The sequence below is a fragment of the Pseudomonas sp. B28(2017) genome (genome assembly GCF_002113025.1).
Classification (GTDB): Bacteria; Pseudomonadota; Gammaproteobacteria; order Pseudomonadales; family Pseudomonadaceae; genus Aquipseudomonas.
Genome location: NZ_NEJH01000017.1, coordinates 1 through 55,279, shown reverse-complemented (window position 1 = coordinate 55,279; position 55,279 = coordinate 1). Strand labels below are relative to the sequence as shown.

Here is a 55,279-nt window from a genome sequence, read left to right as displayed (position 1 = left end):
AAACAGACGGCGGGCGGGCTGCCCCTCGGCGTTCAGGACCGCACCATCAACCTCTGCCTCGATGCCCAGGGCCAACGGCCCCGGCCGCACCAGACCTCGGGCGAGCAGTTGCCGGGGCAGCGGCCGCGCGACCCGGCGCCAGTCGTATTCGATACCGCTGGAGTTGATCAGGGCGGCACCGCTGACCACACAGGTCTGCGCCTCGCCGCGCCGCCGAAGGCGGATACTCACCCCGCCATTCATCGCAGGCTCAAGGCCTTTGTATGAGGCTGCGTGAACACGTAACCGCCCTTCTTTATATAAGCGCTCCACCAATTCGGCGCTCAAGGGTGGCGAGCGGTGATGATGGCTTTCCCACCACGGCCGCACATGCCGCACGAACTGCCGACGTTGCTCATCCGTCGCCTGATGCCACAAGCGGCCAATGTGTGCCCGCACCGTGTCCAGTGGCGCTTGCCAATCGATGCCCTGGGCGATGGCGTCCCGGCAGTGTCGACGCAGTTCGCGCATCAACTGGCGGGGTGTGCGGATACTCGGGTCCTCAGCGAGAAAATCCACCCAGGCCGGTGGCTGGCGCCGTACATGGGGCAACAGTCCATGACGGGAAAACACTTCGATCGGCCCACGGTGCCCGGCCTGTTCCAGGGAGACCACGGCGTCGACCATGGTCAGCCCCGAGCCAATGATCATGACCGTCGATTGCGGATCGAGTTGCCGCATGGCCGCCACATCCCACGGATCGAGGGCCGCTGCGTTCAAACCGCTGGACTGGGTTTGTGGCGTGCGCGCGGCGGGAAACATCCCGGTGGCCAGTACTGCAAAAGCGCCCTGCACGCATCGGCCATCGCTCAAGGTCAACCGTACGGCGTCGGCATCGGTTTGCAGATCGACCACCTCGGCCTGCACATGCCCGACCGTCGAACCGTTCATGGCGCCCACCGCCTGCGCTTCTGCCAGGCGCTGCCGGGCATACAGGCCGAAAACGCCCCTTGGTGGAAACAACTCGCTGATTGGCACGTGCTGTTGATCCGATTCCGGCCAGCCGCCCGCCTCGATGTACTCGGTCAACCATTGGGTCAGGTCGTCGGCGTTGTCCGGGTCGACACTCATCCGCGCCGCATTGCCGTTGAGCGTATGGCCCGGTTCCACCGCGCTGTAGGCTTCGCCCCGCCCCAATTCGGCCCGGGGCTCGATCACCAGCACCCGGCGCTGGCCCGGCAAACGCATCAACTGCGCCGCCAGCATCGCGCCACTGAGGCCGCCGCCGACAATCAGGATGTCGGCGTCATTGGTCAAGGTCTGGTCCATCGTGCTCTCCCTGTTCAGATCACCACATTTCGCACAAACCGCGCCGCCACTGCCCCGTCGTTGCGATAACAGTGCGGCTGGTTGCTGGCGAACATGAAGAATTCACCCGCCGCGATATGCTGTGGCTGGTCGCCGAGCATAACGGTCAGGCAACCTTCAAAGACATAAATCTGCTCGCTCCAGCCATCGGCATCCGGCTCCGACGGATACACCTCGCCCGGTTGCAGGCACCACTCCCACTGCTCGACTTCGCGGCTGGCCTGGGCCTTGGAGAGCAGCACCGCTTTACTGCCGGGGATCGTGCCGGTCCAGGCCAGCTCATTGATACGGCTCGGATCGCGGGCGTCGGGGGCCTGGATCAAATCACTGAAGGCAACGTCGAGGGCTTCGGCCACCCGATCGAGGGTGGTCAGGCTGACGTTCTTTTCCCCCGCCTCGATCGCCACCAGCATTCGACGGCTGACACCGGACTTTTCGGCCAGCGCGGTCTGGCTCAGGTCGGCGGCATGACGCAAGCGACGGACGTTTTGACTGACGTGCTGGAGGACCGATGCCCGTTGGGTAGAATCTTTGTGCACTATATTGCTCACTGAATGGGGTTGGGCAGTATACTGCGCAACATTCGGCGCATTGTGCGTCCCCCTCCAGTAGCGTGCAAGGTCATGACGTCGGTGAACTCCCCAAAGGCTTCCTCCCGTTTTACAAGGTTCAGCAAGGCTGAATGCGTGCTGGTGCTGATCACGATGGTCTGGGGCGGTACCTTCCTGCTGGTGCAGCATGCGATGACCGTCAGCGGCCCGATGTTTTTCGTCGGCCTGCGCTTTGCTGCCGCCGCGAGCATCGTCGCCCTGTTTTCCTGGCGCCACCTGCGCGACCTGACCCTGTTCGAACTCAAGGCCGGGTCGTTCATCGGCGTGGCGATCATGCTCGGTTACGGCTTGCAGACGGTCGGGTTGCAGAGCATTCCCAGCAGCCAATCGGCGTTCATTACCGCGCTGTATGTCCCGTTCGTGCCGCTGCTGCAATGGCTGGTGCTGGGACGGCGTCCGGGGTTGATGCCCAGCATCGGCATCATGCTGGCCTTTACCGGATTGATGCTGTTGTCCGGGCCGGCCGGTGCGTCGTTCAACTTCAGCCCCGGTGAAATCGCCACCTTGATCAGCGCCGTGGCCATTGCGGCCGAGATCATCCTGATCAGCACCTATGCCGGCCAGGTCGATGTGCGCCGGGTGACGGCGGTGCAACTGGCGGTCACTTCGGTGCTGTCGTTCCTGATGGTGGTGCCGACCAACGAGGCGATTCCGGACTTCTCCTGGTTGCTGCTGTGCAGCGCGCTGGGCCTTGGGGCGGCGAGTGCGGCGATTCAGGTGGCGATGAACTGGGCACAGAAAAGCGTATCGCCGACCCGCGCCACCCTGATCTATGCCGGCGAACCGGTATGGGCCGGGATTGTCGGGCGCATCGCCGGGGAACGCTTGCCGGCGATTGCCCTGGTCGGCGCCGGATTGATTGTGGCGGCGGTGATTGTCAGCGAGTTGAAGACCAAGGGTAAGGCTGCTGTGGTCGAGGAAGAGCTGGAACAGGAAACGCAGGGTTAAGCCGCAGCCTCTGCTTTGTTTGTTGAATAGCTTTCGCGAGCAAGCTCGCTCCTACAGTGTTTTTTTGTCATGCGCGGGATTTGTGATCGGCATTGTTCAAATGTGGGAGCAACCCGCTCCCACAAGGATCCCGGTGTTACTGATCGGACTTGATGCTGGTCCAGACCCGGGTACGCACCCGCTCAAGCTTTTGCGGCAGTGGCTGCACGACGTACAGCGTCTTCAATGCGTCGCTGGTCGGCGTCAGGTTCGGGTTGCCGGTGATGTCCTTGTCGATCAGCGCCAGCGAGTCCTTGTTGGCATTCGGGTAACCGAGGAAGTCGCTGATCGGCGCGATGACTTTCGGGTCCAGCAGGTTGTTGAGGAACTCGTGGGCTTCGGCCACGTTCTTCGCGCTTTTCGGAATGGCGAAGGTGTCGAACCAGATCGGCGCGCCTTCTTTGGGCAGGCGCCAGTCGACGACCACGCCGTTGCCCGCCTCTTTGGCGCGATTGCCGAATTGATAGAAGCTGCCGGAGTAACCGATGGCCACGCAGATATCGCCGTTGGCGATGTCGGTCATGTATTTGGCGGAGTTGAAGTAAGTGACGTAAGGGCGAACCTTTAGCATCAGCGCCTTGGCTTTTTCGTAGTCATCCGGATTCTGGCTGTTCGGGTCCAGCCCCAGGTAATGCAAGGCCAGCGGCAGGATCTCCGACGGCGAATCGAGCATCGCTACGCCACAGGCCTTGAGCTTCTCCATGTTCTCGGGCTTGAACACCAGGTCCCAGCTGTCCACCGGCGCATTCTCGCCCAGCGCCGCCTTGACCTTGGCCGGGTTGAAGCCGATCAGCACGGTACCGTACATGTAGGGCACGCCGTACTGGTTGCCCGGGTCGTTCTTGTCCAGCAGCTTGAGTAACGCAGGGTCCTGGTGCGACCAGTTTGGTAGTTTGGACTTGTCGAGTTTCTGGAACACGCCCGCCTTGATCTGGGTTTCGATGAACTGGTTCGATGGCACTACCAGGTCGTAGCCCGAGTTGCCCGTGAGCAGCTTGGCTTCCAGGGACTCGTTGGTGTCGAAGGTATCCCAGGTCACCTTGATCCCGGTGTCCTTGGCAAAGTCCTTGGGCACGGACGGCAGGATGTAGTCCGCCCAGTTGTACACCCGCAATTCGTGCTGTTCGGCGTGCACCGCGCTGGCCAGCAGCGACAGCCCGCAAACGGTGGCGCCCAGTATGCGTTTCATTGAGTCCATGGATCATTTCCCCAAGTGTGGCGTGAGTTCGATGGTTTTTATGTTCTGTACACGGCAGCAGCCTTGAAAATTGCCAAGGGCAAGGAAGTGAAGCGTCTGGTTGTGATTTGACCTGGAGTTGCCGAACCGGCAACCCGCGTCTGATTCTTGCCGACGGCGTGGCCGGTTCACAGCGTGAGGCAGGCCAAAAGGAGATCGAAACGGCCAAAATACGTGTCCGTATTGATCGGCATCGCGGTGGCTCCCAGCCTTCGGTGTGCCGCCTGGCACACCGCCTTGGCGAGCAGGCTCGCCCCCACTGGGGTTGTGATGTGATTACAACAGCGACAACGTGTAATTGATGATGAACCGGTTCTGCTCCACGTTGCGGCCCGCGTCAGTGTTCGACCTGGCGTTACGCAGTGTGAAACCCACCCCTTTGAACGTGCCCGATTGCAACACGTAGTCCAGGGTCATGTCGCGCTCCCACTCGGACTGATCGCTGGCGTTTTGCGCCTTGATGTCCGTGCCCTTCAGATACACGATCGAAGCTTTCAGGCCCGGCACGCCCAAGGGCGCGAAGTCGTAGGTGTACTGCCCGAAGTTCGTCTGCTCGCCGGCCCGGGCAAAGTTCTGGATCATCTTGTCGGTGGGCAGGTAGACACTACCGCCGCCCGCCCCTTTGTCGACCAGGCTGCCCTGGTTGGGCTGGACGAAGTTGCTGCCATCGCCCACACGCTGATGTCCCACGGACACCGCGTGGCCGCCATGGGTGTAGGTGACCATCGCCGACCAGGTGCTGTTGTCGATTTCACCGTCGTTGTCGTCGGTGTAGCCCGATACCCGATAGCCTTGCGCGCGGCCGGCGGCCGAGCTGTTGGCACCGCTCGACGTAGTGCGGAAGTAGCGCAGGTCGGTGGTCAGCGAGCTGGCGCTGTCGATTGGCAGGATGTGCGTCAGGCCGAGGAAGTTCTGGTTGTAGAAGTCCTCCAGCTGCGCGAAGTAATACTGGGTTTTCAAATTCCTGGTGAGGTTGTAGTCACCACCGGCGTAGTAGAACTTGTTGCTCTCGCGCGTGCTGCCGGCGACCGACAAGCCCGTACGGTCCGTCGAGGCGCGCCCTACCGCGTGCTCAAGCACACCGCTGGTCAATGTCAGGCCATCGATGTCGTTCGAGGTGACCTGCGCCCCGGTAAACGACTGCGGCAACACGCGAGCATCATTCGCCAGAAGGATCGGCAACTTTGGCAGCAAGGTGCCGTAGCGGAACTCTGTCCTGGCAAGGCGCACCTTCGCCGTAGGGCCGAAGCTGCTCCAAGCGTCGGCCGCGCCGTTGCCCTCAGAAGGAATCATGCCGCTACCGACGTGGCGCCCCGCTCCGCTGTCCAGTGTGATACCGAGCAGTGCCTGGGCATCGAGCCCGAATCCCACCGCGCCCTGGCTAAACCCGGACTCATAGCGCAACACAAACCCTTGGGCCGCTTCTTCGGTTTTCGAAGGATCAGCCGTGCCGTCGCGATTGTCGCTATTGAAGTACAGGGTACGCATCGAGAGGCTGGCCTTGCTGTCTTCGAGAAAACCATGGGCTGCGGTATCGGCGGCCTGTGCGTACACCGAACTGGTGGCCAGCAGGACTGCAGTGGGAATGGCTCGTTTGAACATACGGTGCTCCTGGGTGTTTCTTATCGTTATTTGAAGGTCTCACCGCCAGACAGAACCCGATTTCCGCCCACGCAACAGCGCTCAACACGGACGCGAAAACTGGCGCGCTCGATGAGTGACATGAGTCATCGGTCGTTCGAGGAGAGGGTTGACTGGCTGGTTTGTGAAACTCTTAAAACATTTCGAGGAGCTATTATCAAACGCGACGAAAGTAGTTTTCGTGGAGGGATACGGCTTGTCGCGCCGGGGTATGGACGGTCACTGTTTTTGCATATCGATGCGGCGAATTTTCACCATACTGACTTCATCGGCAGTGTTCGGCGGCTGCCTGCATGTCCCGACAAGAGCAATGACTCATGAACGATCAAATCGAGCTGTTCGGTGCCAACACAGGCAACAGTCTGCGGGCAGCGATTGCCCTGGAAGAATCGGGCATCGCCTACACGGCACGCAAGTTGGACCTGTATGCACAAGAGCAGCGTGGCCCGGCCTTCCTGGCGCTTAACCCGGCCGGAAAAGTCCCGACCCTGATCGATCACGGGACTACACCGATGCTGGTCATCAACCAGTCCAACGCCATCATCCAGTACGCCGATGCCAAGGTGCCTGGACGGCTGGCACCGGCGCAGCCAGGGCCTGAGCGCATCCGGGTGATCGATCGCTATTTCTTTTTCGTGACCGATGTCATCGCCCCCAGCCATGCCGCGTTTTTCCTGCACCAGGCGGGGCAGGACAAGGCGGCGGCGATCATCGATCTACGGGTGATCGAGCAACTGACCTGTTCGGAACGTTTCTTGACGGACGAATTCATGGCCGGAGAGCAGTTTTCCATGGCCGACATTTCGGCGTTCACCATCGCCACCGCGTTCCGTGATCGACTGGACTGGAAGCAACTGCCTCAGCTATCGCGCTGGTTCGACATGGTCGAAGCCAGGCCGGCGGTGCAACGCGGCCTGAATGTGTTCAAGCATTCCTGAGCGTTCGCCGAAAACAGAAAATGCCCGGCGATGTGCCGGGCATTTTCTGACGAACACAAAACGATATTGCCTCAGTCGGTGTAGCCGAATTTCACCGAACGACTTTCCTGCGGCTGGCTTCGCGTGGCGAGGCAGTAATACAACGGGCACGTCACCACCAACCCCACCAGCCACGACAGGTCCGCGCCGTCCACCAGATTGGCGTAGGGTCCGACGTACAGTGAAGTATTGGCGAATGGCAGCTGCACGATGATGCCGATGAAGTAGGCAATGATCGCGTGCAGGTTGAAGCGACCGTAGATGCCGCCGTCGGCCCGGAAGATCGACGCGATGTCATAGCGACGCCCCTTGATCAGGTAAAAGTCGATCAGGTTGATCGAGGCCCACGGCACCAACACTAGCAACAGCGCCAGAATCAGGCCGATGAACTGCGAAATGAAATTCGCCGAGGCACCCAGCGCCACCACGCAGCAACCCGCCAGCACGATACTCGACAACACCACGCGCACCTTGATGCTGGGCGTCCACTGGCTGGCGAAGGTCTGGATCGACGTGATGATCGACAGCACCGCGCCATACAGATTCAAGGCGTTGTGGCTGATGATGTTGAGCAGGAACAGCACCATCAGGATCGGCCCCAGCCAGCCGGTGGACTGCTTCACCGCTGCCATCGCCTCGGTGCCTTCCGCAGTGGCCAGTACCGCCACGGCACCGAAAGTGAACGACAGGATCGTGCCCAGGGTCGCCCCCAGGTAAGTGGCGAGGAACGGCCGGGTGATGCCGATATCCGCCGGCAGGTAGCGCGAGTAGTCCGACACGTACGGCGAGAAACTGATTTGCCAGATGATGCCCAGCGAGACCGTGGCCAGCCAGCCGGACAGGTTGAACCCGCCGCGAGTGAAGAAGTCCGCCGGCAGGTCATGGGCGAAGATATAGAGGAAACCGGCCAACAAGGCACTGCCCATTACCCAGGTGCCGATGCGGTTGAGGGTGTGGATGAAGCGATAACCGATCACCCCGATGGCCGTGGCGCTGAGGGCACCGATGAGAATGCTGGCCGGCACCGGAATCGACGGCGCAATGCCGACAATCGATTTGCCGGCCAACACGATGTTGGAAATGAAGAAACCGATGTAGATCAACGCCGCGAAGAACACGATCAGCAGCGCGCCATAGCGACCGAACTGACCACGACTCTGCACCATCTGCGGAATGCCCATGCACGGCCCCTGGGCCGATGCGAGTGCAATCACCAGACCACCGACCATGTGCCCGAGCGCAATCGCCAGCAGGCCCCAGAACAGATTGAGGTGGAACACTTGGACCACCATGGCGCCGGTGACGATGGGCAGTGGCGCGATGTTGGTGCTGAACCACAGGGTGAAAAGATCGCGGGCCTTCCCGTGGCGCTCTGCGAGTGGAACGTAGTCGACCGTGTGATTCTCGATCAACGGATCTTGCCGGGACATCTGGGACATGTGCATGAACTCGAGTTGGTCTGTTCTTATCTTTGTATGAAGCCAAACCGGGGGGACTCTCTGGTCGCCCCTCAGATGCAGACCATATTATGGTATTCCAAACATTAAACAAGACTGATCCGGTCTTTGAGCACGCATCTGAACCGGCATCCTGCCCGATTCACGCCAGCCATTGATAGCTGAAAGCCCTGTAATCATTGAGTTTCCGACGAACGACGTACGTTTATCGGTTCACCTAAAAAGACCTTGCAATCGATGTATTACGGTATACCATCAGACCTACAAACAGATAAAAATTGCGTCACACCACCCGAGGACCATCCAATGATCGATGCCGCCATCTACAAACAAGTCATGGGTTCGTTCCCGTCCGGAGTGACCGTGATCACCACCCTGGATGACGATGGGCAAATCGTCGGCCTCACCGCCAGCGCCTTCAGCTCGCTGTCGATGGACCCGGCCCTCGTGCTGTTCTGCCCGAACTACAGCTCCGACTCCTACCCGGTGCTGATCAAGAACAAACGTTTTGCCATCCACGTGCTTTCCGGTGGCCAGCAAAACGAAGCCTATGCCTTCGCGCGCAAAGGCAAGGACAAGGCCCAGGGGATCGAGTGGACGCTCAGCGAATTGGGCAACCCGATTCTGGCCAATGCCACGGCGGTCATCGAGTGTGAGCTGTGGCGCGAATATGAAGGGGGTGACCACGCCATCATGGTCGGTGCCGTGAAAAACCTGATCGTGCCCCGCCAGAGCAGCGGGCCACTGGTGTATTGCCACGGCAAGATGGGCACCCTGCCCGTTCTGGCCTGATCTGCGGTTTCACGCTGACCATACAGAAATATTTGCAGATATTTTGTATTATGGTATACCAAAGAACAACGAGCCCGCAGTCGACAGGCCGATAACAAAAGATCCGAGGTAAACATCATGAAGTTTTCCCTGTTCGTACACATGGAACGTTGGGACGAAAGCGTCAGCCACCGCCAGTTGTTCGAAGAACTGACCGAACTGACCCTGATGGCCGAAGCCGGTGGTTTCAGCACCGTGTGGATAGGCGAACACCACTCCATGGAATACACCATCTCGCCAAGCCCGATGCCGCTGCTGGCTTATCTGGCGGGCAAGACCACCACCATTCACCTGGGCGCCGGCACCATCATCGCGCCGTTCTGGCACCCGCTGCGGGTGGCCGGTGAATGCGCGTTGCTCGACGTGATCAGCAACGGCCGCATGGAAGTCGGCCTGGCCCGTGGTGCCTATCAGATCGAATTCGACCGCATGGCCGGCGGCATGCCAGCCTCCTCCGGCGGCCAGGCGTTGCGCGAAATGGTTCCAGTGGTGCGGGCACTGTGGAACGGCGATTACGCCCATGACGGCGACATCTGGAAATTCCCGACGTCCACCAGCGTGCCCAAGCCGATCCAGCAGCCGAACCCGCCGATGTGGATCGCCGCCCGCGACCCGGACTCGCACAACTTCGCCGTGGCCAACGGCTGCAACGTCATGGTCACACCGCTGATGAAAGGCGACGAAGAAGTCCTCGACCTGAAGAACAAATTCCAGGCCGCGCTGGACAACAACCCGGACGTGCCGCGCCCGCAACTGATGGTGCTGCGTCACACCCACGTGCACACCGCCGACGATCCGCAAGGCTGGCAAGTCGGAGCCAGGGCGATCTCCAAGTTCTACCGCACGTTCGATGCCTGGTTCGGCAACAAGAGCACCCCGGTCAACGGCTTCCTCGCGCCGAGCCCGGAAGAGAAATTCGCCGGTCGCCCCGAGTTCGAACTGGAGAACCTGCACAAGACCGCCATGATCGGCACCCCGGAAGAAATCATTCCGCGCATCAAGTACTACCAGGAACTGGGGGTCGACGAATTCAGCTTCTGGTGCGATAACAGCCTGCCCCACGCGGAGAAGAAAAAATCCCTGGAGCTGTTCATCAAGCATGTGGTGCCAGCGTTCCGCTGATTGCGCCGCCCTGCTCCCCGGACGCGAAGCCGGGGCGCAGCACACCTCAACTGTAGGAGCGAGCTCGCGATGGACGCCAACGATAACGCGCGTCATCTGAATGACTGCGTTTTCCAGAGTTTTTCGCGAACGAGCTCGCTCCTACAAGGGTCGATTTCCATGATGACTGGTCGTCTCCCATCACTCGCCCTTCCCTCCGGCGCCGCGCGGGTTTACCTGCGCGGTGAATGGACCGCTTCGCACCTGCATTTCAAGCGTCTGCGCGCCAGCGTATCGGCCAAGCAGAACGGCTTCTGGCAAATAGTTCACTGAGCCCACCCGAACAGCCAATCACGCACCCCGCGGCTCGCCATTGCATGGCGCGTGCGGTGCTTTGTGTTTCGCCTTTGATCAGGTTTGCCCAATGAACAATAACAACGCGCTGTTGATCATCGACATGCAGCAGGAGGACGGTTTCGTCCTGGAAAACTTCGACAGGGTGGTCGCCCATACCGCCGCCCTGCTCGATACCGCACGCAACCAGCGGATACCGGTCATCTATACCCGCCACATCAATCAGGCAGATGGCACCGACCTGCCCCACGGTGAACCGCTGGCCGCCGACGGTGGCCCCGGCAGTTACCGCGCCGGCACCCGGCAAGTGGAAATCATCGACTCGCTGTCGCCACAGCCCGGTGAACTCATCATCGACAAAGGCCGTTACAGTGCCTTTCACCGCACCGACCTCAATGCCCGACTCAAGGCAATGGAGGTCGACACACTGATCGTCTGCGGCGTGCTGACGGACGTCTGCGTGCTGACCAGCGTGTTCGATGCCTTCGCCCTGGGCTATCGCGTGCGCCTGGTCAGCGATGCCTGCACCACGACCACCGAGGCCGGGCATTATTCGGCCCTGCTGATCATGGCCAACTGGGTCTATGCGCTGGAAATCCTCACCACGATCGAGTGCCAGCGCGCCCTGGAACACCGCGACTACCTGAGTCTGATCCCCGAGCGTCCGGACCTGTTTGCCCACCAGCCCCATGAGCTGCCAGGCACCATCGCCCGCCTGCAATCCCACCTCGTCCGGACTCAGGAGTGATCGCCATGCAAGTCGAAAAAAGAAGCATCGATTTCATCCCCGAGACCGAACGCCACGGCAAGCCGGGTTCGCTGTTCTATATCTGGTTCGGCGCCAACATGAACATCACCACCATCGCGTCCGGCGTGTTGCCGGTGGTGATGGGGCTCAACCTGTTCTGGAGCGCGCTGGCGATCATCGTCGGCTCGTTGCTGGGGGCGATTTTCATGGCCTCCCACTCGGCACAGGGACCGAAGCTGGGCATTCCGCAAATGATCCAGAGCCGGGCGCAATTCGGCGTGTTGGGGGCGGTTTTACCGCTACTGTTCGTGATGCTGATTTACCTGGGCTTTTTCGTCAGCAACACCTTGCTCGCGGCCCAGGCGCTGGAGTCCGTCAGCCCGCTGCCAATGTCCGGCAATATCTACCTGATCGGCGCGTTGTGCTTCGTCGTCGCACTCTATGGCTATCGGTTGATTCACCGCCTGCAAAAGCTGCTGTCGATACTGTCGCTGGGGGTGTTCGTGGCGGCCACGGTGCTCGCCTTGCAGTTGCCGATCCCGGCCGAACAATGGCTGCCCACCGGCTTCTCGCTGTCGAAGTTCCTGGTGGCGGTGAGCATTGCCGTGACCTGGCAGCTGTCCTATGCACCTTACGTCGCCGACTACTCGCGCTACCTGCCGAGCAGCACGCCGACCGCCCGGGTGTTCTGGTACAGCTATGCGGGCACGGTCAGCGGCGGTGCGTGGATGATGATTCTCGGGGCGATCCTGAGCGTCGGCATCGGCGACTTTTCCAGCAACGTCGGCGGGCATGTCGCCGGTCTGTTCGGCGTTGGCGCGGTGCTGCTGTTCGCCTTCATCGTCTACGGCCAGGTGTCGATCAACGTGTTCAACCTGTACGGCGCGTTCATGTCGACCATCACCGTGATCGAGCCGTTCGCTCGACTCAAGGTGACCCCGCGGGTACGCGGTGTGTTCATGCTGCTGATCAGTCTGGTGGCCACGGCCCTGTGCACAATCGGTCAGGACGACTTCATCAGCTTCTTCCTGAATTTCATCTTCTTCATGAGCTATTTCCTGATCCCGTGGACGGCGATCAATCTGGTGGACTACTACTGCCTGCGCAAAGGCCAGTACCGGATTGACGACATCTTCGACCTGAACGGAATCTACGGGCGCATCAACCGGATTGCCTGCGGCAGCTTCCTGCTGGCGATCGCCCTGGAAATTCCGTTCATGAGCACCACGCTGTACGTCGGCCCGGTAGCCACGGCGCTGGACGGGGTGGACCTGGCGTGGATCGTCGGGTTGCTGGTGCCTGCGTTGAGTTATTACTGGCTGATGAAGCTCGGCAAGCGTGCGCCGATGCTGGAGTCAGCAGCCAGCTGAATTCCAGGCAAAAAAAAATCCCAGGCAGCTGATGGACGCCTGGGATTTAAAAATGCATAAACCGTGGTGGTGAACGCGGCGCGAATATTACGGAACATTTCACGCTGTAACAAGATATTTTTATTCACTATCCGGTTAATAAATCTTCCAAGTCATTAAATATCCACATGTTTTCTAAGGATGACTAGAGAAACCAGCGATATTCCCGCGCGCTGATGTCATGCAGAAATGCCAGATGATCCTGACGTTTGTTTTCGCAATAGACGTCCACAAACTCCGCCCCCAAGCCTTCGCGCAGCGATGCATGACTTTGCATGGACTGCACCGCTTCGAGCATTTCCAACGGAAAGTCGATGCCACTGCTGCGGTCTTCGTTGAGCGGTGCAATCGGCTCGCGCTCTCCTTCCAGACCTTGCTCCAACCCCACCAGAATCGCCGCCAACGCCAGATACGGGTTGGCGTCGGCGCCCGCCAGGCGGTGTTCAATGCGCAGGTTCTTGACGTCCGACTCCGGTATGCGCAAGCACGCATCGCGATCCTCGAAGCCCCAACTGGCGCGGGACGCAACGTTCACCGTGCCGCTCAAGCGGCGCATCGCATTGTGGTTCGGGGCAAAAATCGGCATGCAGTGCGGCAACACAGCCAGGCAACCGGCCACTGCATGACGCAGCGCCCGCTGGCCGTTCGCTGCCAACAGGTTGTTGCCGGCCTCGTCATACAGGCTGACATGCACGTGCATGCCGCTGCCGGGGTGCTGCAAGTAGGGTTTGGCCATGAAGCTGGCGCGCAAATTGTGCTTGAGCGCCACGCCCCGGGTGCTGCGGCAGAACAGGGCGGCCCAGTCGGCGGCGCGCAGGCCGTCATCGCAATGGCCGAAGTTGATTTCGAACTGCCCCGGACCAAGCTCGGCAGTGATCACCGTGGCATCGACGCCCTGCTCACGCGCAGTCTCGACCATTTCATCGAGCACTGGAGCAAATCGCGACAAGCGTTCGATGTGCATGTTCGGTTGATCATCGGCATCGCCGGTCAGATCATCACGGGGAAATTGCGGCAAGCCGTCCTTCAGGCGGCTGTCGAACAGGTAAAACTCCAGTTCGAACGCCACCACCGGATGAATGCCCTTGCGCTTGAGCCGCTCCAGCACCTGCGCCAGCACTTCGCGGGGTTCGAAGACAATCGGTTTTTGCGTGCCGTCGGAGGTGATCAGCATCTGGCCCAATGGCTGTTTTTCCCAGTTCACCCGTTTCAGTGTGCCGGGCACCAGGCGACGGAGCGCATCCGGGTCGCCATCGTTGAAGCAGTAGTCTCCGATTTTGAACAGCCCGCCCTGGGTGCCGAGCAACACGCAGTTTTGCGGCAGCTTCAGTGCACTGCCGGCAGCGACTTTTTCGAGCATCTCGATCGGGTAGCGCTTGCCGTAGAAATGCCCCGGAATGTCCAGGGAGATCAGGTCGACGTATCGCACTTCGGGGTTGCAGTGGCGGAAGTTGCGAACCTCGGCCAGCAGATCAGAGCACACAGCATCCATCGATTTGTTCCTTGTTGTTATCAGGTGTAAACCCAAAGCACGCGGGTCGGTTGGTCGGACAGGTTGCCGTAGCGGCAGTGCGCATGGCTGGCCAGTTGAAAGCTGTCGCCGGGATGCAGGGTCACCGGTTCGTTGTCGTCGAGCCACAGGGTCAGCTCCCCTTCCAGGACATAACCGCCCTGCTCGGAGCTGTCCTTCATGTGCCGGTCGCCGCTGCTGGCACCGGGCTCCAGCCGGCTTTCGAGCATCGAGAACGAGGCGCGCATTTTTGGCGAAACGAGGATGTCGGTAATGCCATCGGCGTAGTACAGCGTACGGCGCTCGTCCGGGCGGGTGACCCAGGACAGGACCATGGGTTTGGGCAGGCTGTAGAAATAGGTGGTCGGCACACCCAGGGTTTCGCTGATGGCGGTCAGGTCCGCCACCGTCGGGCGCGACAGACCGCGCTCGACCTGGGACAGGAAACCGACGGAGCGACCGATTTTGTCCGCCAGTTCCTTCAGGGTGTACTTCTTGTGTTTGCGCAGGTCCTGGATCAGGATCGCCAACGCCGAGATTTCTTCTTGCATGTCCATCTTGAGGCTTCCAGAAAGTGTCGCTTCAAATACTGTCGCGCAGTCGATACCAGGCCTTGCCGATGGCTTCCAGCGGCGCGGCCAGGTATTTGCCGCCGGGAAAACTGCCGTTGTTCAGGCCCTGGTACAGGGACAGCTCGTCGGGTTGACCGAGTACCGCGTCGGACACCGCTCGCGCCGCGGCCAGTGTCGGCAGCACGCCATGCCCGGAATAGCCCTGCATCCAGTACAGGTCGCCCCGTCGTCCGATATCCGGCGTGCGTTTGAGGGTCAGGTCGATGTGTCCGCCCCAGGCAAACTCCAGCTCGACGCCCGTGAGCTGCGGGAACACGCGCTCCAGGAACGGCCGGGTCGCCGCGGCAATGTCCTTGGGCATCCCGCCCAGGTAAGTGCAACCGCCGCCGAACAGCAGGCGGTTATCCGGGGTGCGCCGGAAATAATCGAGCACGAACTGGTTGTCGGTCACGCACACGTTGCTCGGCAGCAGCGCCGTGGCTTGCTCCGTCGTCAGCGGCGCGGTCGCGACCTGATACGTCCCGACCGGCAACACGCAACTGGCCAGTTGCGGGTCGAGTCGATCGAGGTAAGCGTTGCACGCCAGCACCAGCACATCGGCGCGAATACGACCGCGCTCGGTGGTCACCACAAAGCCATCGCCCTCCTCGCCATAGCTCAGCGCCTTGCTTTGTTCGTGGATGCGGCCACCGGCCCGCTCAATCGCATCCGCGAGGCCCAGGGCCAGTTTCAGCGGGTTCAAATGCCCGCCCTCGGGATCGAACAGACCGGCCTGATAACGCTCGCTGGCGACCCACTGTGGCAAATCACTGCGCTCGATAAATTGCAGTTTGTCGTGTCCCCACTTGTGGCTCGCCTCGTGTTGCCACTCGGTCAGCAGCCCCACTCGTCGCAGCATCACCGAGGTCCAGAGATGGCCGGCGCGGTAGTCGCAGTCGAACTCATGGCGACCGGGCAAATCACGCAGTTCGCGCGCGGCCCAGCGCATGCCGTCCCACAATCGCCGTGCCCGTTCGTATCCCAGCGCCGCTTCCAGCGGTGGCATGTCGCACGACCAGCCGAGAATCGCCTGCCCGCCATTACGCCCGGACGCGGCCCACGCCACCCGGCTGGCTTCGAGCAAGGTCACGCGCTTGCCGGCCAGTGCCAGGCGCAACGCTGTGTGCAAGCCACTGAAACCGGCCCCGATGATCAGCACTTCGGTGTCTTGCTCACCTTCCAGTGCGACTCGTTCGACCAGACGATCGGCGCAGGTATGGGCGTAGTAACTGGCGACATGCCGGGTGGATTGCTGAAACATACGGCCTCGTGAAATTTTGTATTTGTAATTTCATGAAAAAATACACGGTAAATTTCACGCAGGCAATCAAGACGTAAAAAATCCCGCTCAGGCGAACCCGAGCGGGATTTTTTCTTCAGACGCGATGTTCGAATCAGGCCACAGGAATCATCGGATCCGCCGAAGCCAATGCAGTGGCACGGTCGGCCGCTGGCGGGTAGATCCACTGGGTGTTGATCTGAGTCTTCAATGCCTTGGCTTCATGCTTGACCAACTTCACCTGACGATCCCAACCCTCGGTGTACACCGCGCCCCAGGCGCCCAGATCGAGGCAGGTCACGTATTTCGGCTGGCTGTACGGCGTCGGGTCGACACCGAGAATCTGCGCGGCGACGTTGTTGCCGGCATGGCGGCCCAGGGAAATTGCGTGCTGACAGGTCATCAAGGCGTAGTTGCCGATCTCGTCACTGGCCGCACAGGCAACGTCGCCGGTGGCGAAGATGTCGTCCTGGCCTATGACTTTCAGGTGTGCGTCGACATGCAGGCGGCCCAGGTGATCGCGTTCGGCCGGAATCTGCTCGGTCAGGGAGCTGGCGCGAACGCCGGTGGTCCAGACCACGGTTTTGGCATCGATACGAGCACCGTCGGACAGGGTCACGCCGTTGGCATCGACCGACACGACCGAGGCTTTCAAGTGCCATTTCACGCCGGTCGCCACGCTGGCTTCGACGATCGACTCTGCGATTTGCTCCCCCATCGAGCCGCCAACCTTGTCGCCGCGGTCAACGATGATCACATTGATATCGGCATGGTCGCCGAAGATGGCCCGCAGGCGGGTTGGCATTTCAGTCGCGGTTTCGATCCCGGTGAAACCGCCACCGGCCACCACCACCGTGTTGCGTGCCTTGCTTTCAGGCTGACTGGCCAGCGCCTTGAGGTGGTTTTCCAGACGCACGGCCTGTTCGATCTGATCGACGTCGAACGCATGTTCGGCCACGCCCGGAGTGCTCGACGAAGCCAGGCGACTGCCTGTAGCCAGAACGAGTTTGTCGTAGCTGCACACTTGTCGGGTCCCTGCGGCATCGACATAACCGACCTGCTTTTGCTCGACGTTGATGGTCTGCGCCGCACCCTTGATGAACCTGACCCCTACAGCATCAAACAGATCGCCAATCGGCGCAGCCAGTTGGTGGGCGTTCGGCTCGTAGAAGCGCGGACGTACACGCAGCTCGGCCTGAGGAGCCAGCACGGTCACTTCAACGTCGTCGTGGCCGTGAATGTCGAACAGACGCGTGGCGCTCAATGCGGTCCACATGCCACCGAAACCTGCGCCGATCACCAGAATGTGCTGTTTCATTTTTAACTCCAGAAGATAAACAAATGTTGTCGATCGTGATGGGTCACGCTCATCGGGAGCGGGAATGAGGTCGGTATGTTTCGAGAACCGCTCACCTGTACCGCCCGAATAACTACGACTGTATTGATCCTAGTTAAATCCTGCAATCCGTTTTTTTTGATGGCCGCCATCGAAAGCGCCGATGCCTCGCCAGAAAAGGCTCAAGAACGCGCATAACGCCGACTTTTCAAACTGAAAAAGAAAATTTCGGACGCAACGATTCGTTGCCCGGTCTATTTCAGGCTGCTAGAATTGGCGACTAATCAAGTCGGAGATTTGTATGTCTCTTTACAGCGCGGGTGTCGAGTACGGCATCCACTGCCTGCTTTTTCTCGTAGGCAATGGTGGCGACTCTCGCGAGGCGAGCGTACGTGACCTTGCCGAACTGCAAGGCGTTCCCCTGGACTATCTGGCGAAAATCTTCACCAAACTGGCCAAGGGCAAACTGGTGGTCGCCACCGAGGGCATGCGCGGCGGCTTCAAGCTGGCCCGGCCCGCTGACGAAATCACCCTGCTGGATATCGTCAACGCCATCGACGGTCGCAAGTCGATTTTCGATTGTCGGGAGATTCGTGGCCGTTGCGCTGTGTTTGACGGCGCCCCGCCTGAATGGGCACTGGACGGTCCGTGTGCGGTCCATGGCGCGATGATGGTTGCGCAGAAACGAATGGAAGAGGCCCTCGCCCAACAGACCATCCTGGACATCGCCAGGAAACTCGGGCGCAAAGCCCCACCGGAATTCGGTGTAAAGGTGGAAAACTGGATGAACGAGCGTCGGGAACGCAAAAGCGGCGCTCAGGGCAGTGAGCAACTCATCCCCACGACTAGCCTTTCAGACTGATCCACACACAAAAAAACCGGATGCACGCCAGGCATCCGGTTTTTTTTCACGCTCCCGTGCTTACAAGCAGTCGCGGACGATTTTGCGCAGGTCGCCGGATTTGGCCCAGGGTGGCCCCTGATACAGCGAAATCTGGCTGCCATCCTTGTACTTCACGATATCCAGCACTTCGTCGGCCGTGATCACGCTGGGTGCGGTGATCCGGTATCCGTTGGATATCGAAACCTGGGTCGTATTCGGTACTTCCTGTTGCCAGGCAGGCAAAACACACGCCGCATACTCTTTTGGCGCCTTCGCGCTGTGCTTGCTGACATTCGGCTCGCCCGGAACCAGCGACGCTGGCAACGAACACCCGGCCAGCAGTGCCAGCGCGACTCCCCCCATCAACATCCGCATGCTGCTTCCTTAGATTCGAAAAAAGAAAATGTAGCTCGCCGCCGGCCTTACATCCATCCAACGATTCGGCGACTGTCATTGATATCGGCTCCACCCGTTAGTTCCTTGAATTCAGATGAGCCATCCATCTTTCTTGAGCAGGACAGCGTACTTTCACGTTCGCGTTTATTTTCCCGACCGAAGGAAACCCCACTGATTCAGACGAACACAACATCCAGTCCGGCAAACAGGTCTAAAATTCCGGAGTGCAGTATTCAGGAGATCATCATGTGGCTTAACGAATCGGAACAGCAGCTTCGGCGTGATCTGCAAGGGCTTGCGTCAGATTTGCGCTGGTCGGCAGTGGAGCTTCTGCGCATAGAGGAGCAATTGCGCCTGCTCGGGAGCGAAGCCGACGCACAAGCCGTTAAAAGACTGTGTTCTTTATTTCAGGGTGATGAAGCAAAACTGTCCGGCTATGCCGAGGAAGTGAAAGCCAAGGTCATTAGCCGCAACAAGGCTCAATAGCGGGAGCGCTGCCATGAACAGGCCTCTATTCACGCTGGTCGTTGCACTGACCGCGTTGGCAGGCTGCAGCACCAACTCGATCTACCAGGACCAGCCGCTGGTTGCGAAAGTCGACACCGGCATGAGCCAGGAGCAAGTCCGGCAAATCGGCGGCCAGCCCCTGGCGGTCAGCGATCGCACCGTCGAACCCGGTACGTGCTTTGACTACCGACTGACTCAGGCCGGTCATCAGCAGGCGTACAACGTCAGCTTCGACGGCCGTGGCATGGTTGACCACAAGAGCTTCATGACCTGCGCGGAATGGAGCCACATGCAGCAAAAAGCCCGGGAACCTGCCCGCAGCAGCGGAGGCGGAGGCTACTGACCCTGCCCCATACAGCAAAAGCCCCGGCGGACCGGGGCTTCAAGCCTGCCTTCATTTAGCCTGGTCGCTGCGCGCAGGCCGGGTGGTTCGCGCCCTGTAGCCGGGCAGTGACGCGGCAAACGCCAGTGCCTCTTCTCGACTGTCGAACGAGCCAAGCCGGTCGCCCTGGGTGCATACCCGCCAGGGGCCGTTGTTCACGCTGAGTACGTCGTAACCGTTCATGTGCATTTTGTTCAACATCGAAACGCTCATAGTCACCTCCTCCCGGGCAGTGTTCTCAGGTTGGCTTGCTTACCTTACACCCACCCTTCTGTGAAATACCGACCAGACGTCGCCAGGAAAATTCCCCATTCCGGTTGCATCTGGACCCTAGCCCTCGGCCAACGCCGTCGCAGCCCTGTCGATCAATGCCGCCACTTCGGCGGGCATCGACGCCAATGACGCATGGCTGGCATTCAAGGTCAGAATCTCCCGGGCGTTCAGCCGCTCGGCCATCCATTGCTGGTTTTGCGGCGCGATCATCCGGTCTGCGCTGGAAACCTGATACCACGATGGTTTTTTCTTCCAGGCCACGTTGCTGAGGGTGTCACCGAAGGTCCTGGCCAGCGGCGCTTTCTGGGTGAGCCCCATGACCACCCCTTCGGTCGCCGGCAAGTCCTGGCAGAAGCTTTCATGATAGAGCTCAGGCTTGACCCATAGGTATCCATCGCTGTCGGGAGCCAGGTTGGCCGCCGCCGCAGGCAGATGCCGTTGCGTGATGCCACCGGGGCTTTCACCGGCATCCGGCGCGAAGGCGGCGATGTACACCAGGCCCACCACATTTGGCTGGTCGCCGGCTTCGGTAATCACCGCACCGCCATAGGAGTGCCCCACCAGCAGCACCGGCCCCGGCACCTGGGCAACCATCTTGCGCGTACGCTCGGCATCCTCGGCCAGGGACGTCAGCGGCAACTCGACGGCACGAATGTGCGTGTCACCCCGGCTGAGCAATTTGACGATGACCTTGTTCCAGTGGGCAGCGCCGCCCCAAAAACCATGGACCAGCACAATCGTGGGTTTGACACTCATCACCATGTCTCCGTTTTCGGATGGGGTTGTTTGTCGCTCGCCTCAGCCCTGATCGCCGCCGCCCACGGGCATGACCATGCCGGTGATATAGGACGCTTCGTCGCTGGCCAGAAACAGAATAGCCCCCGCCTGTTCATCCAGCGTGCCATAGCGTTTCATCAAACTGCTGTCGAGGGTCTGGTCGACGATCTGCTGGTACCAGTGTTTTTCCTGCTCACTCTGCTCGGCACCGTTGCGCGGTATGCGTCGCGGCGGTGCTTCGGTGCCGCCCGGTGCAGTGGCGTTGACCCGCACGCCACGACCGGCGGTCTCGAACGCCAGACAAGCGGTCAAGGCATTCACCCCTCCCTTTGCCGCACCGTAGGGCACGCGGTTGAGACTGCGGGTGGCGATGGAGGATACGTTGACGATCGCCCCGCTGCCCTGCTCCAGCATGAACGGCAGCGCCGCATGGCAACACCACAAGGTCGGGAACAACGAGCGGCGTACCTCGGCCTCGATCTGCGACGCTTCATAGTGCTCGAACGGCTTGGCCCAGATCGTGCCACCGACGTTGTTGATCAACACGTCGAGACGACCGAATCGCTCGACGGCGGTTTGCATCACCCGGCCGCATTCCTCGTATTGCTCAAGGTCGGCGGTCAGGGCCAGAACCTGGCTGGCCGGCGCCAGGTGTTGCTGCACTTCGAACACCAGCTCGGAACGATCCACCAGGATCAGCTTCGCCCCTTCCGCGGCCATACGCTCGGCCACCCGCCGCCCGATGCCTTGGGCAGCGCCGGTGATCAGTGCGACTTTTTCGTGAAATCTGTTCATGGACACCTCAAATAATTCCGGCCAACCAGGAAAATGCCGGCCAAACCCGGTCCTGTGGGAGCGAGCCTGCGCGCGATAACAGCCTCACAGACGACAACAATGTTGAATGTCCGGGCCTCTTCGCGAGCAGGCTCGCTCCCACATTGATTTGTTGTAGAAGCAGCTGCCTGCGCAGGACTCAAGCCGCGCTGGCAGCAAATTTTTCGTAGTAGAAATTCGCAGGCTTGATGCCTTGCTCGCCAATGTACTGGCTGACGGCCTCGACCATCGGCGGCGGGCCGCACAGGTAGACGTCGACGTCGCCATCGTTCAAATGCTTTGGCTCGATGTGCTGGGTCACGTAGCCCTTGAGCGGATGCAAGCTCTCGGGGCTGGCGACGCAGGCACTGAAGGTGAAGTTGGGGATGCGCGCCGCGAAGGCTTCAAGGCGGTCGAGCTCCACCAGATCGAAATCGTGGGTCACGCCGTAGATAAGATGCAGCGGATGATCGCTGCCCTGCTCGGCGATCTTCTCCAGCATCGCGGTGAACGGCGCCAGCCCGGTGCCACCGGCCAACAGCAGCAATGGACGACGAATATCACGCAGGTAAAAACTGCCCAACGGTCCGGCCAGGCGCATGCTGTCGCCGGCCTTGGCCATGCCGGTGAGGAAACTGCTCATCAAGCCGCCCGGCACGTTGCGGATCAGGAAGCTGACCTCACCATCGCGCTGCAACGAACTGAATGAATAAGCACGAGTCTGCTCGCTGCCGGGAATCCCCAGATTCACATATTGCCCCGGCAGGAACGCCAGTTTGCTCAGGGCCTCGCCCTTGATCGACAGCGCAATGGTGCTGTCGGACAACTGACGCACGGCGCTGATGGTCGCGTCGTAGCTGGCCTGGCGAGTACGGCAGACTTCCGAGGACGTCGGCACTCGCACAACGCAATCACTCCGGGCGCGCATCTGGCAGGTCAGGACAAAACCCTGCTCGGCCTCTTCGGGGCTGAGGGCGTCTTCGATGTACTCCTCGCCCAGATCGTATTGGCCAGCCTCGGCAAAACACTTGCAGGTGCCGCAGGCGCCGTCGCGGCAGTCCAGCGGGATGTTGATGCCTTGGCGGTACGCGGCGTCGGCCACGGTTTCGCCGGCATTGGCGTCGATGAAACGGGTGACGCCGTCTTCAAAGTTGAACGCGATGGAATGGGTCATGACGGCCGCCTCACAAGTGGTAAACATCGATGACCTGGCGAACGTAGTCGTTCTTCAGGATCACTTTCTTGGCCAAGATCTGCGGGCTTTCACCGCGCACGTCGAGGGTGTAGAAACTGCTGCCGAAGTAGCTGTCGACGGTCTTGTAGCGAAAACTCAGGGTGTGCCAGTTGAAGCGCACCTTGCACAAGCCGTCGGCCTGTTCGAGCAGCTCGATGTTGCTGATGTTGTGAGACGTACGGGTGTCCGGCACGCTGGCGCTGGAGCGCTCGGTCTTGATACGAAAGATGCGGTCTTCCAGGCCGGTGCGGTTGCCGTACCAGATCAGCGAGATTTCCCGCTGCGGGTCTTCGGTCAACTCGTCATTGTCGTCCCAGGACGGCATCCAGAACGTTGCGTCCGGGGCGTAAAGCTCCAGCCACTCGTCCCACTGCCGGTCATCGAGGTAACGCGCTTCGCGGTAGAGAAAGTCGCGCACGGTATCAAAGCAAATGCTCATTGCACGTCCTCCACGGCGATCAACTTCGACTGCTCGGCCGCCAGGGCCTTGAGCATGGTCTGCTGCCAGTACTTGTGTTGCAGCACGAACAGGCCCTCGTCTTCGGTGCGTACGCCGCTGAGCAGCGGGTGCAGGTCGATTTCTTTCGCCGCCTCGTCGGCGCCTTCAATCCAGTGCTCGGCACCACGGGACATGTCGTTCCAGGTGGTGACGCTGCCCTGGTAGCTGGTCTGGCAGGAACGGAACTCCTCCAGATCGTCGGGCGTGGCCATGCCGCTGACGTTGAAGAAATCTTCGTACTGACGAATCCGGCTGGACCGCGCGTGGTCGCTTTCACCTTTGGGGGCGATGCAGTAAATGGTGATTTCCGTGCGGTTGACCGAGATCGGCCGGGCGATGCGGATCTGCGAGCTGAACTGGTCCATCAGGTACACGTTGGGGTACAGGCACAGGTTGCGTGAATTTTCGATCATCCAGTCGGCGCGGGCCTTGCCGAAATCCCGGGCCAGCTCATCGCGACGTTCGTACAGCGGACGGTCTTCCGGGTTGGCCCAACGGGTCCACAGCAGCATGTGGCCCTTGTCGAAGGAATAGAAACCGCCGCCCTGCTTGGCCCAACTGCCGGCGCTCATGGTCGGATTGCTGTCACCGGCTTCGCGCTGCTTGCGCTGGTTCTGGGTAGCCGCGTAGTTCCAGTGCACGGAGCTGACGTGGTAGCCGTCGGCGCCGTTCTCGGCGGTGAGTTTCCAGTTGCCTTCGTAGATGTAGCTCGAGGAGCCGCGCAGCACTTCCAGGCCATCGGCGGACTGGTCGACGATCATGTCAATGATCTTCGCCGACTCACCAAGGTGCTCGACCAGCGGCAGCACATCGGCCTTGAGGCTGCCGAACAGGAAGCCGCGATAGGACTCGAAACGCGCCACGCGGGTCAGGTCGTGGGAGCCTTCGCAGTTGAAGCTTGCCGGGTAGCCGGCGTTCGCCGGGTCTTTGACTTTGAGCAGCTTGCCGGAGTTGTTGAACGTCCAGCCGTGGAACGGGCAGGTGTAGGAGCTTTTGTTGCCGGACTTGTGCCGGCACAGGGTTGCGCCGCGATGGCTGCAGGCATTGATGAACGCGTTCAGTACACCGTCCTTGTTGCGTGCGATGAAGATCGACTGGCGCCCCATGGTGGTGGTGTAGAAATCGTTGATGTTGGGGATCTGGCTTTCATGGGCCAGATACAGCCAGTTGCCTTCGAAGATGTGCTGCATCTCCAGATCGAACAACCGGGGATCGGTGAACATCTCGCGCTTGCAGCGATAGAGGCCCTGCTCGGGATCGTCTTCAAGCAGGGAATGCAAATATTCGGGTCGCAGGGTCATGGCCGCCGCCTCCATTGTTATTGTTCAGGCAGGGCCATGCTAGGACGGGGGATCAGACTGGAATATCCGCGGGGTGCAGACCTTTATCCGTTTTGTGCAGAGGGTATTGGATGAGAAAGGCTAAATCTGTGGCGAGGGAGCAAGCTCTGCTCAATGCCGGCGCTTGAGGGTATCCGACGGCAACTCGCCGAACTGCTTGCGGTAGCTGTCGGAGAATCGTCCCAGGTGCAGGAAGCCGTAGTCCATCGCCACCTCCGTGACGTTGCGCACGTTGCAGGTCGGGTCGCTCAGGCAGGCATTGATGCGTTCCAGACGCTTCTGGCGCAGGTAGTTTTTCGGCGTCAGGCCGGCATTGCGCTCGAACAGGCCATACAAAGAGCGCAAACTCATGTGCGCCTGTCGCGCCAGTTCCTCGCTGTCGATGTCCCGCTTGAGGTTGCTCGCGATATAGTCGGCAATGGCTTCGAAGGTGGCGGCCTGGGAACAGGGTTCGAGACGGCTGACGTTGGTTTTCATCAGACTCAGCATTTTGCTGGTGATGATCTGTGCGTAATGCTCCTGCACCCTGGGAATCTGTTCGATGGCCTCGGCTTCCTGGCAAATCATCGCCAGCAGGTTGACGAAACCTTCCAGTTCATTGAGCTGATAACGGTTCTCCAGGAACCGTATGCCCTGCCCCGGATATCGCCACCGCTGCTCGTTGCAGACAGATTCGAGCAATGAGGTGGGGACTTTGAGGATGAATTTTTCGCAGTCGTCCGAGTACGTCAGGTCGACCGGATCGTCGGGGTTGATCAGCAGCAACTCGCCGGGGGCGAAGTAATGCTCCTGCCCGTGACCGCGCCACAGGCAATTGCCCTGCAACAACACTTGCAAGTGATAGATGCTTTCCAGCGCGCCCGAGGTGACGCGAACGCTGCCGCCGTAGCTGATACGGCACAGGTCGAGGCTGGCGAACTTGCGATGATTGAGGCTGGCCAGCGGGCGCCCGGCCCGGGGCATCAGGATGCAATGATTACCGACATGCTGATTGACGTAGCCCGACACCGCGTAGGGGTCGGCGTGGTCGAATACGGTGCTGCGCTGACTCAACAGTTGCGCTTGCATCATCGGGTCACTCTCGTTTTTGTTATCGGTTGCGTCGGGGCATTCTAAAGCAGTACTTGCTACGGCGTATCAGTGGGCTGACCTGTGGGCCTTCACAATGAAACCTGTAGGAGCGAGCCTGCTCGCGATGGACTTGAGGACGCCGCGGGGAATCAGGCACCCAGCGTCATCGTTAATGTCCATCGCGAGCCTGCTCGCTCCTACAGGGAATCAGGACAATCAGTCCTCGAGTGCACGGACCCGCTCGTGGCGCTGCTGCTCTTCAGGCTGGGCGGACGACTGCAGGGTGAAGTCGAACTCGATTTCCGCAAAACGACCGCTGACACCGTACTGCGCTGCACGCGCCTGATCGTCGCTGAAGGTGATTTTGGCGATCAACTCGTCGCGGGTGGCGTAGGCAAAGTCATCGTGCAGGTATTGATCGCCGTCGAGGTTGATCTGGGTCGTCAGGTGGCGGTGATCCGGCGCGGAAATGAAAAAGTGCACATGCGCCGGGCGCTGGCCATGACGGCCCAGTTGATCGAGCAGTTGCTGGGTCGGACCGTCCGGCGGGCAGCCGTAGCCCGACGGCACGATGCTGCGCAAACGATAGCGGCCTTCAGCGTCGGTCACGATACGGCGACGCAAGTTGAATTCCGATTGCGTGGTATCGAAGTACGAGTAGGTGCCACCGGTGTTGGCGTGCCAGACGTCGACGACGGCGCCGGCCAGGGGTTCGCCAGCGGTGTTGAACACGCGGCCTTGCATGAACAGGGTCACGCCCGGATCGACTCCATCGTCGAGGCGCGCTTCGCCGAGCGACAGCGGCGCACCCGCCACGTACAGCGGGCCTTCGATGGTACGCGGTGTGCCGCCGGACTTGCCGGCCTGTTCATCTTCAGCGTCCATCAGCAGATCAAGGTAATGCTCCAGACCAAGACCGGCCACCACCAGCCCGGCCTCTTGGCGCGCACCCAGCACGTTGAGGTAGTTGACGGCTTTCCAGAACTCTTCCGGGGTCACGGCCAGGTCTTCGATGATGTTCACCGAATCACGCAGGATGCGGTAGACCAGCGCCTTGGTCCGTGGGTTGCCGGCGTCATTGAGCAGGCCGCTGGCCTCTTCGAGAAATTTCTGGACTTCGGCAGTGTGGGAAATCTTGACGTTCATTTTGAAAGGTTCCTCATCTTGTAATTATTAGCGTAGCGCGCTGAACAGGCGGGGCTCAGCGGTCGTCGTCACGGATGGAAGAAGGATGCCGGCACATCGCGTCGATTTCGATGGCCATGTACGGGAACAGTGGCAATTGCATCAGCAGGTCATGCAGTTCCTGAACGCTGTCGACATCGAACACGCTGTAGTTGGCGTAGTGCCCGGCGATGCGCCACAGGTGGCGCCACTTGCCCTGCTCTTGCAGGCGCTGGGCCAGGGCCTTTTCGTCAGCCTTGAGCCTGGTGGCCGCTTCAGGATTCATGTCGACCGGCAGGTTCACGGTCATTTTTACGTGGAACAGCATTATGCTCTCCTCAGGCTTGATGAATGGTCTTGTCGCGGCGGAAGAACGCCAGGCGCTCTTCATCCAGGCTCAGGCCCAGGCCTGGCGCTTTCGGCACGTGCAGTTCAAAATCGCGATACACCAACGGTTCGCTGAGAATGTCTTCGGTCAGCAGCAACGGGCCGAACAGCTCGGTGTCCCACGCCAGTTTGTTCAGGGTGACAAAGGCATGGGCCGAAGCCATGGTGCCCAGGCCGCCTTCAAGCATGGTGCCGCCGTACAGGGCGATGCCGGCCGCTTCAGCGATAGAGGCTGTACGCAGCACGGCGCGCGGGCCACCGTTCTTGGCGATTTTCAGGGCGAACACCGAAGCCGCGCCTTCGCGGGCCAGGTTGAACGCATCTTCCACGCTTTCGATGGATTCGTCGGCCATGATCGGCGCCGGGCTCATGGCGTTCAGGCGGGCCATGCCGGCGCGGTTGTTGCGCGAGATCGGCTGCTCGATCAGGTCGATTCCGTTGCTGCCGAGGATTCGGCAGGCACGTATCGCGACGGCTTCGTCCCACGCCTGGTTGACATCGACCCGCACGCTGGCGCGATCACCCAGGGCTTTCTTGATGGCAATCACATGGGCCAGGTCGCGATTGACCTCACCGGCACCGATCTTCAGTTTGAAGATGCGATGGCGGCGCAGGTCGAGCATTTTTTCCGCTTCGGCGATGTCTTTTTCGGTGTCACCGCTGGCCAGGGTCCAGGCCACGGGCAGCGAGTCGCGAACACGGCCACCGAGCAATTCGCTGACCGGCAGGCCGAGGCGTTTGCCCTGGGCGTCGAGCAGCGCGGTTTCGATACCGGATTTGGCAAAGGTGTTGCCACGGATGCTGCGTTCCAGACGCAACATGGCGGCATTGACGTTGCCGCTGTCCTGGCCGATCAACAGCGGTGCGAAGTGCGTATCGATGTTGGTCTTGATGCTGTCCGGGCTTTCATTGCCGTAGGCCAGGCCACCGATGGTGGTGGATTCGCCAATGCCTTCGATGCCGTCGGCGCACCGCACGCGAATGATCACCAGGGTCTGGTTCTGCATGGTGTGCATCGCCAGCTTGTGCGGGCGGATGGTCGGCAGATCGACGATGATCGTCTCGATCGACTCAATGGCGGTTGCTAGCATTTCGATACCCGTCAGGTTCTTGAAGTTCTGAGTCGGATTCTCATACGGCTTTTTCCGGGCGGCCAATATAGAATTGGTCTGGCTTGATACCTTAAAGGTATTCAATTGAAAATCCGGAGGCCCCATGGAACTGCGTCACCTGCGTTACTTTCAGGTGCTGGCTCAAACCCTCAACTTCACTCGCGCCGCCGAGCGCCTGCACATTGCCCAACCGCCGTTGAGCCGGCAGATCCAGCAACTGGAGGACGAATTGGGGGTGATGCTGCTGGAGCGCGGCCGACCGCTGAAGTTGACTGACGCCGGACGGTTTTTCCATGAGCACTCCACCGCCCTGCTCGAACAATTGAACAAGGTCTGCGACAACACACGGCGTATCGGCTCGGGTGAGAAAACCTGGCTGGGTATCGGCTTTGCGCCATCGACACTGTATGGCGTGCTGCCGGAACTGATCCGACGGTTACGCAGTGGCGAGCCACTGGAGCTGGAGTTGGGTCTGTCGGAAATGACCACCCTGCAACAGGTGCAGGCATTGAAGGCCGGGCGCATCGACATTGGTTTCGGCCGAATCCGTATCGACGACCCGGCCATCGTCCAGACCGTGCTCACTGAAGACCGCCTGGTCGCCGCCCTGCCCGCCGGGCACCCGTTGCTCGCAGGCCCCATCAGCCTGCGGGAACTGGCAAGGGAACCCTTTGTGCTGTACCCCGGCAATCCACGGCCGAGTTACGCCGACCATGTGATTGCCCTGTTTGAGTCCTACGGCGTGAGCATCCATGTCGCGCAATGGACCAACGAGCTGCAAACGGCGATCGGTCTGGTGGGGGCAGGAATCGGGGTCACGTTGGTGCCGGCCTCGGTGCAGTTGCTGCACCGCGACGACATCGGCTTCACCCCGCTGCTGGAAGACAACGCCACCTCGCCGATCATTCTCAGCCGACGGGTGGGCGATGTGTCGCCGGGGTTGAACCATTGCTTGCGGATGATTGATGAACTGCTGCCACCGGCGAATTGAGGCAATGAAAACCTGTGGCGAGGGGGCTTGTCGGATCGCCGCACCGCCCCGCCGGGCTGCATAGCGGCCCCATCTGCAGGTTTTCTAATGGGCGTTCCCGCCCCAGATCCAATTCCAGAACCCCGGCAACTCGACCGGCTGTGAAGCGTCGCGTACTGTTCGCGCCATGGCGGCCCGCAGCAACGCGGCCTGATCCTCGTAGAATGGCTTGTCCGCGGTTTTCACCCCGGTCTCCCGGGCGCTGTCGAGCAGTATCTGCAGGTACTCACGGGTATGCCGGGCGGTATAACGGTTGAGGTCGTGAAAGGTCACCACCACCGGAATCACGCCATCGACCACCGGCAATTCGCCGCGGGCAATGCGTTCGCGTACCTCAGACATGGAGCGCAGCATGTGCGACCGGCGTCGGGGGCTGGCGTTGAAGCCCCAGATCTTGCCGTCATTGGCGCTCAAGTCCGTCAGCAGTACATGCAGGCCATGCTGCTGATAGGCAGCGAAAGTACGTTTGTCATAGTTCCAGAATGGCGGGCGCAGCAGGATTGGGCGGGCGCCGGTGATCGCCGCGATGTCGGCGCTGCCATCTGTCAGGGCCTGTTCCAGCTCTTGCGGCTCCAGCGAGCGATGGTTGGTGTGCCAGGGCGTCGCCGTGTGGAAGCCCAGAACATGACCTTCGGCGTGTTCGCGCCGCATGATGTCCCGGCCCAACTCACTGCCGCCGGCTCGCGGTGCGCGGGTTTGCACGAAGAACACGGCTTTGATGCCCGGTTGCAGCGGGTTTTGCGCCAGGCTCTCAAGCACTGTGATAGTCGGATTCCACCAGCTCGATGCGCTGGGGCCGTCATCGAAAGTCAGCAGAAACCGGATGGGGGGTTGCTCGCGCAAACGCTGTTCGGTCTGCGGAGTCATTTCTATCGGTGCTGCGATACAGCCCAGCAGACCCACTGCCAGGGCGCACACCGTTAAACACTTGAACAACTGTTTCATGTTCTGCCTTGGGCCAGACCATCACGGTCGATACTTCAACTGGCAAGAATCCTTCGCCCGTTCATCCGTCATCAGCCCGCATCGAGACGGCGAGCCGAGGTTGGATAAGGTACACAGAGTTTGGTTCCAGTGCTTGCCAGCCCGTTTCGTCGCCACCGACTAAACTGAAAAAAACGCTTAACCAGAGTGCCAGGCCATGTGCGGACGACTGTCGCAATACCGTGGAATCCACGACTTCGTGGCGGTGCTGAGCATCCCCTACGCGCTGATCAACCGCGTCGGCAACGAACCCCTGGCGCACTATAACGCCGCGTCCACCACGCAACTCGCCCTCTTGCATCTGGAGAATGAGCGGCTGCACGCCGACGCCGTGCGCTGGGGTTGGCGCCCGCACTGGGAGACGGATCGCGTGGCGCCGATCAATGCCCGGGTCGATAAAGTCGCCCACGGCCCGTACTTCCGGGCGATCTGGCCCCATCGCGCGATCTGCCCGATTGATAACTGGTTCGAATGGGTCGACGCCGGTGACGGCGACAAACAACCGTGGCTGATTCGGCGACGGAACCGGGCACCGGTTTTTTGCGCGGCCATCGGCCAGTACCCCATCGGCGGAGCCCCTCACAGGGAGCACGACGGCTTCGTCATCCTGACGGCCGACAGCGCAGGCGGGATACTTGACGTGCATGACCGACGCCCGGTGGTGTTCTCGCCCGATCTGGCGCGGGAATGGCTGGACCCGGCTACACCCAAGGAACGAGCCGAGGAAATGGCGCTGTCCCAGGGCGAGGCCAGTAACGTATTTGAGTGGTACAAGGTCGACAAGGCCATCGGCAATATCAGGAACCAGGGCGCCGCGCTGATTAAAGAGGTTCCATGAACTGATCAATAACGACAGTTGTGCAAACTGAAATTCCACAACGTCACATGACAAAGCCCCACTCAATGGCGGGGCCTTGTTGTATTCGCGTGCCGCTCAGAACTTGCGGTCAGGCTCTGACAGTTCCTTGCCGTCGTCAGGATGCTTCCAGTCCGGTACCGAACGCTTCTGTTGCTCTATCTCTTCTTCCGTGGGTTCGTCCTCGTCCTCTTCCTCTTCCAGGTCCGGACGCTTGGGGTCATTGGCCATGTTCACCTCTCTTCCTGAAGGGATCGGTCATCCACTTTAAGCGTAGAACAGTTTCCGTCGACCGGCTCACAGCCACCAGCGCAGCAAAAAGAAGAAGCCCATGCTCAACAGCATGCTGAGCAAGGTATTGCGGGTGTAGAGCACCAGGCCAACGGCGACCAATGAGCTGATCAGATACGGGTTATCCCATTGCAGGTTCAACTGTTTCTCCGGCATGAACACAATCGGCCCGCAGATGGCGGTCAACATGCCCGGTACGGCAAACCCGAGGAATTGCCGGGCATTGCTGCTCAGACGTACAGGCAGTCGCGGTTCCAGAAAAACATAGCGGTTGAGGAACACCAACACACCCATTCCGACAATCACTGCCCAGACCATCATGTGCGTCCACCATAGAATTTATTGCAGACAAACCCGGCGGTCATGCCCGCCAACCCCGAGAGCACCAGCGCCGAGCCCCATTGCCAGTAGCTGAACAGCACCGAGCAGAACAGCGATACCGCCACGCACACCACCGTCGGCACGTTGCGGACCACCGGGGTGATCAGGGCAATGAAGGTGGCCGCGATGGAGAAATCCAGGCCCAGGTGTTCGAGGCCCGGAATACTGCTGCCGAGCACGATGCCCGCCAGAGTGAACAGGTTCCAGGCGATGTAGAACGTCAGCCCCACGCCCAAGGCGTACCAACGGTTGAATTGCTGCTTGTCGTGCTGGCTGGTCAGGGCGAACAACTCATCGGTGAGCAAAAAACCCAAGCCTGCACGCCAGTGCCCCGGTAACGGAGAAATCACCAAGCGCATGCTCATTCCGTAAAGCAGATGCTGGGAGGTCAGCAGTAACGTGGTGAGCAGAATCGAAAAGATCCCGGCTCCGCCCTTGAGCATGCCAATGGCCACCAATTGCGCGGCTCCGGCAAACACAATGCTCGACAGCCCCTGGCCTTGCAGAGGCGTGAGGTTGGCCTCGATGGCCATGGAACCGGCCAGCAAGCCCCAGGGCGCGGTGGCCAGGGACAGCGGCATGATCGCCGCAGCGCCGCGCAGAAAAGCACTGCGCGGCATCATTGAATTGGACATGACGTTCTACAGTCAGGGAAAGACCCCCAGACTTTGCCAGCTATGGCGGCCAATGGCTTGAACAATCTTGCTCACTGATACGACTGCGTGCCATTCATCGGCTGCCCGCTTGATTCGGCAAAGTGCTAGCAACATGATGGCGCTGCATTTTCCTCGAGACAGGTCCTTCATGAGTTCAGCGGAAACCGACAGCGACGTTTATAAAACCCTGCTTGAGTCAACCCGGGCGATTCCCTGGCGCATCGACTGGAAAACCATGACTTTCAGCTACATCGGGCCACAGATCGAGGAACTGCTGGGCTGGAAGCAGGACAGTTGGACTTCGGTCAACGACTGGGTCGAACGCATGCACCCGGATGACCGCGACTACGTGATGGACTTCTGCGTCTCGCAATCGCGGGCCGGTCTCGATCACGAGGCCGACTATCGGGCGCTGACCGACAGCGGCGAGTACGTGTGGATTCGCGATGTGGTGCACGTGGTGCGCAAGGACGGCGAAGTCGAAGCGCTGGTGGGTTTCATGTTCGATATCAGCGAGCGCAAGAAAACCGAAGAACACCTGATTCGCCTGCAAAAGCAGCTCGAGGAGTATTCCTTCCAGGACGGCCTGACCGGCATCGCCAACCGACGCATGTTCGACACCGTGCTGGAACGCGAGTGGACCAATGCCCAGCGCACGGGCTCGCCATTGTCGGTGATCGTGCTGGATATCGATTACTTCAAGCAGTACAACGACCATTACGGCCACATCAAGGGCGACGAATGCCTGCGCCGCGTCGCGCAAACCCTGTCCCTGGCGGCAAACCGGCCACGGGACTTCATCGCCCGGATCGGCGGCGAAGAGTTCGTCTGGCTACTCCCGCAAAGCGATGCCGAGTCCGCCAGGCTGGTGGCGCACAAATGCCTGCACCTGATTCGCCAGCAGCAGATCCCCCATGAGTTCTCGAACGTGTCGAACCTGCTGAGCGTCAGCCTGGGCGTTGGCACCACCGCCGCTTCTGTGCATGCCACGGCGCTGGAATTCGTCGACCAGGTCGATCAATTGCTCTACAAGGCCAAGCACAAGGGTCGGATGCGCGCCGAGTTCGCTGATTTTCGTGATTGACAAACGGCGCGCCGGCTTTTAAAACTGGGCGCCTCACTCAGGGTGTAAGCAAGTATGTCCGCAACCTTCAACTTCAACTTTTCCGTCTTTGGCTTGATTGCCAAGGCGCAAGGTTGCGTTGCGCACGCCCTCAAATCGAAGAAACAGTCGCTCATGTGACCGGGGCGCGCTGTCCCGTCAGATGAGTTGACAGGACATTGAGCGCTACGGACCACCCTCCCCTTGCTTACTCTCCTTCTACGCTCCTGACGGTGACGACATCGGTCAACCATCAGGAGAAAGTGCATGTCCGCGTTCCAAGGTATCTGGGTTCCACTGGTCACACCGTTCCACAACGGTGCCATCGATTTCGGCGGCTTGCGGCGGCTGGTCAGCCATCTGCTGGAAAAAGGCGTCGACGGCCTCATCGTTTGCGGCACCACCGGCGAACCGGCGGCGATGGGCAAACATGAGCAACTGGCAGTGCTCGATGCGGTGCTGGAACAGGCGCCGGCGCAACAGGTGGTCATGGGCCTGGCGGGTAACAACCTGACCGAGTTGTTGCAGTTCCAAAGCGAGATCCTCAAGCGCCCGGTGGCCGGCCTGCTGGTGCCGGCGCCGTATTATATCCGCCCTTCCCAGGCTGGCCTGGAAGCGTTTTTCCGCACGGTCGCCGATGCCTCCAGCGTTCCGCTGATCCTCTACGACATCCCCTACCGTACCGGCGTGGCCTTCGAACAGGCGACCTTGCTCAACGTCGTCGCTCACGAGCGCATCGTCGCCATCAAGGATTGCGGCGGCAATTTTTCGAACACCCTCGCCCTGCTCGAAAGCGGCCATGTCGACGTGCTTTGCGGTGAAGACAACCAGATCTTCAATGCCCTGTGCCTGGGCGCCAAAGGCGCGATTGCCGCGTCGGCGCATGTCCATCCCGAACAGTTCGTGCAGTTGCACCGGCAGATCCGCGACAACCGGATGGCGGACGGCCGCGCCACGTTTTTCCGTTTGCTGCCATTGATCAACAGCCTGTTCCTGGAGCCCAACCCGGCCCCAGTGAAAACCGCGCTGGCCCTGGAAGGCTTGATCGGTGACGAACTGCGTGCGCCGATGCAACGCAGCAGTGAATCGATGACCCTGCGTTTGAAAGGCGTGCTCAGCACATTGAGCCACGACAATCGATAGAGCGCCCGCCACCGGTCCGAGTACCATGGAGCGATTCGTTCAGCCTTCAGGGGCACCGATATGCTGTACCGGATCGCAGCCGACGGGCTGATGCTGTTTCACCTGTTGTTCATTGTGTTTGTGTTGTTCGGCGGGTTGCTGGTGCTCAAATGGCGCCACCTGATCTGGTGGCATCCGCCCGCAGCGCTGTGGGGTATGGCGGTGGAGTTCTTCCACTTGCCCTGCCCACTGACCGACTGGGAGAACCGTCTGCGCCACGGGGCCGGACAATCCGGCTATGGCGGTGGATTCATCGAGCATTACCTGTGGCCGGTCATCTATCCCGCCGGCCTGACACCCGGCATTCAGTTGGGACTGGGCGCCGTGGTGTTGGTACTCAACGTGCTGGTCTATCTTCGATTGATCCGGCAATGGGCCGCCTGAATCTTCAACCACCCGCCAAGGACTGAACACATGTTGTCGACCGAAGACCTGGCACTGCTCGAGGCCATCCGGCAAACCGGCAGTCTATCGCGGGCGGCGGCCCACCTGGGCAAGGCGCCGTCGACCGTGTCCTATGCGGCGCGGCAACTGGAGGAGCGTTTCGATGCATTGCTGTTCGACCGCCGCCGCTACCGTTTGCAACTGACCCCGGCGGGTGAGTTGCTGGTTAACGAAGCGGCGCGGCTGATGCAGGACGTCTCGCGCCTGACCCAGCGGGTCCGGCAAGTCGCCAACGGCTGGGAGAGTCGCTTGTGGATCGTGACCGACGAGCTGCTGGAGTTCGAAACCCTGATCCCGGTGATCGACCAATTCGATGCTCTGCAATCCGGCGTACCGCTGCGCATCACCCAGGAAGTGCTAAAAGGGGTCTGGGAAGCCCTGCGCGAAGGCCGCGCGGACCTGATCATCGGCGCCACCAACGAGCCTCCGGCGATCCCGTCCTTGCGCTGGATGCAACTGGGGGAAATGGAATGGGTGTTTGCGGTGTCACCCAAACACCCGCTGGCCAAGGCCAAAGGTCCGATTAGCCGGGCCATGGTCGCGCAGCACCGGGCGATTGTGGTGGCCGACTCCTCCAGAGTCACCGAGGGCAGCACCTACGGAGTCACCGGGGGGCAACCGGTGCTGGCCGTGCCGACCATGCACGCAAAAATACTGGCCCAGTGCAATGCACTGGGGGTGGGTTGGCTGCCGCGACACCGGGTTGGCTCGCTGCTGAAAAACGGCACGCTGGTTGAAAAACCGATGGCCGACCCGCGCGAACCGAACATCCTGTACGCCGGCTGGCGTGGCGACCATGACGGTCGCGCCCTGGGCTGGTGGCTGGAGCAGCTTGAAAAACCCGACCTGGCCACCCGACTGGTACAGGGAGCGGACCGGTTTGTCTGACGCCTGATATTCAGTTGGCGATCACGCTCATGTTGCGTCCACTGGCCTTGGCCACGTACAGCGCCTTGTCTGCCGCTCCGATCAGGTCTTCGGGGTGAACCTGGGAAGCGGCATTGCTGGCACACACGCCAACACTGACCGTCACGCTGCCTTCCGGGCTGTCGCTGTGGGCAAATTCAGCCTGTAGCACCGCGCGGCGGATTTTCTCCGCCATCAGAAATGCCCCCACGTAGTCGGTGCCGGGCAGCACCACGGCAAACTCTTCGCCACCATAGCGGGCGGCCAGGTCAACGGGCGGATTGATGTTGTCCGTGATGATCGCACCGACCTTGCGCAAACATTCATCACCGGCCGGGTGGCCGTAGCGATCATTGAACGGTTTGAAATGATCGACATCAATCATCAGCAGCGCCAACCCGGTCTGGCTGCGCCGGGCACGCCCCATTTCGGCATCGATGAACGCGTCGAACTGACGCCGGTTGGCCAGCCCCGTCAGCGCATCCTTGAGGGCCAGGCCTTCGAGGTTGCGATTGACCTCCAGAAGCTTGTCCTGAGTGTCCAGCAACTCGACCTGCACCAGATTCTGCTGCTTCATCAACTTGATAAGCCGAAACCCCAGTACCCCGAGAACACTCAGCAACAACGTGACGATGCAGACGCTGAGCAGGGTTTCCCGGCGCCAGCTGGCCAGCACTTCATCCTTGTTCAACGCGGCAAAAACGATCAGTGGATAACCCTCGACTCGGCGGTACCCCGTCACCCGTTCGACACCGTCGATGATCGACGTGATCGTGGCCGTGCCCGCGTCGCCCTTGGGCAACAACCGGGTGAACAACGGGCTTTTGGCAAGGCTGGTGCCAATATCCGTCTCCTTGAAGGGTCTGCGAATGACAATGCTGGCATTGTCGGCGATCAGGTTGATCACACCGTTACTGCCCATGTCGATGCTGTCGTAGAGTTGCAGGAAATGGCTGAGGTAAATCGACGCCAGTGCCACGCCGGCAAAGCTGCCATCGGGATGATTGACCCGGCGCGAAACCGTCACGATCCACTCACCGCTCGAACGGCTCTTGATCGACGGTCCGATGTGTGGCCCGCGGCTGGGGTTGTCGCGATGGAAGATGAAATATTCGCGGTCGGCGTTGTTGACACCGGTTTGGCCGACGCCATTGGAATTGGCGATCCACTGGCCTTTTTCGTCGAAAACGAACAGGCCGTGGAGCTGGCTCAACTCACTGCGCTGGGCATTGAGCAACAGTGGCAGCCGGGACCGATCCATACCGTCGTGCTCCAGACGATCGACCAGAGTGAACAGCAGCGTGTCGGCCTGCTTGATCGTTGCCTGCGCTTGCGAAGCCAGGGTCTGCGCAAGGTTGGACATCACCACTTCCTTGTCATGCAGACGGTACTGCCGTGAGCTCCAGGCTTCCCAGATCACGATAACCACCATCGACAGGCACACTGCGAGCAGCAGGATCACCGCCGAGCGGACCTTGAGCCGGGGCACCGCTGGCCGGAGCATTTCAATATGATCGTTGATCGATGGATGTCCCATGGTGCTCCCTGAGTGCTATGACCGGACGAACCTTCCTGATCGCCGTTTTTGCTCACTATGCCAGATACAGGCTCGCGATGATGTTAGCGCGACGCCTGCTTTACCGCCTCCAGCCACGCAGGATCCAGCTGCGTCTGCCCGGTATCGATGCCCAGCGCCTGCATCCGGTCACTGTGCTGATCCATTTCGCGGATCAACTGGCTGTGGTCACTGGAGTTGCCGTCCAGTTGATGCATCTGGTTCAACCCCAAATGGTAGAAACGCAACAGTTTCATGGCAACCGGATCACCCTTCCCCACGGCCGCCGTTACATGATGCATGACATTGGTGATGCTCATCAGGCTGCGCTTGAGCTGCCAAGCGTAGACCGCCGACGCCATCCATTCCTGGTGCCAGAACACTTTGCGCATCAGCGCCGCCATCGCCAGCACCGCAACAAACACGCCACCGACGTTGAAACGAAGATTGTCGCCCCCCGGCGCGCCGAACAGAGCCACCGCCGCCGTGGACAGGCCCATCGCCAGCGCCAGAAAGATCAGGGCAACGATGACCGTGCTGCGCCGCGTCTGTTGCCGGTAGGTATCGGCGTTCATCGGCTGGATTTCGAACATTGCGTCGGGTTTCCTGAGCTTCAATGGTAAAAAAGGGGTCTGAGGTAAAAAGACTGCGGGCCATTATCGCCTCTGCGAGGGATTTAGCTATGCTGGGGCTCCTTTTCATCTTTTCATCGTCAAGCGGGGGGACATGGCGAGACCGCGCAGTTCGTGCCATCTTCTTTCATGAATACACATTATTCGGATGCCATTCGTGGTTGCTGTGTGAATGACATCGTTTTAAGGATCATTGAATGACCCAACGCCAAGTTATCAACGCCTCCGTCAGCCCCAAAGGCAGCCTGGAAACACTCTCGCAACGGGAAGTCCAGCAATTGAGCGAGGCCGGTTCCGGCAGCACCTACACCCTCTTCCGCCAGTGCGCCCTGGCCATCCTCAATACCGGCGCTCATGTCGACAACGCCAAGACCATTCTTGAAGCCTATAAAGATTTTGAAATCCGCATTCACCAGCAGGACCGCGGCGTACGCCTGGAACTGCTGAACGCCCCGGCCGACGCCTTCGTTGACGGCGAAATGATCGCCAGCACCCGGGAAATGCTGTTCAGCGCCCTGCGTGACATCGTCTACACCGAAAACGAACTCGACAGCCAACGCATCGACCTGAGCAATTCCCAGGGCATCAGCGATTATGTCTTCCACCTGCTACGCAACGCCCGCACCCTGCGCCCCGGCGTCGAGCCGAAGATCGTGGTGTGCTGGGGCGGGCACTCGATCAACACTGAAGAATACAAATACACCAAGAAAGTCGGCCACGAACTGGGCCTGCGCAGCCTGGACATCTGCACCGGTTGCGGCCCCGGCGTGATGAAAGGCCCGATGAAAGGCGCGACCATCGCCCACGCCAAGCAACGCATCCACGGCGGCCGCTACCTGGGCCTGACCGAACCCGGAATCATCGCCGCCGAAGCGCCGAACCCGATCGTCAACGAACTGGTGATCCTGCCGGACATCGAAAAACGCCTGGAAGCCTTCGTCCGCGTCGGCCACGGCATCATCATCTTCCCGGGCGGCGCCGGGACGGCCGAAGAGTTCCTGTACCTGCTCGGCATCCTGATGCACCCGGGCAATGAAGGCCTGCCCTTCCCGGTCATCCTCACCGGGCCGAAACATGCCGCGCCGTACCTGGAACAACTGGACGCGTTCGTCGGCGCCACCCTGGGCGACGCCGCCAAGCAGCACTACCAGATCATCATCGATGACCCGGCCGAAGTGGCGCGGCAAATGACCCAGGGCCTCAAAGCGGTCAAGCAGTTCCGTCGCGAGCGCAACGATGCGTTCCATTTCAACTGGCTGCTGAAAATCGACGAAGGCTTCCAGCGCCCGTTCGACCCGACCCACGAAAACATGGCCAACCTGAAACTCAGCCTCGACCAGCCATCCCATGAACTGGCCGCCAACCTGCGCCGCGCGTTCTCCGGCATCGTGGCTGGCAACGTCAAGGACAAGGGCATCCGCCTGATCGAAGAACACGGGCCGTACCAGATCCGTGGCGACGCGGCGATCATGCAGCCGCTGGACCTGCTGCTCAAAGCCTTCGTCGCCCAGCACCGCATGAAACTGCCGGGCGGCGCGGCGTATGTGCCGTGTTATCGGGTGGTGGCGTAGCCAATAGCAGGCAGCCATGAAGAGTGTGGCGGGTGAATCAACAACTCCCCCTGTGGGAGCGAGCCTGCTCGCAATGGCTGAGTGGCAGGCGGCGTGGGTTTTTGAGGGTGTACATATCCGTTTCTGCGGTCACGGCCACTAACGGTTCCGCCTTTACGGCGGGTTACTTGGAAGAGCCCCAAGTAACCAAAGGCTCTTGCCCCTTTCGTTCGGTGCCTCGCCAAGGCTCGGCATTCCCTCGCTCCGGTCCTGCTCCATGGGCCCGCCGCGATCGGCCATCCATGGCCGTACGCGGCTAACCCGGCATCCATGCCGGGTTGCCCACTGCGCAGAACCTGCGCTCGGCCTCTCGAGGGGGCAAGCAGATCAAAAGCCAAAGCGAGGCGGCCTACAGGCCGGCCTGATCGCAATTGAACGCGTTCCCCCTGTAGGAGCGAGCTAGCTCGCGAAAAACGCCAGGGCACCGCGGGCATTCAGACAGCCCGCGTCATCGTTGACGACCATCGCGAGCAAGCTCGCTCCCACAGAAGAGCAGAGCAAAGGCAGATCGGCGCAGACAAATGCCGCCGGCCAGCGACGATTCATGGCTGCAAAGCCTGGGGCCCGGTGGACTGTGCTTTCGGCGGCCCCTCGGTGTCCTGGAGGGAGGCTTTCTCGGCCACGAACTGCCAGTCCTTGTAGCTGGCCATGCCATTGAAGTCCGACCACTGACTGGGAAAGTTCACCTGTTTGAGCGGCTTCTCTGTGGACGGGCAGTACACACCGCTGATGCGTCCGTCGATACCGCGAATCAGCTCCCATTCGCCACCTGTCATCGGCTCCGGGTACAACTGCCGGATATGGTGCTTGGCCGATGGAAAACGCTCGTCCTGCAACAGGTCCGCGAGTTCTTTCGGGTACTGCGCCACACCGGGCGAACTGCGGTAATAGCTGCGCAGCGCCTGGGCATACTGCGTACCGACCCAGAGCAACTGGTTTTCCCGATCCCGGCGCGCGGCGGTGGCCCACAACTCGCCGGCACTGGCCAGCCCCATGCCCATCACGACGATCAAAAACAGCACACCCAGGTAGGTGAAGCCGTCCTGGCCCGAGGGCTTACCACTCGGAATAAAGGCTGCCATCTCGTGCCCTCCCTGTGGCCCCGCTCTTGACATCAGCCACCCCTCCCGCCACGCCATCCGGTGGCGCAACCACAACCCAGGCGTCCTTGCGCTCGACAATCGGATCCAGCGGCTGGTTACGCAGGTAGCGCAGTTCGACCAGCTGTTCGATGGAGTCGGGATAACGCCCGGTGTCCCCGTAATAGTGGTCCAGCGCCTCGCGCATGGACGAAAGACTCTGGTGCAGGGTGGTCTCTTTCGAGGCCTCCAGACTGTTGAAGTAGCGTGGCAAGGCAATCGTCATCAGGGTCGCGATGATTGCCAAGACCACCATCAGTTCAATGAGGGTAAAACCCTTTTGCCGACGCATATGCTCACCACTCTCGATAGGCGATGCCGTTGAGCCCCTTGCCCCGCGCCCTGGAGTAAACGTCAAAGACGTCCTGGCCCTCCCGCGGGTTCTCAGCCGAACTGTCATAGGAGCGCAGGCCCCAGCCACCATCGTCGTCACGTTTGACGGTGGCCAACGGGTCACGGGGAATGCGACGCAGGAAGTAGAACTTGGCACCCTTGGCGCTGCGCACATCACGCACACCATCGACCAGTACTTTCAGGTTTGGCGGGTAGCCGTTGCTGTCGAGCGACTTCTCGATGTAGCCGGCGTCGAAGGCGCGTTTGTAGGCGTCGATGCCATCGCGGATCTGGTACAGCGCGGTCCGCAGTTCCTGCTCTTTGCCCCGGCGCACCACGGTCTCGGTCAGCGGTGCGGCCATGCTGGCCAGCAGGCCCACCAGGGCGAGCGTCACCACGACTTCGATCAGGGTAAAACCGCGTTGCGAGGCGTTCATGATCAAGGCTTCCCAACAGTAACCGTGGTGGCGATCGGTGCGCTCATGGGGTTCGTCTGAACCGTCGTGCTCATAGAGCGATCCGGTGCCTGGATGTGCATGCTGGTTTCGGTGCCGGTCGAGAATTCCATGTCCGACGGGCTCTGGTACGGCAGGTTACGTACGATCCGCGGAGTGATCGACAGCACCAGTTCGGATTTGCTGACGTCGTCCTTGTTGCTGCCGAACAGGCGGCCCAGGCCAGGAATGTCGCCAAGGCCAGGGATCTTGTTACCGCTGGCGCCGTGGTCGTTGCGTACCAGACCGGCGAGGATCTGGGTTTCGCCATCATGCAGACGCAAGGTGGTCTGGGCGTTGCGGGTATCGACCTGGACCGGAATGGTGCCCTGAGCGGTCGGCGTCAGCGGCGTGGCGTTACTGACTTCCAGCGCGACCTTGATCGCCACTTCGTTGTTCAGGTGCACGATCGGTTGCACTTCGAGCTTGAGACCGACATCGAGGTAGGTCACGCTTTCGGTGATCACCGGGCCCTGAGTCGAAGGCACCGAGGTGGCGCTGATGATCGGCACACGCTGACCGATGTGGATGCGCGCCTGTTCGCGGTTGCTGACCCGAATGACCGGGCTGGCCAGGGTGTTGATGTCCTTGTCCTGGGCATTGATCTTGGCCTGTGGCGATGGCGAGATAGTGATGCGGCTGGAGTCGATGCCCTTGAGTTGATCGAGAATGGTCACCGCCGATCCGTCGCTGTTGACCACACCGAAGGTGTTGGGCCATTGCAGGCCAAGGTCGAGAATGCGTTGGCGGGCGACTTCCATCACTTCCACTTCCAGCACCACTTCCGGGTTGGACTGGTCCTGGGATTGCAGGAGTTTTTCCGCCATGCGCACCGCGTCACCGGTATCGCGCATGGTCAGGGTGTTGAGGCGCTCGTCAACGAATACGTCGCGGGTCTTGAGCATGGTCTTGATCATGTTCAGCGCAGTGTTGGCATCGATGCTGGTCAGGTAGAAGGTGCGCATCACCAGCTCCTGATAATCCTTGAGCTTCTGCGGCGAGTCCGGGTAGATCAGCAAGGTGTTTTCATTCACCACTTTCTGATGCAGCTGATTCTGTTGCAGCAGCAACTCCACGGCGTCTTCAATACGGACGTCGCGTACGAAAATCGTGGCTTTCATGTCCGGGCGCAGATCCTTGTCGAAGATGAAGTTCAGGCCGGCGACCTGGGACAGCACTTCGAAGATGGTCTTGAGGTTGGCATCGCGAAATTCCAGGGTCACCGGCCGGTCAAGGCGCGTACGCAGCTGCGGGTACTGCACCACGTTGCGGCTCTGCACCAGGCGGATGCTGTCTTGCAGCTCCAGGGCACCTTCGTTCTTCGGGTCCAGTTCGAGAATCTGTTTGACCTGGCGGTCGGCACCGTAGATGTCCCCGCGACGCAGGTCGCCACGGGCCAGTTCGAGTTTCTCGTCCATACTGCGCAGGTAGTCCAGCTGGCGCAGGGAATCCTGGGCACGACGGTTGTTCGGTTCGATGTTCAAGACCCGGCTGTAAGTCATGCGGGCCCCGGCGAAATTTCGCTGGGCCCGGTCCATGTCGGCCTGGGTCAGCAGCGCCGTCACGGCGCGGGCCCGACCGTTGTTGAGGGCCATGTGCAGATCGGTATCGCGAGGGTTTTCACGCAATCCCTGTTCGATGCGGGCCAGACCGGCTTCGTACTGACCCGATTCCATCAGGGCCGAAGCTTCGTCCCTGGCCACCTGCGCCGAGCTGCATGCGGCCAGCCCTGCGCACAGACACAGGCTCATCAGCAAACGGGATTTGTTCATTCCGTACTCCCCACAGACAAAGTCTGAGCTAAATGCAGAGGCAGGTAGACCAGGTTCAGTTCCTCATCGGAAATCCGCTCGATCCGCCAGGTTTCATCGATGACATCCCCTTTGCGCACGACGTATATTTTTTCGCCGTTCTGCAAAAACACCTGCAGATCGGAACGGTCATCCAGCCTGCCGACAAACTGGAAGGGCAACGGCGGTGCAGTGGGGGTTTGCACCACCGGCGTATCGATTACCGGTTGTTCAGTGACGGTGCCGGGGGCCGGTGCCGCCTTCCAGCTGCGGGCAGCGAACAGATCGCCTGCCGGGCTCAGATCCTGGATCGGCGTCACCGCAGCGGCGCTCGATGCAGCCGCCGATGTGCCAGGGGTCTTGCCTTTGGTTGGCGGGGCTACAGCGACCACAGTCGGGTCGCTGTCGTCAGCCTGCTTGAAGTATTCGGGGAACCAGGCGAGCGCTGCCGCTACACCGAAGAACGCCACCCAACCCACCACTCGTTTGGTACTCATCATGACCTCGACAGGTAAAGGGTCATGCGGATCCGCCCGGTCAGGTCGGTATCGGCGATGTTCTTGCGCTGGAACTCCACATCCTCCAGCACCACTGCCGGCAACTGGCCAAGCAAGGCGTGCAGGAAACGCCGCAGTTGCGGATAGCTGCCACGTACCGGCAGCAGAATCTGATAACGGGCCAGGTGCGTCTTGGGGTCCACGCCCAGGGAGTATTCACCCCGGGACAAGGTGATGCGCTCCTGGGCGGCCAGGGCGTAGATCTTGTCGATGGCCACAGTGGCCTGAGGCTGGGACGGTAACTTGCTGCGAAAGTCGTCGAGCTGCCGCTGCGGCACAACCGGTGCAGCCACGGTGCCGTCTTCGACTCTGGCCAGGTACTCGGTGGCTTCGCGGGTCTGCTGGTTGAGGTTTTGCAGCGACTCCCAGTCCGGCAGCAACCCGACCAGGCCATAGCTCAGCGCCAGCACCAGCATGCCCAGCCCTGCCAATCCCGGAACGCCCAGGCCTTGCAGGTATTCGTGGACGATCAATTTATGGATTTGCATCGCCGATCTCCCAGGTGGCGGACAGGTTGAACTGCACCGGGTGTTCCGGCACGTTGGCGACAATTTCGTGGTTCAGCAGCGACACGTCGGACAGTTCGTCGCTGGCTTCGAGGCGGCGGTGGAAATCGAGCATGGCGTCGAGGTCCAGCGCCTCGGCGCTGATCCGCACCTGGCCTTTGCGGGCATCGGGGGTCAGGCTCAGCAGGGCAATGTTGTCCCGCGGCATGGCCTCGAGGGTGGCGAACAGGCGTTCCCAGGGGCGGCGCAACTGCTGCGAGACCTTGCGCATTTCGGCCAGGTTCTGTGCCTGCTCACGGATTTGCGCCGGGGTCAGGCTGGCCTTGCTGCCGTTATCGCCGGTGAGCACCCGCTGTGTGGTTTGCAGGTGGCCTTGCTGTTGTTCGGCCTCGTTGCTCAAGTGCTGTTGCACCAGCAGGCAAGTCAGTGTCAGCACCACGCCACCGGCCAGCAGGCTCCAGCCCAGAGGCCCGGAACGTCGGCGCGGTTGAAAGTCGAGCATCAGGGGGCGCATGTCAGGCCACCGCCCGAGACATGACGTACAGACAATCGCGTACGGCTGTCCGGTCCTCTTCGAGGGTGCGCAGATGCACACCGGGCACGTCAGGGGGCGAATCGATGCGCGCCGGTGCATGCAGGTAGACATTCAACGGCCGATCGCTGGTGGATGCCTGCAACTGATTTTCACGGCCGATCAGTGCGCTCAGCGCAGCATCGCTGTCGCTGCTGCCCACCGAACGCACCGAGGTCCAGCGCCCCTCCCGGGCCAGCAGCAACACGCTGCGTACCGGTTCGGCGACCACGAACAGGAAGTCTCCGGCAGCAAAGCTTTGATCGAAATGGTTGAACGCCGCCATCAGGTACGGCTGCACCGAGCGCAGGCGCAGACCGCGAGCGCTGACCAGGGCGCGCAGGCGCTCAAGCAAGTCCTGTGGCAGCGCGGTGGCGATACGGTCGTAACCGGCGGGTTCGGGCGAGAGTACCAGGCTCCAGGGTTGCGTCGGGGCACCGTAGAGGTCTTCGAAACACAGTTGGGCGAAGCCGAGCAATTCGGCCGGGCTGCTGATCTGCTCGCTCCAGGGCACCAGGCAATAGCGGCTGAAGTGCCCGGAGACCACCACGGTCAGTTCCGCCCTGGCAACGGTGTGTTCGGCCAGCAAACGGTCGAGGGTGTCGAGGGCCACCGTCCACGCCTGGAAACCTTCGTCGATGTAGCCGACGCTGCCCAGCCAGTGGATTGCACTGCCTTGCCGTTGTCCCAGGCCGACACCGCTGGCGCCGAGCACGGCGACAAATTGCTCACGAGATAAAAGTGACACGATTGATCTCCTCGAGAGTGGTCCGGCCTTTTTCCACCAGTTCCAGCGCCGACTCGCGCAACAGACGCAAGCCATGTTTGCAGGCATGGGCCTTGATTCTGGAAATGGGTTGGCGCTCGACGATCATTTGCCGCAGTTCGTCGTCCAGGTGCAGCAGCTCGGCAATCGCGCTACGCCCGCGATATCCGGTGCCGCGGCAATGCCCGCAGCCCTTGCCGTGGACGAACTGGAAGTGAGCGACCTTTTGCGGATCGAGCCCCGAGACCTCCAGCTCTTCGACTGTCGGGCTGTACGGGGCGCTGCAACTGGTACAGACCAGGCGGATCAAACGCTGGGCCAGCACGGCATTGAGCGCCGAGACCAGGCTGTAGGGGTCGATTTCCATCTGGGTGAAACGGCTGATCACGTCGAACACGTTGTTGGCGTGAATGGTGGTGAACACCAGGTGACCGGTGAGCGCCGATTGCACGGCGATCTGTGCGGTGTCCGGGTCGCGGATTTCACCGACCATGATCTTGTCCGGGTCATGCCGCAGGATCGAGCGCAGGCCTCGGGCGAACGTCAGGCCTTTTTTCTCGTTGACCGGGATTTGCAGCACGCCCGGCAGTTGATACTCCACCGGGTCTTCAATGGTGATGATCTTGTCCACGCCGTGGTTGATCTCGGTGATCATCGCGTACAGGGTGGTGGTCTTGCCGCTACCGGTAGGCCCGGTCACCAGCACCATGCCGTAGGGTTCGGCGGCCAGCCGGCGCAGCTGGCGCAGGGTTTCGTCTTCAAAACCCAGGGCCTGCAGTTGCACGCCACAGACTTTGTCGGCGAGGTCCTGTTTGTCGAGTACCCGCAGCACCGCGTCTTCGCCGAAGATGCTCGGCATGATCGACACCCGGAAGTCGATCTGCCGGCCGCTGATGCCGATCTTGAAACGACCGTCCTGGGGCACACGCTTTTCGCCGATGTCCAGTTCGGCCATGACCTTGACCCGGGAAATCACCTGCTCGGCGAACTCGCTGCCCTGGATCTTGCTGATGTTGTTGAGCACGCCGTCGATCCGGTACTTGATCACCAGGCCGCTGCCAGTGGTGCCGAGGTGGATGTCGCTGGCGTGCATTTTCAGCGCGTCGTACAGGGTCGAGTTGACCAGCTTGACCACCACGCTGGCGTCTTCGCTGATGCTGGTCAGGGACAGGCTTTGCACGGTGTCGACCTCGGTTCCGGCCTCGGCCTGGGCGTTGAGCGACTCCACCGCATGGAAGCTTTCTTCGTGGCGCGCCAGGTAGGCCTTCAGGTCGTCGGCATGCACCAGGTACAGCGGCGCGCCGTGCAGGCATTCATCGATCCATGCCAGGCGTGCACTGTCGAAAGGGTCGGCGAACACACCGATGACCGCATCGTCATGGCGCAGCAGGATGAATTCGCGCTTGAGACATTGGGCCAGGGTCACCCGGTCGAACACCGGGGTGGAATTGAACAGGCTGTCGGTGTCGAGCACCGGGTAGTGCAGGGTTACACCCAGGCACTGGATGAAAGGCATGGGAGCCAGTCCACTCAACTCCCCAAGGGTGTCCAGCATCCGCTCGCCGGAACTGGTGGTCTGGGCCCGGGCCTGTGCCAGTTGTTCACTGGTAAAACGAGTCGGTACACATTCCTCTTGCGCCGGTTCTACAACAAGGGATAGACGGTCCATGGCATGCTCTCCAACACCCGGGGCTTTGAGCCCTGTCGGCGCGACGAGCAATTTCGGCGGGGCCGGAACGTCGTGTCGCGCCACTACTCTCCGGTGAGCAATTGTTCGTCGTCCGGTGCCAAGGAGGCCGATGTATTTTTTCGGCGATCTGCAAGCACCCAGCTACCGTCGTACAACTGCAGCGGGAAACTTTCGGTCCTGCTCTGGCGTCGTTCGACGAATCCTTCGCAGGTGCTCACACCCGGTCTGGGTTCGCGTTTCCTGCCCAGAAGATCAAGCACTGCACGGGCCAATTCCGCCAGTGGAAACGGTTTGAACAGGATATGGCTGACGCCCAGTTGCCGGGCCCGCTCGCAAACTTCCGCGGTTGGATGCCCTGTGATCAGCACAAAATGACATTTCCTGTTCTGGCGGACCGCATCGAGCACCTGAAAGCCTTCCATATCGGGCAAGCGGTAATCGAACACCATCACATCGGGTGCGAAATCGTCAGCTTCGGCGATTCCTTGTGCACCGTCGTGAGCAATCCGGACTTCCAGTGCTTGCGCCTGCAGGTACCCCTGGAGGTTTTCCGCCAGCAACTGTTCGTCATCAACAACCAGTACTTTGTTCAACAAGGTGGACTCCTTGAAACCGCAGGTCCGGGATTGAACCTGGCCGAGTGCACGCCTTGACAGGTCTTACGCACACTTCATGCCAGGCTAAGCACCGGTAATGTCAGGTCTTCATGTCCTTGAATTTAAAAACAATGCCTTCTCGTACAGGCATTCCATCCCCCCAAACACGGGGAAAGCGATCGGATCGGCATTGACGTTTTTTCCCCACTTTTGGGGGAACCCTCTATTCATCGTCAACCCGCTCGATTCGATTGCGCGAGCGCAATTGCGCCAATGCCTGCAAGCGAGCTTGAACCTGTTGTTGCCGGGCAAGGTAAGCCCGAACCATTTCAAGTCCTTGCTCCTGTGGGACATTGGTCGCCTCCATGTGGTTTTCCAGATAAATCAAATGCCAGCCCAGCGACGTACGCACAGGTTCGCTGACAGCCCCCGGCGCCAGGGCAAACGCTGCAGCCTCGAACTCCGGCAGCATCCGTCCACGGGGAAAGTAGCCCAGGTCGCCACCTTCGCTGGCCGATACGTCTTCGGAACCGCTGCGGGCAATGCTGGCGAAATCGGTCCCGGCAACGATGGACGCCCGCATTCTCATCAAGCGTAGCCGCGCGGCTTCGACAGTGGAAGCGTCTGCGTCGGGCGCTACCTTGACCAGGATATGCCGGGCCTGCACTGCTTCGGGCCGGTTCATCTCTGCACGGTGTTCTTCGTAGAACGACCGGACCTGTTTTTCGTCCGGCACACCGGCCTGGGTGAGGTCATTGAACACTTGCCGGGCCGCCAGTTCACGGCGGGTGTATTCGGTGTAACCGGCGTCGTCAAAACCGGCATCTTCAAGACGCCTGGCAAACACCTCGGCGCCGCCCATGGCCTGGCGGGTCTGATCGATCTGGTCCTTGACCACGGCATCACTGATCACCACGCCGCGCTTGATGGCTTCCTGCCACAACAGTTCGCGGTCGATCAGGGCATCCAGCGCGGCCTTGCGCAGTTGCTTGTAGGCTTTCGAATCGCGAATGCTGCCTGTCGTCCGCCCCTGATCTTCCAGGTACTCGGCGAAGTAGCGCTCCAGGCGTAACCGGGAAATTTCCTGGCCATTGACCCACGCCGCGGCCGGGCCATTGCTGCACCACGCCACGGGCAACCACAGCGTCAACAGGACCAGCAAAGTGTTGAGTTTCATGATCGGCCTCCCGTCAGGGCGTGGCAGCAATGGGTTTGTAGGGGGCGACCAGATAGAAACGCTGATCCGGCAGATCCACCGTGACGATATGGGCACCGCTCAAGCCCAGGCGTCGGCCAGGACCAAAGCTGATCAGTGGCGTCAGCCCGGTATCGAAGTCATGCAGGCCTTCCAGGGCACTGACCAGCTTGCCGCGGCTGGCATCCCGCCCGGCCTGCTTCATGCCTTCGCTGAGCAGCATCATCGAACTGAACGCGCCAACTTGCAGCACCGCGTGCTGACCACCGAGGCCCTGGTGTTCGCGCAATTGGGTCAGGGCCAGGCGCCCGGCCAGGGTCCAGTCGCTGGGCACGAACGGATAGGCCAGGAACACCCGTCGGGAAAATCCGCTGGGCACCTGCGTCAGATTACCCGCCACCTGGTTCGAGGTGGCGAACAGGTAAGGCACCTGCCCCGCCGTTTGCAAGCGCTCGGCCAGTCGACTGAAACCGCTGCTGCTGCCCAGGTAAAACACCGAGCGCGACCCTAGGGGCAAATCATCCCCGGCCGGGTCATAGGCTTGCAGGCGCACGTTTTGCCAGGCGTGCCCCTGCAAGTACCGGCCGAGTTCCTGCGCCGCCAGCCGTTGACCGGATTCGTCCGGATAGGCGATCAGCGTCGGCCCCTGCAGCACCCGCAGGCTGGCACTGGCGTATTCGGCCAGGGCGATCAATTGCTCGCGAAGCCCCGGCAGCGGTTCAAATATCTGCGGGCTGGTGTGGGGCGTACCCTGCAAGGAGAGCGGCCCGATCAGGGGAATGCCGGCCTCCTCCAGACGCGCGGCAAGGTCCATGTCCAATGCTGGTGCCAGCGGTGCAATCAGGGCAAACACCTGCTCCTCATCAATCAACCGGTCCAACGCCTTTTCGGCACTGGCGCGGTCGGTGCCCGGGTCGAGTATGGTCAGGCGCAACTGCCGGCCATGAATTCCGCCCGCCTCGTTGATACGCGCCACACAGCCGTTGAGCACCGCCGCCACCGTGGCCCCCTCCTCGCTCAATGGCCCGGCGCCCGGCAACAATGTGCCCAGGTGCAGACTGTCGGGGCTCAGGCCCGGATCGCGGTCTTCGGCCAGACGCTTGAGGTACGCCGTGAGGTTGCGTTGATCGCTGATCGACAACACGAACCGTGGCATCGTCGGATCGAGCCGATTATTGCCGGGGTCGCGCCCCTCCTGCACCGCCCGCGCCAGGGTGCTGTCGCTGTAGGCCAGATAACTGCGGCCGTTGACCTGCTGCTGACCATGGTTGCTGGTCAGCCGCGACCAACTCAGGTCCGGCGCTCGCACCCCGCCTTCCGGGCGACCGAGGCCGTCGTCGCCATGACAATTGGCGCACGGCAGCTGGGTGGCCGGTAGCACCACGTTGGATACGCCAACCCGGGCCATGATCGGCTCGCCACTGGCCGACACCCCTTCGCGGTACAACCGCTTGCCGGCAATTTCGCTGAGGCTCAGCGGCAGCGCCTGGGCGCTGAACGTCAGGCTCCCCAGGAGCAGCAGGCCAAGGACGAGGGCAGTATTCATGGCCATGGCTCAGCGACCGGCCACAGGCATTGTCAACAACACAAGGTCCATTTGCGCCTTGTCGTCGGTAAGAAAAAACCAGTGGGGCCCATCGATGCCCTCTTTCAAGGTGTAAGCCTTGAGTACCGCCGGGGTGTCCCGCAGCGGATCACTGGTAAGGGAGATAACGGAGATACCGTCGGCCTTGTCGCCCAACCCTTCACGTACTTCCTTGAGCTTGCGGGCAATCCGCGGGCAAGCATCGTTGTAACGTGTGAAAATCACATTGCGCAGCAGCACCTGGTCCTGCAACGGCGCGTCGGCAAACCAGTCGCTGGCTCTCATGGCTGCTGCTCCATGGCGATGGCGGTGTGTTTGGCGTGGGTATTGCGTTCACCACTGAGCTTTTCGACGGCCCGGGCCAGCTCCGTCGGGTCGGTGAGTCCGTAGTAGCGGGTCCAGAAACGGTTGTTGCCGTCCCCCACCAGAATCTGCGGCGAGTGATTCTTGAAGTCACCGCTGTAGGCCAGCCCCTTGAGGGTGGCATCGACCGACTGCGGCGAACCGGTCAGCCAGCTCCAGCCCGGTCCCGCCTGGAAGGTGCGGGCGTAATCGTTCAGGCGTTGGGGATCATCACGCTGCGGGTCGATGCTGATCGACACCAGTTGCACCTCGGTGCCGACCCGCGCACCCAACTGTTTCTGCACCTTGCCCATGATCGAGGACACCATCGGGCAGACCGTGGTGCAACTGGTGTAGATGAAGCCCATGACCACGATCTTGTGCCTCACCAGGTCTTTTTCCAGACTGACGACCTTGCCGTTCTGGTCCAGCAGGTCCACGTCGGCAAACCTGATCCGGGTGGTCTCCGGACTGGCCTTCCCGGCTGCCATGTCGTGCCCGTCATGTTCATCCGACGAGTGAGCCAGCGCCTGGCCGATACCGATAGCCAACAGACAGAACGTCAACAGGCCGCGATGTGCGAATCGGTTCATGTCAGCTTCCTCTTGGTGGGTATCGCCGGGTATGACCCGAACGCTGGCAATGGTCTTGTCGTTGAAACTCGCACCGAAGGACGCAGCCCACACGTGCAGGTACCAGGCACCGTTCTGGTCGAGGGTCACCGGGGCTTCAAAAATACCGTCGCTTGCGCTCGCACCTTGCAGTTGCGCTGGCAATCCCGATGCCAGGCATCGACGTCACCAACAACGGCAAATCAATCAGCGACGGGGCGTGGGATATGTCGATCATAGTCATGGGCCTCGTTGCGGATCATCCGGAATGAGCTTCTCGATAAATCGTCCAGAGCAAACCGCGTGCCACAAAAAATTACCTTATTAATCATCTAGTTATAATAAAGACTTGGTAATCCGGGGGGATATTCCCCACCCAATCCCCCACTTTCTCGCTGGGGCCACTTTTCCCCACTATTGGGGAAAACCGCCCCGGGGTTTCGATCACAGCGGCGCATCCGCGGACAACCCCTGCAAACGCCGATACTGGTTCAGCACGCTGGGCACATAACGCTGGGTTTCGGCGAACGGCGGGACCACGTTGCCCCGGCTGAGCACCGCTTGCGGACCAGCGTTGTAGGCCGCCACGGCGAGGCGGATATCGTTGTCGAACATCGTCATCAGGCGCTTGAGATAACGGGCGCCACCCTGGATGTTGGCCTTGGGGTCGTAGACGTTGGTCACGCCCATTTCGCGGGCGGTGTCGGGCATCAATTGCATCAGCCCGCGAGCGCCCTTGGGTGAGGTGGCGCGGGCGTTGTAGCTGGATTCGGTCTTGATCACTGCGTGCAGCAGCGCCGCCGGAAGTTCGTTGGCCGTGGCCGCCGCCGACACCAGCTCGGCGTAGGGTTGCGCGGCGATCATCTGCGGTTGCTGGTCGAGGCTGACGACCGCCGCATCGGGCTCATGGATCACCCGTTCATAGTGGCGCCCGGGGCGGTGGACATTGGACAGGACGTAGCTGCCATTGGCGTCCACGGAAACGAACACATCGGCCTGTGCGGCGCCGGTCAACACAAGCAGACCCAGCAACCCGGTGGTGAGTGATTTCATTGTTATACCTCCCCTTTCCGGCCCCGAAAAATGGGGGTATTGCCCCAATGGCCAGTCGTGCAACAGCCATACGCAAGCACTGTGCCGTAAGTGAGAAGGCCCGTAGCACGGGGGGTGCAGAAGGATCGCCAAACGTGAGCATGGCAATTGCATGCATATACATGACAACTGTGCCGCCGACTGTGTGAGGTCATCATGAATCAGCGACTGTGTTATGCCCGGCGGACCCAAAGCGGGTTCACCCTGCTCGAACTGTTGGTGGTGCTGGTGGTGCTGGGGTTGTTGGCTGGCATCGTGGCGCCAAAGTATTTCGCCCAACTGGGTCGTTCCGAAGTGAAAGTGGCCAAGGCGCAAATAGAAGGCTTGAGCAAAGCCCTGGACCTTTATCGCCTGGAGGTCGGGCATTACCCGTCGACCGAACAGGGTTTGCAGGCGCTGGTCACTGCGCCCGCCGACGAACCGCGCTGGACCGGCCCCTACCTGCAGAAAAAACTCCCGCTAGACCCGTGGGGCCACAACTACACCTATCGCTACCCCGGTGAAAACAGCGAGTACGACCTGTTGTCCATGGGCAAGGACGGGCAACCCGGCGGCGAAGGCGAGAACGCCGAAGTCACCAACTGGAACTGACGGGAATGGCGACCATGCGCTTTCATCTCAAGGCCGTCGGCAAGGCAGGTGTCGTGTCGATGACCGTCGAGGCACCCGGGCACAGCGAAGCCAGGCGCATCGCCGAAGACCAGGGCCTGCGCGTCGTCAGCCTGCACGCCGAGCGGCATTGGCGCGCGTTGCGCCTGCACAGGCGCGAGACGTTCAATCTGGTGTTGTTCAGCCAGGAACTGACCACCTTGCTCAATGCCGGCCTACCGTTGATCGACGCACTGGAAAGCCTGGCGGAAAAAGAAACCGCGCCACAGGCCCGTAAAACCTTGAGCGAGCTGGTGCGTTTGCTTTACGAAGGTAAATCGTTTTCCCAGGCCTTGAGTCAGCTGTCGGCCGTTTTCCCTGCGCTTTACGTTGCGCTGGTGCAGTCCAGTGAAAAGACCGGTGCCGTGGGCGATGCCCTGGGCCGATATGTCAGCTATCGCCAGCGCATGGACGAAGTTCGCCAGAAGATCATCAGCGCGTCGATCTACCCCATGCTGTTGCTGGTGGTGGGTGGTGGCGTGGTGTTGTTTTTGATGGGCTACGTCGTTCCGCGTTTCAGCCTGGTGTTCGAAGGGCTGGGGTCGAACCTGCCATGGATGTCGCAGATCCTGATGAGCAGCGGCATGTTCCTTCACGCCCACCAGAGCGAATTCTTCGGTGGTTTGCTGGCCATCATCCTCGCCCTCGCCCTGCTCCAGCGCCAACCAGCCTTTCGTCAGGGGCTGGACCGCCTGATCGAAAAACTCCCGGCGGTGCACCAGCGCATCTTCATGTATGAACTGGCGCGCTTCTACCGTTCACTGGGGATCCTGCTGCAAGGCGGCATTCCCCTGGTCACCGCCATGGGCATGGTCCGTGGCTTGCTCACCGTCGCCTCCCGCGCGCGCCTGGACCAGGCGTGCGAGCGGGTGCGCGAGGGGCAGTCACTCTCTACCGCGCTGGAACTCAATCACCTGGTGACCCCCGTGTCGCTGCGCCTGCTGCGCGCCGGCGAACAGTCCGGCAACCTCGGGCAGATGATGGAGCGCAGCGCCGACTTCTACGACGAAGAAATCAGCCGCTGGATCGAATGGTTCGTGCGGCTGTTCGAACCCTTGCTCATGACCTTCATCGGCCTGTTGATCGGGGTGATCGTGATCCTGATGTACATCCCGATTTTCGAACTGGCCTCGAGCATCCACTGACCTTATGCAACAGGCCGCGCTGCCCGTTGCATTTTTTCAACCTCCATTTGAATAAATCGGTCCGGCGAGGTGTTTAACAAGTTCCCATGGGAAGAAAGCAGCACGTAGCAATGTTCATCAACGTTCCAATCTGAATAAGAGACGGAGAACGACATGCACATCAATAAGCTTTTACTGGCAGTAGCTATTGGCGCGGTTCTGTCGGCGTCTACCGTACTGATTCCGGACAACCTGTCCGGGGTATCCAGTGCTCATGCCAAGGAAGGGGGTAGTGGCGGGGGCGGCGGCAGTGGTGGCGGTGGCGGCAGTGGTGGCG

Annotated in this window: 59 protein-coding genes and 1 pseudogene (1 of these 60 cut by a window edge); 19 read left to right on the top strand and 41 right to left on the bottom strand. The window is 60.8% G+C overall.

Annotation, left to right across the window (positions count from 1 at the left end; all coding sequences use genetic code 11):
* Window positions 1-1,308, bottom strand: the 5' portion of a protein-coding gene (locus tag CAF65_RS26220) for an FAD/NAD(P)-binding protein (protein ID WP_085718894.1). The gene continues 99 nt to the left of window position 1, outside the view; 1,308 of the gene's 1,407 nt are visible here — the first part of the coding sequence; its start codon is at window positions 1,306-1,308; the stop codon falls past the left edge of the window.
* Window positions 1,309-1,322: 14 nt separating this feature from the next.
* Window positions 1,323-1,886, bottom strand: a complete 564-nt coding sequence (locus tag CAF65_RS26215; protein WP_057399748.1) for a helix-turn-helix domain-containing protein — start codon at window positions 1,884-1,886, stop codon at window positions 1,323-1,325.
* Between the two features lie 15 nt (window positions 1,887-1,901).
* Here CAF65_RS26215 and CAF65_RS26210 point away from each other — a divergent pair, with 15 nt between their 5' ends.
* Complete coding sequence (locus tag CAF65_RS26210) at window positions 1,902-2,906, top strand: DMT family transporter (RefSeq protein ID WP_085718893.1); 1,005 nt, start codon at window positions 1,902-1,904, stop codon at window positions 2,904-2,906.
* A 136-nt stretch (window positions 2,907-3,042) separates the two neighbouring features.
* On the opposite strand, the gene CAF65_RS26205 is transcribed toward CAF65_RS26210, so the two are convergent.
* Window positions 3,043-4,143, bottom strand: a complete 1,101-nt coding sequence (locus CAF65_RS26205; protein ID WP_085718892.1) for a polyamine ABC transporter substrate-binding protein — start codon at window positions 4,141-4,143, stop codon at window positions 3,043-3,045.
* Window positions 4,144-4,458: 315 nt separating this feature from the next.
* Window positions 4,459-5,784 carry an OprD family porin gene (locus CAF65_RS26200; RefSeq protein ID WP_085718891.1) on the bottom strand — a complete coding sequence of 442 codons (1,326 nt, stop codon included), beginning with the start codon at window positions 5,782-5,784 and terminating at the stop codon, window positions 4,459-4,461.
* Window positions 5,785-6,140: 356 nt separating this feature from the next.
* Between CAF65_RS26200 and CAF65_RS26195 the strand changes: the two genes are divergently transcribed.
* A complete protein-coding gene (locus CAF65_RS26195; protein WP_085718890.1) occupies window positions 6,141-6,761 on the top strand; it encodes a glutathione S-transferase family protein in 621 nt (206 codons plus the stop codon).
* A gap of 71 nt (window positions 6,762-6,832) precedes the next feature.
* Here CAF65_RS26195 and CAF65_RS26190 read toward each other — a convergent pair whose 3' ends face one another.
* Window positions 6,833-8,239 (bottom strand): cytosine permease, encoded by a 1,407-nt coding sequence (locus CAF65_RS26190; protein WP_085718889.1) that lies wholly within the window; start codon window positions 8,237-8,239, stop codon window positions 6,833-6,835.
* Between the two features lie 324 nt (window positions 8,240-8,563).
* Here CAF65_RS26190 and CAF65_RS26185 point away from each other — a divergent pair, with 324 nt between their 5' ends.
* From CAF65_RS26185 to CAF65_RS26165, 5 genes are all read left to right on the top strand, one after another.
* A complete protein-coding gene (locus CAF65_RS26185) occupies window positions 8,564-9,049 on the top strand; it encodes a flavin reductase family protein (RefSeq protein ID WP_085718888.1) in 486 nt (161 codons plus the stop codon).
* A gap of 117 nt (window positions 9,050-9,166) precedes the next feature.
* On the top strand, window positions 9,167-10,210 hold the full coding sequence (locus CAF65_RS26180) for an LLM class flavin-dependent oxidoreductase (protein ID WP_085718887.1): 1,044 nt from the start codon (window positions 9,167-9,169) through the stop codon (window positions 10,208-10,210).
* A gap of 159 nt (window positions 10,211-10,369) precedes the next feature.
* The gene (locus tag CAF65_RS28555; protein ID WP_178076747.1) at window positions 10,370-10,522 is read left to right on the top strand and encodes a hypothetical protein; all 153 of its coding nucleotides are present in this window, start codon (window positions 10,370-10,372) and stop codon (window positions 10,520-10,522) included.
* Window positions 10,523-10,613: 91 nt separating this feature from the next.
* The gene (locus CAF65_RS26170; protein ID WP_085718885.1) at window positions 10,614-11,291 is read left to right on the top strand and encodes an isochorismatase family cysteine hydrolase; all 678 of its coding nucleotides are present in this window, start codon (window positions 10,614-10,616) and stop codon (window positions 11,289-11,291) included.
* 5 nt (window positions 11,292-11,296) lie between these two features.
* Window positions 11,297-12,661, top strand: a complete 1,365-nt coding sequence (locus CAF65_RS26165) for a cytosine permease (protein WP_085718884.1) — start codon at window positions 11,297-11,299, stop codon at window positions 12,659-12,661.
* A 184-nt stretch (window positions 12,662-12,845) separates the two neighbouring features.
* Here the strand turns inward: CAF65_RS26165 and CAF65_RS26160 are convergent, their stop codons facing one another.
* The 4 genes from CAF65_RS26160 to CAF65_RS26145 form a co-directional block, all read right to left on the bottom strand.
* Complete coding sequence (locus tag CAF65_RS26160; protein ID WP_085718883.1) at window positions 12,846-14,192, bottom strand: glutamine synthetase family protein; 1,347 nt, start codon at window positions 14,190-14,192, stop codon at window positions 12,846-12,848.
* A 20-nt stretch (window positions 14,193-14,212) separates the two neighbouring features.
* Window positions 14,213-14,767: a helix-turn-helix domain-containing protein gene (locus tag CAF65_RS26155; protein WP_085718882.1), complete on the bottom strand. Its 555-nt coding sequence runs from the start codon at window positions 14,765-14,767 to the stop codon at window positions 14,213-14,215.
* Window positions 14,768-14,792: 25 nt separating this feature from the next.
* A complete protein-coding gene (locus CAF65_RS26150; protein ID WP_085718881.1) occupies window positions 14,793-16,082 on the bottom strand; it encodes an FAD-binding oxidoreductase in 1,290 nt (429 codons plus the stop codon).
* Between the two features lie 133 nt (window positions 16,083-16,215).
* A complete protein-coding gene (locus CAF65_RS26145; protein ID WP_085718880.1) occupies window positions 16,216-17,418 on the bottom strand; it encodes an NAD(P)/FAD-dependent oxidoreductase in 1,203 nt (400 codons plus the stop codon).
* Window positions 17,419-17,737: 319 nt separating this feature from the next.
* On the opposite strand from CAF65_RS26145, the gene CAF65_RS26140 reads away from it, so the two are divergent.
* The gene (locus CAF65_RS26140) at window positions 17,738-18,298 is read left to right on the top strand and encodes an Rrf2 family transcriptional regulator (protein ID WP_085718879.1); all 561 of its coding nucleotides are present in this window, start codon (window positions 17,738-17,740) and stop codon (window positions 18,296-18,298) included.
* 60 nt (window positions 18,299-18,358) lie between these two features.
* Here CAF65_RS26140 and CAF65_RS26135 read toward each other — a convergent pair whose 3' ends face one another.
* The gene (locus tag CAF65_RS26135; protein WP_085718878.1) at window positions 18,359-18,694 is read right to left on the bottom strand and encodes a hypothetical protein; all 336 of its coding nucleotides are present in this window, start codon (window positions 18,692-18,694) and stop codon (window positions 18,359-18,361) included.
* Between the two features lie 267 nt (window positions 18,695-18,961).
* On the opposite strand from CAF65_RS26135, the gene CAF65_RS26130 reads away from it, so the two are divergent.
* Window positions 18,962-19,201: a hypothetical protein gene (locus CAF65_RS26130; RefSeq protein ID WP_085718877.1), complete on the top strand. Its 240-nt coding sequence runs from the start codon at window positions 18,962-18,964 to the stop codon at window positions 19,199-19,201.
* A 13-nt stretch (window positions 19,202-19,214) separates the two neighbouring features.
* Window positions 19,215-19,565, top strand: a complete 351-nt coding sequence (osmE, locus tag CAF65_RS26125) for an osmotically-inducible lipoprotein OsmE (protein WP_085718876.1) — start codon at window positions 19,215-19,217, stop codon at window positions 19,563-19,565.
* A gap of 51 nt (window positions 19,566-19,616) precedes the next feature.
* On the opposite strand, the gene CAF65_RS26120 is transcribed toward osmE, so the two are convergent.
* The 10 genes from CAF65_RS26120 to CAF65_RS26075 form a co-directional block, all read right to left on the bottom strand.
* Window positions 19,617-19,817 (bottom strand): SPOR domain-containing protein, encoded by a 201-nt coding sequence (locus CAF65_RS26120; protein ID WP_085718875.1) that lies wholly within the window; start codon window positions 19,815-19,817, stop codon window positions 19,617-19,619.
* A 117-nt stretch (window positions 19,818-19,934) separates the two neighbouring features.
* Window positions 19,935-20,633, bottom strand: coding sequence for an alpha/beta hydrolase (locus CAF65_RS26115; protein ID WP_085718874.1), 699 nt, complete (start codon window positions 20,631-20,633; stop codon window positions 19,935-19,937).
* A 42-nt stretch (window positions 20,634-20,675) separates the two neighbouring features.
* Window positions 20,676-21,449, bottom strand: coding sequence for a 1,6-dihydroxycyclohexa-2,4-diene-1-carboxylate dehydrogenase (locus CAF65_RS26110; protein WP_085718873.1), 774 nt, complete (start codon window positions 21,447-21,449; stop codon window positions 20,676-20,678).
* 178 nt (window positions 21,450-21,627) lie between these two features.
* Window positions 21,628-22,641, bottom strand: coding sequence for a benzoate 1,2-dioxygenase electron transfer component BenC (benC, locus tag CAF65_RS26105; protein ID WP_085718872.1), 1,014 nt, complete (start codon window positions 22,639-22,641; stop codon window positions 21,628-21,630).
* 10 nt (window positions 22,642-22,651) lie between these two features.
* The gene (gene benB, locus CAF65_RS26100; protein ID WP_085718871.1) at window positions 22,652-23,140 is read right to left on the bottom strand and encodes a benzoate 1,2-dioxygenase small subunit; all 489 of its coding nucleotides are present in this window, start codon (window positions 23,138-23,140) and stop codon (window positions 22,652-22,654) included.
* Window positions 23,137-24,501 (bottom strand): benzoate 1,2-dioxygenase large subunit, encoded by a 1,365-nt coding sequence (gene benA / locus CAF65_RS26095; protein WP_085718870.1) that lies wholly within the window; start codon window positions 24,499-24,501, stop codon window positions 23,137-23,139. Before benA ends, benB begins: the two co-directional genes overlap by 4 nt.
* 150 nt (window positions 24,502-24,651) lie before the next feature.
* Window positions 24,652-25,611, bottom strand: coding sequence for an AraC family transcriptional regulator (locus CAF65_RS26090; RefSeq protein ID WP_085718869.1), 960 nt, complete (start codon window positions 25,609-25,611; stop codon window positions 24,652-24,654).
* 216 nt (window positions 25,612-25,827) lie between these two features.
* The gene (catA, locus tag CAF65_RS26085; RefSeq protein WP_085718868.1) at window positions 25,828-26,757 is read right to left on the bottom strand and encodes a catechol 1,2-dioxygenase; all 930 of its coding nucleotides are present in this window, start codon (window positions 26,755-26,757) and stop codon (window positions 25,828-25,830) included.
* A 55-nt stretch (window positions 26,758-26,812) separates the two neighbouring features.
* A complete protein-coding gene (gene catC, locus CAF65_RS26080; protein ID WP_085718867.1) occupies window positions 26,813-27,103 on the bottom strand; it encodes a muconolactone Delta-isomerase in 291 nt (96 codons plus the stop codon).
* 10 nt (window positions 27,104-27,113) lie between these two features.
* Window positions 27,114-28,253, bottom strand: a complete 1,140-nt coding sequence (locus tag CAF65_RS26075; RefSeq protein ID WP_178076746.1) for a muconate cycloisomerase family protein — start codon at window positions 28,251-28,253, stop codon at window positions 27,114-27,116.
* A gap of 124 nt (window positions 28,254-28,377) precedes the next feature.
* Here CAF65_RS26075 and CAF65_RS26070 point away from each other — a divergent pair, with 124 nt between their 5' ends.
* Entirely contained in the window at window positions 28,378-29,265 is an 888-nt protein-coding gene (locus CAF65_RS26070; protein ID WP_085718865.1) for a LysR family transcriptional regulator, read from the top strand.
* Between the two features lie 84 nt (window positions 29,266-29,349).
* Here the strand turns inward: CAF65_RS26070 and CAF65_RS26065 are convergent, their stop codons facing one another.
* On the bottom strand, window positions 29,350-30,249 hold the full coding sequence (locus CAF65_RS26065) for a polysaccharide deacetylase family protein (RefSeq protein ID WP_085718864.1): 900 nt from the start codon (window positions 30,247-30,249) through the stop codon (window positions 29,350-29,352).
* A gap of 196 nt (window positions 30,250-30,445) precedes the next feature.
* Here CAF65_RS26065 and CAF65_RS26060 point away from each other — a divergent pair, with 196 nt between their 5' ends.
* Window positions 30,446-31,126 (top strand): SOS response-associated peptidase family protein, encoded by a 681-nt coding sequence (locus tag CAF65_RS26060; protein ID WP_085718863.1) that lies wholly within the window; start codon window positions 30,446-30,448, stop codon window positions 31,124-31,126.
* 96 nt (window positions 31,127-31,222) lie between these two features.
* Here CAF65_RS26060 and CAF65_RS28550 read toward each other — a convergent pair whose 3' ends face one another.
* The 3 genes from CAF65_RS28550 to CAF65_RS26050 form a co-directional block, all read right to left on the bottom strand.
* Complete coding sequence (locus CAF65_RS28550) at window positions 31,223-31,375, bottom strand: hypothetical protein (RefSeq protein WP_178076745.1); 153 nt, start codon at window positions 31,373-31,375, stop codon at window positions 31,223-31,225.
* A 66-nt stretch (window positions 31,376-31,441) separates the two neighbouring features.
* A complete protein-coding gene (locus tag CAF65_RS26055) occupies window positions 31,442-31,753 on the bottom strand; it encodes an AzlD domain-containing protein (RefSeq protein WP_178076748.1) in 312 nt (103 codons plus the stop codon).
* A complete protein-coding gene (locus CAF65_RS26050; protein WP_085718862.1) occupies window positions 31,753-32,451 on the bottom strand; it encodes an AzlC family ABC transporter permease in 699 nt (232 codons plus the stop codon). The genes CAF65_RS26055 and CAF65_RS26050 overlap by 1 nt, the downstream gene beginning before the upstream one ends.
* A gap of 169 nt (window positions 32,452-32,620) precedes the next feature.
* On the opposite strand from CAF65_RS26050, the gene CAF65_RS26045 reads away from it, so the two are divergent.
* The 4 genes from CAF65_RS26045 (at window position 32,621) to CAF65_RS26030 (ending at window position 36,088) form a co-directional block, all read left to right on the top strand.
* On the top strand, window positions 32,621-33,556 hold the full coding sequence (locus CAF65_RS26045) for a sensor domain-containing diguanylate cyclase (protein ID WP_085718861.1): 936 nt from the start codon (window positions 32,621-32,623) through the stop codon (window positions 33,554-33,556).
* A gap of 285 nt (window positions 33,557-33,841) precedes the next feature.
* Entirely contained in the window at window positions 33,842-34,717 is an 876-nt protein-coding gene (gene dapA / locus CAF65_RS26040) for a 4-hydroxy-tetrahydrodipicolinate synthase (protein ID WP_085718860.1), read from the top strand.
* Between the two features lie 60 nt (window positions 34,718-34,777).
* Complete coding sequence (locus CAF65_RS26035; RefSeq protein WP_085718859.1) at window positions 34,778-35,140, top strand: DUF2784 domain-containing protein; 363 nt, start codon at window positions 34,778-34,780, stop codon at window positions 35,138-35,140.
* A 30-nt stretch (window positions 35,141-35,170) separates the two neighbouring features.
* Window positions 35,171-36,088: a LysR family transcriptional regulator gene (locus tag CAF65_RS26030; RefSeq protein ID WP_085718858.1), complete on the top strand. Its 918-nt coding sequence runs from the start codon at window positions 35,171-35,173 to the stop codon at window positions 36,086-36,088.
* A 10-nt stretch (window positions 36,089-36,098) separates the two neighbouring features.
* Here CAF65_RS26030 and CAF65_RS26025 read toward each other — a convergent pair whose 3' ends face one another.
* Both CAF65_RS26025 and CAF65_RS26020 read right to left on the bottom strand, forming a co-directional pair.
* Window positions 36,099-37,643: a sensor domain-containing diguanylate cyclase gene (locus CAF65_RS26025; protein ID WP_085718857.1), complete on the bottom strand. Its 1,545-nt coding sequence runs from the start codon at window positions 37,641-37,643 to the stop codon at window positions 36,099-36,101.
* Between the two features lie 83 nt (window positions 37,644-37,726).
* On the bottom strand, window positions 37,727-38,254 hold the full coding sequence (locus CAF65_RS26020; RefSeq protein WP_085718856.1) for a DUF3087 domain-containing protein: 528 nt from the start codon (window positions 38,252-38,254) through the stop codon (window positions 37,727-37,729).
* A gap of 236 nt (window positions 38,255-38,490) precedes the next feature.
* Here CAF65_RS26020 and ppnN point away from each other — a divergent pair, with 236 nt between their 5' ends.
* On the top strand, window positions 38,491-39,864 hold the full coding sequence (gene ppnN / locus CAF65_RS26015) for a nucleotide 5'-monophosphate nucleosidase PpnN (protein WP_085718855.1): 1,374 nt from the start codon (window positions 38,491-38,493) through the stop codon (window positions 39,862-39,864).
* Window positions 39,865-40,445: 581 nt separating this feature from the next.
* Here ppnN and CAF65_RS26010 read toward each other — a convergent pair.
* The 15 genes and pseudogenes from CAF65_RS26010 to CAF65_RS25940 all read right to left on the bottom strand — a co-directional run bounded on the left by CAF65_RS26010 (window position 40,446) and on the right by CAF65_RS25940 (window position 53,131).
* The gene (locus CAF65_RS26010; RefSeq protein ID WP_085718854.1) at window positions 40,446-40,985 is read right to left on the bottom strand and encodes a type II secretion system protein; all 540 of its coding nucleotides are present in this window, start codon (window positions 40,983-40,985) and stop codon (window positions 40,446-40,448) included.
* A complete protein-coding gene (locus CAF65_RS26005; RefSeq protein ID WP_085718853.1) occupies window positions 40,960-41,334 on the bottom strand; it encodes a type II secretion system protein in 375 nt (124 codons plus the stop codon). Before CAF65_RS26005 ends, CAF65_RS26010 begins: the two co-directional genes overlap by 26 nt.
* A 4-nt stretch (window positions 41,335-41,338) precedes the next feature.
* Window positions 41,339-41,812 (bottom strand): type II secretion system protein, encoded by a 474-nt coding sequence (locus CAF65_RS26000; RefSeq protein ID WP_085718852.1) that lies wholly within the window; start codon window positions 41,810-41,812, stop codon window positions 41,339-41,341.
* A gap of 2 nt (window positions 41,813-41,814) precedes the next feature.
* Window positions 41,815-43,641 carry a secretin N-terminal domain-containing protein gene (locus CAF65_RS25995; protein ID WP_085718851.1) on the bottom strand — a complete coding sequence of 609 codons (1,827 nt, stop codon included), beginning with the start codon at window positions 43,639-43,641 and terminating at the stop codon, window positions 41,815-41,817.
* Complete coding sequence (locus tag CAF65_RS25990) at window positions 43,638-44,156, bottom strand: hypothetical protein (protein WP_085718850.1); 519 nt, start codon at window positions 44,154-44,156, stop codon at window positions 43,638-43,640. Before CAF65_RS25990 ends, CAF65_RS25995 begins: the two co-directional genes overlap by 4 nt.
* Window positions 44,156-44,704: a pilus assembly protein PilO gene (locus CAF65_RS25985; RefSeq protein ID WP_085718849.1), complete on the bottom strand. Its 549-nt coding sequence runs from the start codon at window positions 44,702-44,704 to the stop codon at window positions 44,156-44,158. Before CAF65_RS25985 ends, CAF65_RS25990 begins: the two co-directional genes overlap by 1 nt.
* Window positions 44,691-45,236 carry a PilN domain-containing protein gene (locus CAF65_RS25980; RefSeq protein WP_085718848.1) on the bottom strand — a complete coding sequence of 182 codons (546 nt, stop codon included), beginning with the start codon at window positions 45,234-45,236 and terminating at the stop codon, window positions 44,691-44,693. Before CAF65_RS25980 ends, CAF65_RS25985 begins: the two co-directional genes overlap by 14 nt.
* A 1-nt stretch (window position 45,237) precedes the next feature.
* Window positions 45,238-46,041 carry a hypothetical protein gene (locus CAF65_RS25975; RefSeq protein WP_085718847.1) on the bottom strand — a complete coding sequence of 268 codons (804 nt, stop codon included), beginning with the start codon at window positions 46,039-46,041 and terminating at the stop codon, window positions 45,238-45,240.
* The gene (locus CAF65_RS25970) at window positions 46,022-47,728 is read right to left on the bottom strand and encodes a GspE/PulE family protein (protein ID WP_085718846.1); all 1,707 of its coding nucleotides are present in this window, start codon (window positions 47,726-47,728) and stop codon (window positions 46,022-46,024) included. The genes CAF65_RS25975 and CAF65_RS25970 overlap by 20 nt, the downstream gene beginning before the upstream one ends.
* 83 nt (window positions 47,729-47,811) lie before the next feature.
* Window positions 47,812-48,345, bottom strand: a complete 534-nt coding sequence (locus tag CAF65_RS25965) for a response regulator (protein ID WP_085718845.1) — start codon at window positions 48,343-48,345, stop codon at window positions 47,812-47,814.
* A 223-nt stretch (window positions 48,346-48,568) separates the two neighbouring features.
* Entirely contained in the window at window positions 48,569-49,522 is a 954-nt protein-coding gene (locus CAF65_RS25960) for a peptidylprolyl isomerase (RefSeq protein WP_085718844.1), read from the bottom strand.
* Window positions 49,523-49,535: 13 nt separating this feature from the next.
* A complete protein-coding gene (locus CAF65_RS25955; protein WP_085718843.1) occupies window positions 49,536-51,086 on the bottom strand; it encodes an ABC transporter substrate-binding protein in 1,551 nt (516 codons plus the stop codon).
* Between the two features lie 36 nt (window positions 51,087-51,122).
* A pseudogene (locus CAF65_RS25950) lies at window positions 51,123-51,404 on the bottom strand (SCO family protein); the annotation flags it as partial.
* 2 nt (window positions 51,405-51,406) lie between these two features.
* A complete protein-coding gene (locus CAF65_RS25945; RefSeq protein ID WP_085718907.1) occupies window positions 51,407-52,060 on the bottom strand; it encodes an SCO family protein in 654 nt (217 codons plus the stop codon).
* Between the two features lie 462 nt (window positions 52,061-52,522).
* Window positions 52,523-53,131: a lytic transglycosylase domain-containing protein gene (locus tag CAF65_RS25940; RefSeq protein WP_085718841.1), complete on the bottom strand. Its 609-nt coding sequence runs from the start codon at window positions 53,129-53,131 to the stop codon at window positions 52,523-52,525.
* A 195-nt stretch (window positions 53,132-53,326) separates the two neighbouring features.
* Here CAF65_RS25940 and gspG point away from each other — a divergent pair, with 195 nt between their 5' ends.
* Both gspG and CAF65_RS25930 read left to right on the top strand, forming a co-directional pair.
* Window positions 53,327-53,761, top strand: coding sequence for a type II secretion system major pseudopilin GspG (gene gspG, locus CAF65_RS25935; protein WP_085718840.1), 435 nt, complete (start codon window positions 53,327-53,329; stop codon window positions 53,759-53,761).
* Window positions 53,762-53,775: 14 nt separating this feature from the next.
* Window positions 53,776-54,963 carry a type II secretion system F family protein gene (locus tag CAF65_RS25930; RefSeq protein ID WP_085718906.1) on the top strand — a complete coding sequence of 396 codons (1,188 nt, stop codon included), beginning with the start codon at window positions 53,776-53,778 and terminating at the stop codon, window positions 54,961-54,963.
* The last annotated feature ends 316 nt before the right edge of the window (window positions 54,964-55,279 follow it).

Coding starts and splice junctions, on each gene's coding strand:
- CAF65_RS26210 (WP_085718893.1), top strand. CDS start 1,902: ATGGGGTTGGGCAGTATACTGCGCAACATTCGGCGCATTGTGCGTCCC.
- CAF65_RS26205 (WP_085718892.1), bottom strand. CDS start 4,143: ATGGACTCAATGAAACGCATACTGGGCGCCACCGTTTGCGGGCTGTCG.
- CAF65_RS26200 (WP_085718891.1), bottom strand. CDS start 5,784: ATGTTCAAACGAGCCATTCCCACTGCAGTCCTGCTGGCCACCAGTTCG.
- CAF65_RS26195 (WP_085718890.1), top strand. CDS start 6,141: ATGAACGATCAAATCGAGCTGTTCGGTGCCAACACAGGCAACAGTCTG.
- CAF65_RS26190 (WP_085718889.1), bottom strand. CDS start 8,239: ATGTCCCAGATGTCCCGGCAAGATCCGTTGATCGAGAATCACACGGTC.
- CAF65_RS26185 (WP_085718888.1), top strand. CDS start 8,564: ATGATCGATGCCGCCATCTACAAACAAGTCATGGGTTCGTTCCCGTCC.
- CAF65_RS26180 (WP_085718887.1), top strand. CDS start 9,167: ATGAAGTTTTCCCTGTTCGTACACATGGAACGTTGGGACGAAAGCGTC.
- CAF65_RS28555 (WP_178076747.1), top strand. CDS start 10,370: ATGATGACTGGTCGTCTCCCATCACTCGCCCTTCCCTCCGGCGCCGCG.
- CAF65_RS26170 (WP_085718885.1), top strand. CDS start 10,614: ATGAACAATAACAACGCGCTGTTGATCATCGACATGCAGCAGGAGGAC.
- CAF65_RS26165 (WP_085718884.1), top strand. CDS start 11,297: ATGCAAGTCGAAAAAAGAAGCATCGATTTCATCCCCGAGACCGAACGC.
- CAF65_RS26160 (WP_085718883.1), bottom strand. CDS start 14,192: ATGGATGCTGTGTGCTCTGATCTGCTGGCCGAGGTTCGCAACTTCCGC.
- CAF65_RS26155 (WP_085718882.1), bottom strand. CDS start 14,767: ATGGACATGCAAGAAGAAATCTCGGCGTTGGCGATCCTGATCCAGGAC.
- CAF65_RS26150 (WP_085718881.1), bottom strand. CDS start 16,082: ATGTTTCAGCAATCCACCCGGCATGTCGCCAGTTACTACGCCCATACC.
- CAF65_RS26145 (WP_085718880.1), bottom strand. CDS start 17,418: ATGAAACAGCACATTCTGGTGATCGGCGCAGGTTTCGGTGGCATGTGG.
- CAF65_RS26140 (WP_085718879.1), top strand. CDS start 17,738: ATGTCTCTTTACAGCGCGGGTGTCGAGTACGGCATCCACTGCCTGCTT.
- CAF65_RS26135 (WP_085718878.1), bottom strand. CDS start 18,694: ATGCGGATGTTGATGGGGGGAGTCGCGCTGGCACTGCTGGCCGGGTGT.
- CAF65_RS26130 (WP_085718877.1), top strand. CDS start 18,962: ATGTGGCTTAACGAATCGGAACAGCAGCTTCGGCGTGATCTGCAAGGG.
- osmE (WP_085718876.1), top strand. CDS start 19,215: ATGAACAGGCCTCTATTCACGCTGGTCGTTGCACTGACCGCGTTGGCA.
- CAF65_RS26120 (WP_085718875.1), bottom strand. CDS start 19,817: ATGAGCGTTTCGATGTTGAACAAAATGCACATGAACGGTTACGACGTA.
- CAF65_RS26115 (WP_085718874.1), bottom strand. CDS start 20,633: ATGAGTGTCAAACCCACGATTGTGCTGGTCCATGGTTTTTGGGGCGGC.
- CAF65_RS26110 (WP_085718873.1), bottom strand. CDS start 21,449: ATGAACAGATTTCACGAAAAAGTCGCACTGATCACCGGCGCTGCCCAA.
- benC (WP_085718872.1), bottom strand. CDS start 22,641: ATGACCCATTCCATCGCGTTCAACTTTGAAGACGGCGTCACCCGTTTC.
- benB (WP_085718871.1), bottom strand. CDS start 23,140: ATGAGCATTTGCTTTGATACCGTGCGCGACTTTCTCTACCGCGAAGCG.
- benA (WP_085718870.1), bottom strand. CDS start 24,501: ATGACCCTGCGACCCGAATATTTGCATTCCCTGCTTGAAGACGATCCC.
- CAF65_RS26090 (WP_085718869.1), bottom strand. CDS start 25,611: ATGATGCAAGCGCAACTGTTGAGTCAGCGCAGCACCGTATTCGACCAC.
- catA (WP_085718868.1), bottom strand. CDS start 26,757: ATGAACGTCAAGATTTCCCACACTGCCGAAGTCCAGAAATTTCTCGAA.
- catC (WP_085718867.1), bottom strand. CDS start 27,103: ATGCTGTTCCACGTAAAAATGACCGTGAACCTGCCGGTCGACATGAAT.
- CAF65_RS26075 (WP_178076746.1), bottom strand. CDS start 28,253: ATGCTAGCAACCGCCATTGAGTCGATCGAGACGATCATCGTCGATCTG.
- CAF65_RS26070 (WP_085718865.1), top strand. CDS start 28,378: ATGGAACTGCGTCACCTGCGTTACTTTCAGGTGCTGGCTCAAACCCTC.
- CAF65_RS26065 (WP_085718864.1), bottom strand. CDS start 30,249: ATGAAACAGTTGTTCAAGTGTTTAACGGTGTGCGCCCTGGCAGTGGGT.
- CAF65_RS26060 (WP_085718863.1), top strand. CDS start 30,446: ATGTGCGGACGACTGTCGCAATACCGTGGAATCCACGACTTCGTGGCG.
- CAF65_RS28550 (WP_178076745.1), bottom strand. CDS start 31,375: ATGGCCAATGACCCCAAGCGTCCGGACCTGGAAGAGGAAGAGGACGAG.
- CAF65_RS26055 (WP_178076748.1), bottom strand. CDS start 31,753: ATGGTCTGGGCAGTGATTGTCGGAATGGGTGTGTTGGTGTTCCTCAAC.
- CAF65_RS26050 (WP_085718862.1), bottom strand. CDS start 32,451: ATGTCCAATTCAATGATGCCGCGCAGTGCTTTTCTGCGCGGCGCTGCG.
- CAF65_RS26045 (WP_085718861.1), top strand. CDS start 32,621: ATGAGTTCAGCGGAAACCGACAGCGACGTTTATAAAACCCTGCTTGAG.
- dapA (WP_085718860.1), top strand. CDS start 33,842: ATGTCCGCGTTCCAAGGTATCTGGGTTCCACTGGTCACACCGTTCCAC.
- CAF65_RS26035 (WP_085718859.1), top strand. CDS start 34,778: ATGCTGTACCGGATCGCAGCCGACGGGCTGATGCTGTTTCACCTGTTG.
- CAF65_RS26030 (WP_085718858.1), top strand. CDS start 35,171: ATGTTGTCGACCGAAGACCTGGCACTGCTCGAGGCCATCCGGCAAACC.
- CAF65_RS26025 (WP_085718857.1), bottom strand. CDS start 37,643: ATGGGACATCCATCGATCAACGATCATATTGAAATGCTCCGGCCAGCG.
- CAF65_RS26020 (WP_085718856.1), bottom strand. CDS start 38,254: ATGTTCGAAATCCAGCCGATGAACGCCGATACCTACCGGCAACAGACG.
- ppnN (WP_085718855.1), top strand. CDS start 38,491: ATGACCCAACGCCAAGTTATCAACGCCTCCGTCAGCCCCAAAGGCAGC.
- CAF65_RS26010 (WP_085718854.1), bottom strand. CDS start 40,985: ATGGCAGCCTTTATTCCGAGTGGTAAGCCCTCGGGCCAGGACGGCTTC.
- CAF65_RS26005 (WP_085718853.1), bottom strand. CDS start 41,334: ATGCGTCGGCAAAAGGGTTTTACCCTCATTGAACTGATGGTGGTCTTG.
- CAF65_RS26000 (WP_085718852.1), bottom strand. CDS start 41,812: ATGAACGCCTCGCAACGCGGTTTTACCCTGATCGAAGTCGTGGTGACG.
- CAF65_RS25995 (WP_085718851.1), bottom strand. CDS start 43,641: ATGAACAAATCCCGTTTGCTGATGAGCCTGTGTCTGTGCGCAGGGCTG.
- CAF65_RS25990 (WP_085718850.1), bottom strand. CDS start 44,156: ATGAGTACCAAACGAGTGGTGGGTTGGGTGGCGTTCTTCGGTGTAGCG.
- CAF65_RS25985 (WP_085718849.1), bottom strand. CDS start 44,704: ATGCAAATCCATAAATTGATCGTCCACGAATACCTGCAAGGCCTGGGC.
- CAF65_RS25980 (WP_085718848.1), bottom strand. CDS start 45,236: ATGCGCCCCCTGATGCTCGACTTTCAACCGCGCCGACGTTCCGGGCCT.
- CAF65_RS25970 (WP_085718846.1), bottom strand. CDS start 47,728: ATGGACCGTCTATCCCTTGTTGTAGAACCGGCGCAAGAGGAATGTGTA.
- CAF65_RS25960 (WP_085718844.1), bottom strand. CDS start 49,522: ATGAAACTCAACACTTTGCTGGTCCTGTTGACGCTGTGGTTGCCCGTG.
- CAF65_RS25955 (WP_085718843.1), bottom strand. CDS start 51,086: ATGAATACTGCCCTCGTCCTTGGCCTGCTGCTCCTGGGGAGCCTGACG.
- CAF65_RS25945 (WP_085718907.1), bottom strand. CDS start 52,060: ATGAACCGATTCGCACATCGCGGCCTGTTGACGTTCTGTCTGTTGGCT.
- CAF65_RS25940 (WP_085718841.1), bottom strand. CDS start 53,131: ATGAAATCACTCACCACCGGGTTGCTGGGTCTGCTTGTGTTGACCGGC.
- gspG (WP_085718840.1), top strand. CDS start 53,327: ATGAATCAGCGACTGTGTTATGCCCGGCGGACCCAAAGCGGGTTCACC.
- CAF65_RS25930 (WP_085718906.1), top strand. CDS start 53,776: ATGCGCTTTCATCTCAAGGCCGTCGGCAAGGCAGGTGTCGTGTCGATG.